Annotated in this window: 38 protein-coding genes and 1 tRNA gene (2 of these 39 cut by a window edge); 9 read left to right on the forward strand and 30 right to left on the reverse strand. The window is 50.2% G+C overall.

Annotated elements, in window-relative coordinates; translation table 11 throughout:
- From nuoF to GK091_RS02010, 16 genes are all read right to left on the reverse strand, one after another.
- On the reverse strand, positions 1–257 hold the start of the coding sequence (nuoF, locus tag GK091_RS01935; protein ID WP_164034943.1) for an NADH-quinone oxidoreductase subunit NuoF. Its footprint begins 1,084 nt before the window's first position; 257 of the gene's 1,341 nt are visible here — the first part of the coding sequence; it begins with the start codon at positions 255–257; its stop codon lies off the left edge, out of view.
- A 3-nt stretch (positions 258–260) separates the two neighbouring features.
- A complete protein-coding gene (gene nuoE / locus GK091_RS01940; protein WP_164034944.1) occupies positions 261–764 on the reverse strand; it encodes an NADH-quinone oxidoreductase subunit NuoE in 504 nt (167 codons plus the stop codon).
- Positions 765–844: 80 nt separating this feature from the next.
- Positions 845–2,077, reverse strand: a complete 1,233-nt coding sequence (locus GK091_RS01945; RefSeq protein ID WP_164034945.1) for an NADH-quinone oxidoreductase subunit D — start codon at positions 2,075–2,077, stop codon at positions 845–847.
- A gap of 90 nt (positions 2,078–2,167) precedes the next feature.
- Positions 2,168–2,668: an NADH-quinone oxidoreductase subunit C gene (locus GK091_RS01950; RefSeq protein WP_164034946.1), complete on the reverse strand. Its 501-nt coding sequence runs from the start codon at positions 2,666–2,668 to the stop codon at positions 2,168–2,170.
- A 78-nt stretch (positions 2,669–2,746) separates the two neighbouring features.
- Positions 2,747–3,292 carry an NADH-quinone oxidoreductase subunit B gene (locus GK091_RS01955; RefSeq protein ID WP_162388844.1) on the reverse strand — a complete coding sequence of 182 codons (546 nt, stop codon included), beginning with the start codon at positions 3,290–3,292 and terminating at the stop codon, positions 2,747–2,749.
- A 63-nt stretch (positions 3,293–3,355) separates the two neighbouring features.
- The gene (locus tag GK091_RS01960) at positions 3,356–3,727 is read right to left on the reverse strand and encodes an NADH-quinone oxidoreductase subunit A (RefSeq protein ID WP_164034947.1); all 372 of its coding nucleotides are present in this window, start codon (positions 3,725–3,727) and stop codon (positions 3,356–3,358) included.
- Positions 3,728–3,947: 220 nt separating this feature from the next.
- Positions 3,948–6,092, reverse strand: a complete 2,145-nt coding sequence (locus GK091_RS01965) for a T9SS type A sorting domain-containing protein (protein ID WP_164034948.1) — start codon at positions 6,090–6,092, stop codon at positions 3,948–3,950.
- Positions 6,093–6,253: 161 nt separating this feature from the next.
- On the reverse strand, positions 6,254–9,163 hold the full coding sequence (locus GK091_RS01970) for a T9SS type A sorting domain-containing protein (protein ID WP_246202117.1): 2,910 nt from the start codon (positions 9,161–9,163) through the stop codon (positions 6,254–6,256).
- Between the two features lie 127 nt (positions 9,164–9,290).
- A complete protein-coding gene (gene obgE, locus GK091_RS01975; protein WP_164034950.1) occupies positions 9,291–10,301 on the reverse strand; it encodes a GTPase ObgE in 1,011 nt (336 codons plus the stop codon).
- A gap of 57 nt (positions 10,302–10,358) precedes the next feature.
- Positions 10,359–10,937, reverse strand: coding sequence for an adenylate kinase (locus GK091_RS01980; protein ID WP_164034951.1), 579 nt, complete (start codon positions 10,935–10,937; stop codon positions 10,359–10,361).
- Positions 10,938–11,112: 175 nt separating this feature from the next.
- Positions 11,113–12,882: a tetratricopeptide repeat protein gene (locus GK091_RS01985; protein WP_164034952.1), complete on the reverse strand. Its 1,770-nt coding sequence runs from the start codon at positions 12,880–12,882 to the stop codon at positions 11,113–11,115.
- A 269-nt stretch (positions 12,883–13,151) separates the two neighbouring features.
- Positions 13,152–14,087 carry a PstS family phosphate ABC transporter substrate-binding protein gene (locus tag GK091_RS01990; protein WP_246202118.1) on the reverse strand — a complete coding sequence of 312 codons (936 nt, stop codon included), beginning with the start codon at positions 14,085–14,087 and terminating at the stop codon, positions 13,152–13,154.
- A 221-nt stretch (positions 14,088–14,308) separates the two neighbouring features.
- A complete protein-coding gene (locus GK091_RS01995) occupies positions 14,309–15,133 on the reverse strand; it encodes an energy transducer TonB (RefSeq protein WP_164034954.1) in 825 nt (274 codons plus the stop codon).
- 4 nt (positions 15,134–15,137) lie between these two features.
- Entirely contained in the window at positions 15,138–15,674 is a 537-nt protein-coding gene (locus GK091_RS02000) for an ExbD/TolR family protein (RefSeq protein ID WP_164034955.1), read from the reverse strand.
- 75 nt (positions 15,675–15,749) lie between these two features.
- Positions 15,750–16,376: an ExbD/TolR family protein gene (locus tag GK091_RS02005; RefSeq protein ID WP_164034956.1), complete on the reverse strand. Its 627-nt coding sequence runs from the start codon at positions 16,374–16,376 to the stop codon at positions 15,750–15,752.
- A 63-nt stretch (positions 16,377–16,439) separates the two neighbouring features.
- Positions 16,440–17,273: a MotA/TolQ/ExbB proton channel family protein gene (locus tag GK091_RS02010; protein WP_164034957.1), complete on the reverse strand. Its 834-nt coding sequence runs from the start codon at positions 17,271–17,273 to the stop codon at positions 16,440–16,442.
- 614 nt (positions 17,274–17,887) lie between these two features.
- Here GK091_RS02010 and GK091_RS02015 point away from each other — a divergent pair.
- Positions 17,888–18,139 (forward strand): hypothetical protein, encoded by a 252-nt coding sequence (locus tag GK091_RS02015; RefSeq protein WP_164034958.1) that lies wholly within the window; start codon positions 17,888–17,890, stop codon positions 18,137–18,139.
- A 403-nt stretch (positions 18,140–18,542) separates the two neighbouring features.
- On the opposite strand, the gene GK091_RS02020 is transcribed toward GK091_RS02015, so the two are convergent.
- From GK091_RS02020 to pbpC, 9 genes are all read right to left on the reverse strand, one after another.
- Positions 18,543–18,616: transfer RNA gene (locus GK091_RS02020), tRNA-Pro, on the reverse strand.
- Between the two features lie 98 nt (positions 18,617–18,714).
- Positions 18,715–21,120, reverse strand: a complete 2,406-nt coding sequence (locus GK091_RS02025; RefSeq protein WP_164034959.1) for a M1 family metallopeptidase — start codon at positions 21,118–21,120, stop codon at positions 18,715–18,717.
- A gap of 25 nt (positions 21,121–21,145) precedes the next feature.
- Entirely contained in the window at positions 21,146–23,542 is a 2,397-nt protein-coding gene (locus GK091_RS02030) for a M1 family metallopeptidase (RefSeq protein ID WP_164034960.1), read from the reverse strand.
- 126 nt (positions 23,543–23,668) lie between these two features.
- Positions 23,669–24,265: a HupE/UreJ family protein gene (locus tag GK091_RS02035; RefSeq protein WP_164034961.1), complete on the reverse strand. Its 597-nt coding sequence runs from the start codon at positions 24,263–24,265 to the stop codon at positions 23,669–23,671.
- Positions 24,266–24,289: 24 nt separating this feature from the next.
- Complete coding sequence (locus tag GK091_RS02040) at positions 24,290–24,799, reverse strand: gamma carbonic anhydrase family protein (RefSeq protein WP_164034962.1); 510 nt, start codon at positions 24,797–24,799, stop codon at positions 24,290–24,292.
- A 96-nt stretch (positions 24,800–24,895) separates the two neighbouring features.
- The gene (locus tag GK091_RS02045) at positions 24,896–26,188 is read right to left on the reverse strand and encodes a hypothetical protein (RefSeq protein ID WP_164034963.1); all 1,293 of its coding nucleotides are present in this window, start codon (positions 26,186–26,188) and stop codon (positions 24,896–24,898) included.
- A gap of 176 nt (positions 26,189–26,364) precedes the next feature.
- The gene (locus tag GK091_RS02050; RefSeq protein ID WP_170312674.1) at positions 26,365–31,860 is read right to left on the reverse strand and encodes an alpha-2-macroglobulin family protein; all 5,496 of its coding nucleotides are present in this window, start codon (positions 31,858–31,860) and stop codon (positions 26,365–26,367) included.
- A 502-nt stretch (positions 31,861–32,362) separates the two neighbouring features.
- Positions 32,363–32,803 (reverse strand): nuclear transport factor 2 family protein, encoded by a 441-nt coding sequence (locus tag GK091_RS02055; RefSeq protein ID WP_164034964.1) that lies wholly within the window; start codon positions 32,801–32,803, stop codon positions 32,363–32,365.
- 68 nt (positions 32,804–32,871) lie between these two features.
- Positions 32,872–35,223, reverse strand: coding sequence for a penicillin-binding protein 1C (gene pbpC / locus GK091_RS02060; protein WP_212592939.1), 2,352 nt, complete (start codon positions 35,221–35,223; stop codon positions 32,872–32,874).
- A 74-nt stretch (positions 35,224–35,297) separates the two neighbouring features.
- Between pbpC and GK091_RS02065 the strand changes: the two genes are divergently transcribed.
- Positions 35,298–36,692, forward strand: a complete 1,395-nt coding sequence (locus GK091_RS02065) for an MBL fold metallo-hydrolase RNA specificity domain-containing protein (RefSeq protein ID WP_164034965.1) — start codon at positions 35,298–35,300, stop codon at positions 36,690–36,692.
- 94 nt (positions 36,693–36,786) lie between these two features.
- Here GK091_RS02065 and GK091_RS29520 read toward each other — a convergent pair whose 3' ends face one another.
- The gene (locus GK091_RS29520) at positions 36,787–37,002 is read right to left on the reverse strand and encodes a hypothetical protein (RefSeq protein ID WP_246202119.1); all 216 of its coding nucleotides are present in this window, start codon (positions 37,000–37,002) and stop codon (positions 36,787–36,789) included.
- 119 nt (positions 37,003–37,121) lie between these two features.
- Here GK091_RS29520 and GK091_RS02070 point away from each other — a divergent pair, with 119 nt between their 5' ends.
- Together GK091_RS02070 and aroC are read left to right on the forward strand one after the other, a co-directional pair.
- The gene (locus GK091_RS02070; protein ID WP_164034966.1) at positions 37,122–38,573 is read left to right on the forward strand and encodes a BatD family protein; all 1,452 of its coding nucleotides are present in this window, start codon (positions 37,122–37,124) and stop codon (positions 38,571–38,573) included.
- Between the two features lie 92 nt (positions 38,574–38,665).
- Positions 38,666–39,745: a chorismate synthase gene (gene aroC, locus GK091_RS02075; RefSeq protein WP_164034967.1), complete on the forward strand. Its 1,080-nt coding sequence runs from the start codon at positions 38,666–38,668 to the stop codon at positions 39,743–39,745.
- 18 nt (positions 39,746–39,763) lie between these two features.
- Here aroC and GK091_RS02080 read toward each other — a convergent pair whose 3' ends face one another.
- Entirely contained in the window at positions 39,764–39,967 is a 204-nt protein-coding gene (locus GK091_RS02080) for a hypothetical protein (RefSeq protein ID WP_164034968.1), read from the reverse strand.
- Between GK091_RS02080 and GK091_RS02085 the strand changes: the two genes are divergently transcribed.
- Together GK091_RS02085 and GK091_RS02090 are read left to right on the forward strand one after the other, a co-directional pair.
- Entirely contained in the window at positions 39,960–41,081 is a 1,122-nt protein-coding gene (locus GK091_RS02085; RefSeq protein ID WP_317166263.1) for an FAD:protein FMN transferase, read from the forward strand. The genes GK091_RS02080 and GK091_RS02085 overlap by 8 nt on opposite strands.
- A gap of 155 nt (positions 41,082–41,236) precedes the next feature.
- Positions 41,237–42,805 (forward strand): FAD-dependent monooxygenase, encoded by a 1,569-nt coding sequence (locus GK091_RS02090; RefSeq protein ID WP_164034969.1) that lies wholly within the window; start codon positions 41,237–41,239, stop codon positions 42,803–42,805.
- 92 nt (positions 42,806–42,897) lie between these two features.
- Here the strand turns inward: GK091_RS02090 and GK091_RS02095 are convergent, their stop codons facing one another.
- Entirely contained in the window at positions 42,898–44,250 is a 1,353-nt protein-coding gene (locus GK091_RS02095) for a Gfo/Idh/MocA family protein (RefSeq protein WP_164034970.1), read from the reverse strand.
- Between the two features lie 328 nt (positions 44,251–44,578).
- Between GK091_RS02095 and GK091_RS02100 the strand changes: the two genes are divergently transcribed.
- Positions 44,579–47,602, forward strand: a complete 3,024-nt coding sequence (locus GK091_RS02100; protein ID WP_164034971.1) for a TonB-dependent receptor — start codon at positions 44,579–44,581, stop codon at positions 47,600–47,602.
- A gap of 200 nt (positions 47,603–47,802) precedes the next feature.
- The gene (locus GK091_RS02105; protein WP_170312618.1) at positions 47,803–49,194 is read left to right on the forward strand and encodes an APC family permease; all 1,392 of its coding nucleotides are present in this window, start codon (positions 47,803–47,805) and stop codon (positions 49,192–49,194) included.
- Positions 49,195–49,206: 12 nt separating this feature from the next.
- Here the strand turns inward: GK091_RS02105 and GK091_RS02110 are convergent, their stop codons facing one another.
- Together GK091_RS02110 and GK091_RS02115 are read right to left on the reverse strand one after the other, a co-directional pair.
- The gene (locus GK091_RS02110; protein WP_246202120.1) at positions 49,207–51,717 is read right to left on the reverse strand and encodes a GEVED domain-containing protein; all 2,511 of its coding nucleotides are present in this window, start codon (positions 51,715–51,717) and stop codon (positions 49,207–49,209) included.
- A gap of 275 nt (positions 51,718–51,992) precedes the next feature.
- Positions 51,993–54,950: an FAD-binding and (Fe-S)-binding domain-containing protein gene (locus tag GK091_RS02115; protein WP_164034973.1), complete on the reverse strand. Its 2,958-nt coding sequence runs from the start codon at positions 54,948–54,950 to the stop codon at positions 51,993–51,995.
- A 474-nt stretch (positions 54,951–55,424) separates the two neighbouring features.
- On the opposite strand from GK091_RS02115, the gene GK091_RS02120 reads away from it, so the two are divergent.
- Positions 55,425–57,671, forward strand: partial view of a SusC/RagA family TonB-linked outer membrane protein gene (locus tag GK091_RS02120; RefSeq protein WP_164034974.1) — the 5' portion only. 888 nt of this gene lie beyond the right edge of the window; the window shows 2,247 of its 3,135 coding nt (coding positions 1–2,247); its start codon is at positions 55,425–55,427; the stop codon falls past the right edge of the window.

Raw genomic sequence — 57,671 nt, forward strand, 5'->3', positions numbered from 1 at the left:
TCCGATTCATCGGCATTGCAGACGAGGTAACGGGGAACGCCCTCCGGCTTAGCCAGAAAGCTCCACTTCATACCCATCGGAAAGCCAGCACCACCCCGGCCCCGAACGCCTGCCTTTTTCACTTCCTCAACAATGGCTTCAGGCGTCATCGTTTTCAGTGCTTTCTCAACGGCGGTATAGCCGCCCTGTTTCCGGTAGACGTCGAAAGTTTCGATGCCGGGAACGTTAATATGTTCGGTTAGTATTTTGGTAGCCATGTGTTACTTCGACAACTCGTCAATGATCTCGTCTACGCGCTCGTTGGTCAGATTCATGTAATACTTCTCCCGAACCTGAAACACAGGACCCATGCCGCAGGCTGCCAGACATTCAACCTCTTTGAGCGTAAACCGCCCATCTACCGTTGTTTGTCCTGTATCGACCCCAAGCCGTTGTTTCAGATGGGCCAGTACTTCTTCACCACCCATCAGGCAGCAAGGGCCTGTACGGCAGTATTCGATGACGTGTTTGCCGACCGGATCAATGTGGTACATGGTGTAGAACGTTGCTACTTCATAGACCTCAATGGGCTGAATATCAAGCAACCGGGCCACATAATCCATGCCTTCGGGACTCGTCCAGCCTTCCTGTTCCTGCAATAGGTGGAGCAGGGGCAGTAACGCTGATTTTTGCCGGTCTTCCGGATAGTTGGCAATGATTTCCTGTGCTTTCTCTAAACGTTCTGGGGTAAAAACCACCGTTTTATTTCCAACAGTCGTGCTCATAAATTGAAAACTATAAACCGCTTCGGCGATCCGGCCTGACCTGCCGTGGCCCGACCTGACGCGGCCCGGTGAAAACTGTATTAAGCATCCAACTCACCCGCAATGACATTCATGCTACTCATGATAACGATAGCGTCAGAGAGGGTAAGGCCCTTACACATCTCAGGATAAGCCTGATAGTAGATAAAGCAAGGGCGACGGAAATGGAGTCGATAGGGGGTGCGACCACCATCACTGATCAGGTAGAAACCTAGCTCGCCGTTGCCTCCTTCGACCGCGTGATAAACCTCGCCAGCTGGTGCATCGATCTCACCCATCACAATCTTGAAGTGATAGATCAGCGCTTCCATGTTCTTGTAGACCTCCTGTTTTGGCGGCAGGTAATACTGGGGAGCATCGGCATAATACGAGCCTTCGGGCAGGTTGTCGATCGCCTGCTGAATGATGCGCAGGCTTTGCTTCATTTCCTCATTCCGAACCATGAAACGGTCGTAGGTGTCGCCACTCTGTCCGACAGGAATGTCAAACTCAAAATCCTCGTACGACGAGTATGGGTTCATCACGCGAACGTCATAATCGACGCCCGCTGCCCGCAGGTTTGGTCCTGTAAATCCGTAACTTAGGGCGCGTTCGGCTGAAATCGCTCCGACGTTTACGACGCGATCCATAAAGATCCGGTTGCGGTTGAACAGATTTTCGAACTCGTTCAGCACTTTCGGAAAGCGCACCAGCAGTTCTCTGATCTTACGAATGGCCGTAGGAGAAAGGTCACGCTCCATACCGCCAATACGACCCATATTGGTCGTTAGGCGGGCTCCGCAGATCTCTTCATAGATTTCGTAGATCTCTTCGCGCTCCTGGTAGATATACAAGAAGCCGGTGAAGGCCCCCGTATCAACACCCAGAATGCCATTACAGATAAGGTGATCGGCCAGGCGGGCCAACTCCATCATAATGACACGAATATACTGCGCCCGTTTTGGTATGTCGATACCCAGCAACTTCTCGACCGTCATGTGCCAACCCATGTTGTTGATGGGTGACGAACAGTAGTTCATCCGATCGGTGAGCGTCGTTATCTGATAGAATGGCCGACGCTCGGCAATCTTCTCGAAGGCCCGGTGAATATAGCCGATGGTCTGCTCGCTGGATACGATTTTCTCGCCGTCCATTTGAAGGACGTTTTGAAAAATGCCATGCGTAGCGGGGTGCGTTGGCCCAAGATTGAGCGTCGTTAGTTCGTTGACGTACTGAATCGGCCCCTGTTCGGCAGGCAGATTTTTGTTTGCTATATCGAGATCTTCAGAAATCATTGCTCAAGGAGTAAAAAACCAAAGAATGGACGAGTGTAAAATGAGTCGATATGGTATCGTTCATGTACCCGTACGTTCTTTCGCCCGTATTTATCGTCCAAACAGTGCGTCAATTTTGTCTTCGCGGGTGGCATCTTCCAGCGGATACTCCCGGCGCATAGGGAAATAATCCATCTCTTCCATGTTCAGGATTCGGCGAAGATCGGGATGCCCATCGAAGATGATGCCAAAAAAGTCGAAGGTTTCGCGTTCCATCCAGTTGGCGCTGGCAAAAATAGAACTCGCCGTGGGAATATGAAGATCCTCTCCCGAAAGAAAGACTTTAATGCGCAGGCGGAAATTGTTCGTCAGGCTGTGCAGGTGATAGACTACGCAGAACTCGTTGCCGGCAGAATCCGGATAGTGTATTCCGGTAATGTCCGTTAGAAAACTAATCCGATAAGACGAATGATCGTTTAAATACGTGAGCAGGGGAATGATCGTCTCCCGGGTCGTCGAAAAGGTCAGCAGGTCATACGGATCATCGAAATCACTGACGGCCTCGCCAAATTGGGTTAGTATAGTCTGCGCAACTTCTTCGTTGGTCAGCATCGTCAAATAGTGAATGAGTGAATAAACAACTGAATGATGCCGGGAACAAACTGTCCATGCACTCAGTCGCTGATTTGGTTATTGAATGCTGTACGAGTTCAGCAGTTTCTGATACTCCTCGGTGTTGCGACGACGCAACGACTCGTTCTTTGCCAGTTCCTGAACCTGCATAACTCCGTCAAGAATCTGTTCAGGCCGAGGTGGGCAACCCGGTACGTATACATCAACAGGAATAATCCGGTCAATACCCTGAAGTACGCTGTACGTGTCAAAAATACCACCACTCGATGCACAAGCACCAATGGCAATAACCCAGCGGGGCTCGGCCATTTGCAGATAGACCTGCTTTACGACAGGGCCCATTTTTTTGGCAATTGTTCCGGCAACGAGGAGCATATCGGCCTGGCGGGGTGAGAAGCTCGGACGTTCGGAGCCGAAGCGGGCCAGATCAAACGTTGACGCCATCGTTGACATGAACTCAATGCCGCAGCACGAGGTGGCAAACGGCAATGGCCAGAGCGAATTTGCCCGGGCTAAACCAATAATTTTATCGAATGAAGTAGCGGAAAATCCCGGTCCGTCGTAACTCGCAGGGGCCTCGGCCAGCTTAATGTCAGTTGCCATAAATACGTTGTAGTTGCTTATCAAACAACGAATAAGTAGGTTCTAAAATTCATTTGATGAAGGCTATTCCCACTTTAGAACACCTTTGCGAATGATGTAGTAGAAACCGGCCAGTAACAGGCCCATGAACAGTACCATCTCAATAAAACCGGTCATGCCCAAGCCTTTGAAATTGACGGCCCACGGATACAGAAAAATCACTTCCACATCGAACAGTACGAACAAAATAGCAATCAGAAAGTATTTGATTGATATTGGTGTGCGGGCGTCGCCCTGTGCAGGAATGCCACACTCGAAAGGATCATCCTTTTTTTGACTATTACGCTTGGGGCCGATTGAGTGAGTAACAATCATCGTTGTGACGATGAAGCCCAGAGCTAAACCAAGCTGAATCAGCACCGGCAGATAGTCGGCCGGCAGGTAAGTAGCGTTCATACAGCGAATTGAAAAGTAGTGGCGCAAAGGTAGCGATAAAACCAATAGGCACATTTAGTTACCATTGATCCCTTTGGCCGAACATCTTCCAAAGATACAAAATAACCGTTGTTTTTTCAACAGCCAAGATCGCCCGGCTGCTGCTCATACGGCTTCCAACGAAACGAGGTCTTTTCAGAGAAAAGACCTCGTTTACGGTCAAAAAAGCTGTTGTCAATTACTAACGGGCAACGACAATCCGCCTGGATACATTAAAGCCAGCGGAACGGACGCCTATTATGTACACGCCCTGAGCGAGCCCAGTTAGATTTATCAATTTTCGTTCATCGAAGATCGGGACTGAATAGGAGACCAGTTCCTGTCCGGTCAGCGTATACACAGTAACGAGCGCGTTGGTCAGATTTTCGATGGTCTCAATGGTTACAACGCCGTCGCTTACCGGGTTCGGATACACACTAATGCCGCCTGTTGTCTGATCGAATGTAAACTGCTTTGGTGCGCTAAAGTCGGAATAGCAGGTCAGGCTCGGCGTATTAGCCAGTGCGAACGTAGTTTTGGCACGGGCCGAGTAGCTCCCCGTAACGATAACTTTAACTTCAGCCGTTGTCTGCGGAATCACTTCATTGGCCCGTCTCCAGTCAAACGCGTCATTCTGTCCGCCTGTCGATGCGGGCATGTCAGCCCGTAACGCGTATGTACCGACCTGCTCGACCGTTGGAACCGCTAATTTAGGCCGGACAGTGAGGGTAATGGAGGATGACTGGGCCGATCTACAACCGTAGACGTTGACGCCCTGTACCGAATAGGTGCCGGACGTTTTGAGCGCTATGGTGTTGCTGGTTACACCTGTACTCCACAATGGAACACTACCTGCTGAAGCCACAGCGGTTAATGTAATTGCCGAATCGGCGCAGATCTGTTGTTGGCTTGCCGCCACCTGTCCAGGTTGTGTACTAAGCGAGATCGCGGGAACGGTCGGCTGAATGATTCCCTGTACGTCAATGGGAGGGGACAAATAGGTGTTCCCTGTTCTGTCTTTGAGAATAGCCCGGTAAACACCTGGTCTATTAACGGTGATCGATTGAGCCGTCTGACCCGTGTTCCAAGTGTACGATTTATACAGATCAGGTAGACTAAGTGTCAATGAGCTATTCGTTCCGCAGGCTACCCTCACCGTAGGCGATGGCAATGGCGTCAGCGGGCGTGAGGTGGCAAAGAAAATAGCGTTCAGGCTGTTGAACCAGGCCTGTCCCAACTGCTTTAAGCCATCGCCACCGAAGTGAACATCGCCCTCAAATCGCGGAATCTGAATATTGTCGGTAAAAGGACCGGCAAAAACGTTGTTGTTATACGTATTGATAACATCGTTTTGCGCCTGAATGATCTCCTGGCTTACCTGGCCCATGTTATACGACGACCGCGCCAATACCCAGGCTGGATAGCGGTCGGTGTCGGCACGAGTCTTATTGACTAAATACTGCATGCCATCGTTATATGCTTTTCTTGTTGAATGTAAAGGCACGTTGTCATTTTCACCCTGTTGCCACAAGACGGCCCGCAATCCCTGAAGCGAACAATAATAGCGGAGGGCGATCAGCAAATTGGCGTAGGGCATGCCAGCCGGAAAGTTTTCGTTCGGTGTACCCAGAGCGAATATGTTTTTGGTAACGATACCATCCGAGCTTTCTTTCCAGTTGTTGATAACGGTTGCCTGCCAGGCTGTATTCATAAATAACACCGGGACATTGTATTGTTTAGCGATCAAATCGCCCAAAACGCCCCAGCACCAGGCGCTTTGCCCACGAGGCCCGATGAGTGAGGTTGCACTTAATTGCTGAAACGTTGGTGCTGGTGGATCGGCTAGTGAGTTGGCCGTGCTGTTGTCATACGTAACGCAGTTGACCCGGTCATCGGCTGCTCCAACCGCACCAAAATTCTGGAATCCCTGTGCGTTCGACTGCCCCGTAATGATAAATACTTCGCCGACACCAACCTTACGGATTACATCACTGCCCAGAATCACACCACCCGAAAATACCTGTATTTCCAGTCGGTACCATCCGCCCTGAGCGCGTAATGAGCTTTGAAAGACGCCCCCCTGCGGGTTTCGCTGGATCGTTGCCCACTCGGTACTGATGCCTTGACCGGATGCTTCCGCAACAACCCGCGCCTGTATGCTATCCACGGGCTGGTAATAATTACCCGAAACGTAAATGGTACTTGTATTATCATTCCCTCGCTGAAAAATGGCTCTGCTCTCGGGATACGTAATCTTCACCACCTGATCGGCTGTCTGCGCCTTACCAAGGGGCACAAAAAGCACAGTGACTATAAGAAAGGTGAAAAGATTATAGTACTTTTTCATATGTTGATTTTCTTTTACTCTAAACTACGACAATACAGGTACTGTTCGTAATGCAACAATCAGACCTGACTTTAACTAGGCTACCGTTCAATCATAAAATCCCCGGCAAAATGTGAACCTTGCCGGGGATTTTATGATTGAACGGTAGTTTGAGTAATATATTACAAACCCAGCAGAATTCGTTTGGATTTGTTGAAGCCTGCGGCCTGTACTTGCAGGATATAAACGCCCGGCGGCAGATCGTTCAGCGATAATTGTTTTCGCTCATCCAGTGTACCGACATTCCGAACCAGCACTCGCTGGCCATTTAACGTGTAGACCATGATCGTTGCGTTCGTCAGATTTTCCTGCGTTTCCAAAATGATAATTTTGTTAGGGCTCGGGTTCGGATAAACACTGAGACCATCGAAACTGGGGTCAACAGTAAGCGCATAGGCTACCGAAGGCAACGAAAAGCAGGTGAGCGTATTTGAATAAACGATCGATGAGCGTGCCGTGTAACTTCCGGACGTTCCCGCTTTGATAATAGCCGTTTGGGCGGTTAGAGAATCCGTGCCACGACGCCACAGAAAACGATCCCCATTAGTCGAACTGATGGCTTGCAATGTATAGGTGCCAATCGAATTGATAGTCGGTGCGGGCGGCAGTGCTTTAACATCGACAACGGTAGGCGTCGCAGTTGGTGATATGCATCCGTTCACGTCACGAATCCGCGCGGTATAATTCCCGGCCTGACCCGTGCTGATGCTCCGCGTAGAGTCACCGGTCGACCAAAATACAGTATAAGGCCCTTCGACCGTGAATGTCACCCGATCACCCTGACAAATCATCGGCGACTTATTAGCCAGAATAGTCGGAGCGTTCGGCAATGGATTTACACGAACATTGATAACGGGGGAGAAGGGCGATAAGCAACTGTTCTGATCCCGTGCTTGAACCGCGTAATTGCCTGATTGAGCCACTGTAATAGTTTTGCTGGTCTGCCCGTTCGACCAAACTATGTCGAAGGGTGATGTTGCATTTAACGCTACCGAGTTTCCCGCACAGAAGGTTGTGGCTCCGGCAGCCGCAACGGTCGGTGTGGCAGGCAGTGGATTTACCCGTACATTAACAATATCCGATAATACAGAGGTACAGCCAAATCGGTTTGTCGTTTGTACCGAGTAGTTTCCGGATTGCGTAACGGTCAGGCTTTGAGTAGACTGGCCATTTGTCCAGATGTAAGCGGCATCTGATGGGGCGGATAAGATCACACTGCGGTCTGCGCAAAACGTTGTCGATCCACTCGGCGTTATCGTTGGCTTGGCCGGGACCGGATTGGCCGTAACCTGAATGCTGTTAGAAGCCGCCGATGTACAACCGTTCTGATCCGTTACGGTCAGGCTGTAGGAACCCGATGCGGTTACGGTTATTTGCTTCGCTTTTTGACCGTTGCTCCAGTTGTAAACGACATTATCACTCGCTGTCAGTAAGATGGTGTTGTCGCCCTGACAGAAGGTCGTTGACTTACTATTGGTGATTGTCGGCGTGGCAGGAAGCGGATTAACCGTAAGTTGGAGCGTATTTGATACGAAATCACAACCACTAACATCACGATACCGGACCGCATAAGAGCCGGCTATACTGGCATTAAATACTCTCCCAGAAGCCAGACTCGCACTTGTTGGTTGACTGAGCCAGGTTACATTGTCATAATTCGAGGTCAGTGCTAATGTATTTCCGGCGCAAATTGCCGGTAGCTTGCTATCAACCACGGATGCAGTAGGCGTATCAGATACCCGGACATAGCTGGTAAACTGAGTGTTACCTTTTGCATCCTTTACCTTGGCCCGGTATAGAGCGCCTGGTCCTTTCGTAATACTTTGAGTAGTTTCGCCCGATTCCCATTGAATGGACGAATAGCTTCCATTTACACTAAACGTCAGGTTGTTACCAGCGCAGGCTACCGTAACGGTTGGGGCCAGGGTTGGAGAATTTGGGGTTGAATTCTGGAAAAAAGCGTCTGTGAGGCTGTTGTTCCAGAGAGTCGATACAGAAACTAACCCATTAAAATCGAAGTGAACGCCATCCGGATCGTTGAGCGGAGGACGATTGCGCGGAATTTGAACCGTATCGGTAGCGGGACCGGCAAACACATTTTTGACGCTACTGATCACTTGATTCTGGGCCGCAATTATTCGGCTATTTGATCCGAGTGGATCATAATGCGATGCTCTTGACACCACCCACGATATGTCCCGGCCGAAATCGGATCGGGTTTGATCGATAAGAAACCTCAGATCGGTTACGTAGCTGTCGGTAGTTGTGTTGAATACGTTATCGGCTTCGCCCTGATGCCACAAAATGGCCCGTATGCCAAGCATGTTGCTGTAATATTGCAGCGCGATTTTTAAATTTATATACGGCTGGCGCGCTGGATAAGGTGAACCACCATACCCATAAGCCTGACCACCCGTTGGTGCACTATCGCTCCAGTTGCGAACCGATGTACCGACAAAAGCCGCGTTGAAGAACATGACCGGTACATTCAGCCGGGTCGCTAGGAGGTCACCCAGCCGTCCCCAGCACCAGCTTCCCGTGCCTCGCGGGGCAATGGTAAAACCGGTGCTGTTATCTAAATGGGAGAACTGGGGTACGGGCGGGTCATTGGGGAAACCACCGTCGGGGAAACGGTAGTTTACGCAATTGACCCGGTCGTCGGTTGAGACCGGCGCGTTGTAGTGAACACCCTGTGCGTTGGATTGACCAGCTACAACAAAGACCTCACCGACACCAACACGCTCAATCGTTGTAATGGAGCCAACCTGCTGATCGCCGTTCATACCCCTGACCTGAAGATCATACCAGCCACCAGCTACCGTAATATCTCCGGCAAAAACGCCCCCGGCTGGACTATTCTGTATCGACACCCAGTCTGTCGACGTTCCCTGATTGTTTCGGGCCTGCACCCGAGCCTGAATCTGGGCGACGGAGGCTGTGTAGTACCCCGTAATGCGAAACGTTGCCTGATTGGCTTTGTTCCGTTGAAAGACAGCTCGACTGGTAGGAAATGAGACTTGAATCTGAGCCATCGATAGTGTTGGCAACAGTAGCCATACTGCTAGATAGCAGACCAACGAAACATGTTTCATAGTGCGTACAGATGCGGCCAGGTTGTATGCTAGGCGGCCAGTTTACTAAAATTCAAATCAAATTAGTCTATTCAGATGGTTCAGGGGTCACCGTCAATCGTTCCCAGATGCTGTCTTTTAACTCATCCAGGCCTTGCTGGCTTACCGCTGATATAAATGTTACAGGTAATTTTTTAGGTAGTGTCTCCTTAATACGTTCCAGTTCGGCCTGATCAACCAGATCTGTTTTTGAGATCGTTAGTAGTCGGTCTTTGTCCATCAGTTCCGGATTGTATTCCCGAAGCTCATTCAACAGAGTATTGTATTCCTGCCGAATGTCTTCGCTATCAGCTGGAATTACGAACAAAAGCACCGAGTTCCGCTCAATATGCCGTAGAAACCGCAGGCCAAGCCCTTTCCCCTGTGAAGCACCTTCGATGATACCGGGAATGTCGGCCATAACGAATGATTTGTAGTCTCTATAAGCAACGACCCCTAAATTGGGTACAAGGGTTGTAAACGGGTAGTCCGCAATTTCAGGACGAGCCGCCGATAGTACCGATAGGAGGGTCGATTTTCCCGCATTCGGAAACCCAACCAGACCGACATCGGCCAGCAGTTTTAATTCCAGCACCACCCACTCTTCGATACCTGGTTCACCAGGCTGAGCATAATGGGGGGCCTGTTGAGTAGGTGTCTTAAAATGATCATTGCCTAAACCTCCTCTACCGCCTGGAAATAGAATGATTTCCTGATTCTCGGCTGTAATCTCCGCCAGTTGCTCGCCGGTATCCGGGTTTCGGGCAATGGTACCGAGAGGAACTTCCAAAATAACGTCCTCGCCCTGTGCTCCACTACGTCGCCCACCTTCGCCCGCCACACCGCTTTCCGCTTTTATGTGTTTGCGGTATTTTAGATGGAGCAATGTCCAGAGTTGCGGGTTACCTCTTAAAATAATATGCCCCCCCCGTCCGCCATCACCGCCATCCGGTCCGCCTTTTGGCGTGTGTTTCTCGCGACGGAAGTGAACCGACCCTGCTCCGCCAGCACCCGACCGACAATTTATTTTTACGTAATCAATAAAGTTAGATGAAGCCATATGTTATATACTACGCCAGTTTTACCGCACGGGTATAGTCTGGATTAGTAACGAAAATTAACCAACGGCCTGCGCAATCTTACTACATATAAGATCGAAGATCGTCTCAATATCACCGATACCGTCGATGGCGGCAAATTTGTCTTGTTTGCTGTAATAGTCTGCTACAGGTGCAGTCTTCTCATTATATTCTTTAACACGTCGACGAATAAGTTCTTCGTTTTGATCGTCAGGACGGCCCGATGTTTGGCCGCGTACCAACAAACGTCGGGTTAGCTCTTCATCATCGACAACTAAAGCAATCATTGTGGTGATCTGCGTGTCGTGTTGGTGAAGTAGCTGGTCCAGGGCTTCTGCTTGTGGAACTGTACGGGGAAAGCCGTCAAAAATGAAACCGGCGGCAGTCTGATTCTCGTGTAGTTTGTGCTGGATCATGCCAATGACGACCTCGTCGGGCACTAGCAGACCCTGATCCATTAATTGTTTTGCCTTGATCCCTAACTCAGTGCCGGCAGCAATTTGGGAACGTAACAGATCGCCTGTGGATAAATGAACTAGGTTGTATCTACGAATTAATTTCTCGCTCTGAGTTCCTTTGCCCGCCCCTGGAGGGCCAAACAGTACAAGGTTAAGCATACGGCTTTCGTAAGGTGGTATCGTCTGGGTAAAAATTTGCGCCCGCAAAGTTACGATTCCACCCGTAAAATAATACAGGAACTCGTAACGGCATCTATGTTTTTATTTACTGGAAATCAAAGCAAAAGCGCCGACCACTGGCCGGCGCTTTTGCTTTGATTTATATTCAGTACCGTCAATTACCGGCTGTACTCTTCTTCGCAGGTGATTTAGGGGCTGTTTTTCCGGCTGGTTTTGTTGGTGCAGGTGTTTCTTTAGGACCTGCCAGCGCTTTCTTCACGCTCTCATCGTTTGGATCGATAGCCAACACTTTCTCGAAGTATTCTTTCGCCTTCGCGTCGTCCTTCTTCAAGATGCTAAATCCTGCCAGTGCCTTGTACGATGTAACCAAGTACTTTTTGTAATCGGTTTTGTCTGACGAATCTGGAGCCATAGCCTGCTCGATGAATTTTTCATAAAGTGGACCAGCTTGACTCGCAGCCTTTTCTTTGTCGTTAGGATAAGCGTAGTAGTTAGCCCCGGCACGATAGTAGTAAGCTAACGGATACTTCTTGCCATCTGCTTCAATCCGTTGTGCCATTTGAGCAAAAGCCGAGTCAGCACGCAAATAATATTGCTGTTTTACAACACGAATCTGCGCGGTATCCATTGGCGCAGCCGAGCTATCACGTCCAACCCGTGGCGCGTATTGATAGTTGGCTAGACCTAACCACAGGAAGTCATTGTTTTGTGGCTTCTTGTCGTTTGCAATTGTTTTCGCGTAATACTGAGACGCTCTGTCATACCGCTTCGTCTTGTAATACTTCTCGCCAATCTCACGGTACAAATTCTCCGTGGTATCTTGTGGAGCCGCCTTTTCTAAATTGGCAACGCTCAATGAGTCACCTTCCGGTGTTCCAAGCTGGCCGTATGCCCGACCCAAATATTTGTAATCGTCATAGATTACTTTCTGAGGAGCGGTCGAAATGAAGCGATTCAGTGACTCAACTGATTCCTGATTTTTACCAAGAGCCGAGTAAGCCCAGCCGTACATCCGATCGATGATTGGGTTGTTGATTTTCCCTTTCAACTGATCGAGGTACGCAATAGCACCCTGATAGTCCTGAGCCAGAAATTTGTAGCGCGCTACATCAAGTAATTGCTCTGGATCGGTTGTACCACTCTTCTGAACGTACAATTCGTAGTTCGTAGCCGCGGCCTTGTATGCCCGTGAGTTCGCGAGCGCATCAGCGTAAGCCCGGTAAGTCGGCGCAAATTCCGGATCGTTCTGAATGGCTAATTTGAAATACTCCTGCGCTTTGGTATAGTTCTTACCACGTAGGTAAAGACGACCGATCTTGTAGTTCGCTTCAGCCAGATTTGGCGAAATCGTCAATGCATTCTCATATTTGGAAATTGCATTACCACCGTCGTTTTTCAGGAAGTACGCATCGCCCAGCAACATTTCGATCTCGGCGTTTTCGTTCTTCTTATCTTTCTCATCGGCAATGGTCAGCAGGCGTATCGCTTCCGCTGGATCGTTTGTTTCTTCCAGCGTGTACATTTCACCTGCCCGCAGCAACACGTTCTGGTCTTTGCTTTTGGTGGAATTAACCGCATTATCGATCAGCGTTTTCGCGCCGGCACGATCTTTCTTGGCCAGTGCTACACCTGCAAGGCCAACGTTGTTCAGTTGGTTTTTTCCATCAGCGGCTACCCCTTTCTCAAACGCTGCCTTAGCCTTATCGACTTGGCCGCTTCTCAGGTAATAATAGCCTAGGTAAAATTGATTGTCAGCCGATGGCGAGCTAGTCGCTAACTGCGTTAGCGTTTGGCCTGCTTTCGCAAATCGCTCAGCCTCCACGTCTTTGAGTGCCGTTTGGACGTCCTGCGCCATTAGTGGAGCAGTCATTGCAGTCCCCACGAACAGGATGGTCAACAGCGATTTTCTCTGGTTGTTCATCATGTATTTCAGGTTGGAAAATTAGAAAAAAGGTTTTGTGAGTATAAAACAATTAGCAAAACTAAAAAATTGCGTTTAAATCAAAAAACTTGATTTTACGTTTGTGAGTTTACGGATCTGCCAAATACTTCTTATTTGCATATAACTACGCAAATAGGTAGTTTGTATGTGAAATCTATTATTTTTTTTAGACTTTATTGAACGACTCGTGTAACATGGTAGTAATATACATGCCTGACCCTTAGCTCATAACGCAAGTTGTCAGGGACATGCTATTGTTTCCTCAGGTTAATCTCTCTATTGTACTTTACTGACGGCCAGAGCCCAAGTTTATAGATGATCAGTGAGCCAGCGTCCCGCATTACATAGTTCACCAGTCCGCCACCCAGTCCCGGATGTGCTTCACGACTTAAGACATAAACGGGTCTCCGAAGCGGGTATCGCTGCATGCCCAGATCCTCCTGAAAAGGCTGAAAGTAATCAGCCCGACTGGCTGGATTTTCCTTCGCGGAGACGCCGACAACGCGTAAATCTTTTGAGAGTTCAGTTGTGAGCGGTTCATCGCCATCGCTGATCCAGTTCACGCCGATAAAGCCCAGTGTTGATGGATTCGTTCTGACAAAATCAATAACCTCCCGATTGGATTTAGCCGTAAAGATTCGAAGACCTTTAACGTCCGTAATGCCGAACGTGTGTAATATAAAGTCTATGTTGCTGGAGTTGTTGTTATCGAATACCAACGTAATAGGACTCGACTGATTACCCCCTTTCAACTGTGACCATTGCGTGAGTTTTCCGGTGAAGATGCCTTTCAGCTCACTCATCGTTACTAAGCTATCAGTGTTGGCTTTGTTGATCAGAAGTGCCACACCATCGGTAGCGAGTTTGGTTACAGACCCCACAATTTTCCGTTTGTCTAAGACGGCTTTCTCACTGGGGCTTAACTTCCGGGTCGTAAAGGCAATCCGGGCGCTGTCTTTGAGCATAAGGTTGATAGCCTCTTGCTCAGGTGCATAAATCACTCTAAAGTGAGCATCGGGATAGATACCCGAGTAAGCCGACGTTAGCTGGGTGACGAGAGGCCGGAATGATTCATCAGCAGCGATCACGATTGATCCTCTGGACGGACTGTCGAGCGCTGGTTTTCCACCATCACAACCCAGCAGCCCAATCAGAAGAACGATGCCGCAAATCCCTGATCTAATCATTTTCTCGAAAAGCCTGATAGGACCGATATGACCGGAAACTTCCATAAACCAAGAGCAGTATTGCTAACCCGTATCGAAAGAATCCCGATTCAGGGAAGACGCCAAAAGACTGAGAGGAGGCTATCAGTGCGATGCCTCCTCCCAAGTATGCCAGTGAAGCTAGTACTGAAATGAATAGTGTTAGCTTCGCTGGACCTCGATTTTGTCCGCGCATAGATAACTTATTCCAGCGTGAAGTTGATCGGTAGGTTGTACTTAACACGAACCGGACGACCAGACTGTTTGCCAGGACGCCATTTAGGCATACCTTTCACTACGCGTTGTGCTTCTTCATCTGTACCGAAGCCAAGACCTTTCAACACAGCTACATCCTGAATACTTCCGTCGGTGTTAACGACGAAGCTTACGAACACACGTCCTGAGACGTTAGCCCGTTGGGCAGCAGCTGGATACCGAAGGTTTTTCTGTAGGTATTGTCCCAAAGCAGCCATACCGCCGGTAAATTCTGGCTGTTGCTCAACCACCGTAAAGATTTCTTCCTCTTTAGGGGCCGCTTCAACAGCAGCTTCTACCTTCGTAGGGGCAGCCGACGCTTCAGGAGCCGCAATTACTTCCTCTGCATTCGGATCACCTTCCTGCGTTTTTTCAGCCGCTACCGCTTCTTTGAGCTCTTCAACGGCTGGTGGCGGTGTTTCTTCAGGAACTTCCTCATCTGGTTTTACCTCGGGAGGCAAGAACTTCACCGTATTCACCTTCGGCATTTCGACCGGTGGTGGTGGTGGCGGTGGCGGTTCGTTCGGGTCAATCGGCGGTGGTGGGAGTTTCATCAAATCCACCTCAACCATTGCTTGTTCTTCTGCTTCCGGCGTTAAAGCGGTAATGATGGTTGGCGTAAGAACACCAAGTGTAAACAAGATACCACCAATTATTAGGGCGCGGGTAACGGTCTTTGGGTATGTTTTCCGCAGATCGTAGGCACCATATGCTTTGTTCCGGTTGGCAAACACGATATCATCGAGCGTTGCCTGGGATTCTAATTCTGCCATGGTGCTATGCGTCTAATTTTACTTTGTCTTTGAGAAGTTTCTTCTCGTCCGGAGTTAACTGATCCACGAGAGCGTAACGCTTTAGTTTCGTGATGGCCATTTCATCCAGAACGTCAACCATGTTCTTGTAGGTCGACTGTTTTGTGGGCTTGATAACCACGACAAACTTTTCGCCACCTACTTTTTTGACATTCTCCTGAAGAGCCTGCCGAAACTCGTAGCCATAGCCAACGGTTTTTACTTCGGGATCTTCGTTCGCAGCTTTACCAAAGATGTAGTAAGCTTTGTTGTCTTTTCCCAAAAAGACCGTCATTACGTTAGATGCCTTGATTGGCTCCGTTTCTTCCTGTTTTGTTTTGTCCGGCACGTTGAGCGTCATCGAAGATGGTTTGCTCAGGGTGGTGGCCAAGATGAAAAAGGTGATCAGAAGGAATCCTAAGTCTACCATCGGGGTCATATCTACCCGAGTCGATGCTTTCTTGGACCGTACCTTACCACCATCATGCTTACCACCACCACCACCGGTGTTAATTTCTGCCATGAGTTTGTCTGGTTTTAGTTTTTAGCGTAGCCTTCTAAGCGTAGAAGTAGTACCTGCCAAAAACTATAAGCTGAATTAATCTGCTTTCCAACCAGCTGGGGGAGCTTCTGTTCCCGTGATCAGGTTGAATTTGTTAATATTCTGCGCTTGTAGCGTAGCCAGTACGTTCTTGAACTCGGGGAATTTAGCGAGGTTGTCGCCTTTCAGCGCAATCCGGAGTCCGTTGTTGGCCTTACGGGCGTTGAACACCCAGTCTTTCAGTTCGTTCGTTGGTGCTGCTCCCGTCGAATCCGTTGGAATGCCTGGTTGTTTCACCTTACCCTGTTGTTCTTTTGGAAGGCTCAGGTACGACTTCAACTGGTTGATCGGTAAACCAAAGTTCGACATCAGCGAGAACTCTTTCATCTCGTTGGGTGTGAACGTGATCCCTTTCGCTGCTGCAATATTTTCCAGCATAGAAATGCGATTCTGCGCATTGTCGATACCGAAATAGACTTTGCCGTCCCGACCAAGACCAATGGTCATGATATCTCTATCGGGAACTTTAATGCCGGAAATCGACGATGGAGTTTCAATTGCTGCTGCATCCTGCGACCGGAACTGGGCTGTAAGAATAAAGAACGTAAGCAACAGAAACGCCACATCAGTCATTGCCGTCATGTCCACCGAAGAACTGGCACGTTTAATTTTAACTGCTGGCATGAGTTATTTTGTTTCTACCTGCCCGACGTGCGTCGGGCAGGTGGTTTGGATATACAATCTCGACTAATAGTGAGCAGCAAAATTCTGCTGAATGCTCAATCCAATTTCATCGATGTTGTAAGTCAGAACGTCAATCCGGCTAGTGAAGTAGCTATACATGATCGTTGCGATAGCTGCTGTACCGATACCCAAAGCCGTGTTTACAAGGGCCTCAGAGATACCTGTAGATAGAGCACCTGTATCAGGCTGGCCAGTAGCACCCATGGCTGCGAAGGCACGGATCATACCAAGTACCGTTCCAAGCAGGGCGATCAGCGTCGAAACCGAAGCCAGCGTAGCGATGATCGTCAGGTTTTTTTCCAGCATTGGCAATTCAAGCGTAGTAGCTTCTTCCACTTCCTTTTGCAGAGCTACCAACTTCTGTTCTTTGTCAAGCTGCGTATCGGTAGCCAACTGCTGATATTTAACCAGCGCTGTTTTAACAACGTTACCGATCGAACCTTTTTGCTTGTCACACGCCTGGATGGCAGCTGCCACGTCGTTGCGGTCAAGCGAAGCTTTCACTTTCTGAACGAAATCATCAATCGAACCGGTACCCGTCGCCCGACCAATGGTGATAAAGCGTTCGATCGAGAACACCAACACCGTTAAGAAACAGGTAAAGAGAATTGGCACGATGAATCCACCTTTGTAAACGGTACCGAAGTAATCGCCTGGTAGTGGTTCTTTCGTGTTGTCACCTTCCTGGAAGTGGCTGCCATCACCGAAGACGAACATGTACGTCAGGATACCGATCAGCAGCAGAACAGGAATTACGAACGCGGGGTTTAAACCACCTGACTTCTTTTTGGGTGCCGCTGCCTTGGCTGGTGCTGGAGAAGGAGTTTGTGTTTTCATTGGAACTGGACTGTAGGGTTAAATTTGAAAGTTGGTTTGCCCGGTAAAAAAAGCAAAAAAATTAGACTCTTTTGGTTTGTTCAGTTAAAAATTTGAGTGAAAGCCGTCTAAACCTTTACAAAACTATGGTTTTTCCGACGAATACAACGCAAACGTATTAGCCAAATTTTATTTGCTTATACTAATCCATCAATAAGTACTTATCGGCCTCTTGCAATGTCATACATGTACTTTACTAATGTGTAAACCGGTAAAACCTTGTTTCTCAAGCATCCAATATTGAGCGTTTCCAAGAGAAGTGGGTCAACGGACAGGTTTCAGGAGGGGCTTTGTTCATAAAATAATTGTTAAGGTTGCTTCAGGAAATAAGAGACTAGTATCTCTCTGTGTCTACTAGATGCAATTGATTCCCGGAATGCATACGGGTAAAAATATTTTTTTTGTCCTAGAAAAAACCAGAAGAGTTACCAAATCGTATATAACAAAATAATTGACATAAATCAATTAGATTTTGTACTATAAGAACCCGAGAGTAAATCGATTATCAAAAAAAGGTAAAGTTCCTCTGGCATTGAAGGTAATATTCTGTGTCAACAACCAGCTTTTTTAACGCCATGTTGTACCTGTATAAATTCCGTACAGCAAGTATTGTCGCCACCTGGGGGGTAACATCCATCGACTTTTTTCAGCGATTTGTCAGCGTTTCTCAAGGTTGGCTCTTTGCCGGATGGATTCTCTTTACCATTTTGTTAATAATGGCTGCATTGACCTGTGGAGCTATGACCGCTCACGCATTGCTATCGCTGTGGCAGGGTACGCCGTTCATCAAAGATCTTGTTGACGACGAACCACAGCCTGCTATTTAACTGTGAACGTTGGCCAATTCATTGCTGATCTAACAAAGAGTAACGTTTCGGCTAGTTTTCTGCTACACAATATCCAGTAAGCCTCACAGTAGTGAGCGGCTCATCCCACAAAAGCTCGTCCTTGAGCGCTGATTGACTTATACCTTACCAAAATTACCGTGATAGTAAGGTGCCTCAACACGTCTGTTAGTGCTCTTCTCAATAAAAAGTAAAAACTATCTGAGTTTGGCTTGGCCAGGCTTCGACTTGGCCTTGGTGACTAGGTGTACGGGCGAATCTAGCGCTTTGCTCTGCCTGTTTGCGAATCAATTTTCTGCTCCGAATTGAATGGTAAAGCACTAGTGTGTAGCACATCCGAAAAAAACAGCCACTTACAGAGTTTGTAAGTGGCTGTCGATTACTGTCGGGAAGGCGGGATTCGAACCCACGACCTCTTGCACCCCATGCAAGCACGCTACCGGACTGCGCTACATCCCGAATTGGATTGCAAAGGTAGTGAAGAGTAAAGAATGAACAATGAAGAATATCGAAAATTTGTGCTCTTCATCATTCAACCTTCACTCTCCACCTGTTAGTTAGTTCTTCCCACTTCCTTGAGTAGCGGGTGGCGTGCTCGCCCGACGCTGTTGCTGCATTGGGTTAGGCCCCTGTGGACCAAAGCGCTGCTGTTGTTTGAACAGCTGGAAACGTGTCGGATTGGCCATACGCGGGAACGCGTTATTTTCCGTATCGATGTCAGCAATTTCCTGGTAAGGATCGAGAACCCATTGCGTCACCTTCTTCTGCGTCGCGATGACCTTTTTGATTGATACATCATTGAAGCGCCAGATTTCGGCGGGGAAACGGGCTACCGAATCAGTACCATCTTCGAACTGCATACGCACGATGACCGGCATTGGTATACCGCCTTTATTCTTCAAAGACAGGGTGTAGAAGTTCGTGCCAGCGGCTGTCTCCAACGATTTGCGTTCGTCGGCGCTCAATGTGGCCAGATAATCCTGATACTTCTTTTTGTCGGCATCCGTAACAGCGTATGGGTCGTAGCTGTTGTAAAAATCGTTCATAGACGAATCCTTCGCAACAACCGTTTCGGCCTTTGTGGCGGCATCCCGCTGCTTGCTGATGGTGCCAGCCCGACGTTGTGCTTCAGCTTTGGCAGCCGCTTTGGTTGCTACCGGATCGCCTGAATCGACTTTGAACCAGTCTACTTCTACCAGATCCTGATCAACGGGTTCAACACCATAGAACCAGCCTTTCCAGAACCAGTCCAGATCAACGCCCGAGGCATCTTCCAGAGTGCGGAAGAAATCGGCAGGTTCGGGCGATTTGAAGGCCCAGCGACGGGCGTACTCTTTGAAGGCATAATCGAACAGCTCGCGACCCATAACTGTCTCACGGAGGATATTCAACGCTGTAGCGGGTTTCGCGTAGGCATTTGGTCCGAGGCTGATCACGTTATCGGATGAGGTCATGATGGGCGACAGCACCGACTTGTCCGATTTCATATAATCGACAATGTACTGGGGTTCACCCCGACGGCTTGGGAAGTTATAATCCCACTCTTTTTCCGCGAGATACTGGCAGAAGGTATTCAGGCCCTCATCCATCCAGGTCCACTGGCGCTCATCGGAGTTGACGATCATCGGGAAGAAGTTGTGGCCCACTTCGTGAATGATTACACCGATCATACCTGCTTTGGTTTGCTCCGAGTAAGTACCATCGGCTTCCGGACGGCCACCGTTGAACGAAATCATGGGGTATTCCATACCGCCACCAGCCGTTGCGTGGCAGGAGATTGCTACTGGATACGGGTATTTGATGGTCCGGTTACCGTACGATTTCAGCGTGTGCTCAACAACACGGGTTGAGTATTGTCCCCAAAGTGGGTTACCCTCTTTGGAAAAGAACGACATGCTCCAGATCTTGTGTCCATCGCCGTATACATCCGTCTGCATGGCGTCCCAGATGAATTTACGGCTGCTTGCAAAAGCAAAGTCACGGACGTTTTTTGCATCATAAACCCAGGTTTTCTTTGTTTTTGTGTCACCTGGTTTAGCTTTCTCGGCGGCTTCCGCTTCGGCTTGTGTGACAATAACCACCGGATTTTTGGATGTAGACGCCTGCGCCATGCGTTTCTGCTGCGTGGCCGAAAGTACTTGCTTGTAATTCAGACACTCGCCGGTTGCACCAACCACGTGATCGCTCGGTACGGTGATGGCCACTTTGTAATTTCCGAAAATGAGCGTGAACTCACCCTGACCCAGAAACTGCTTGTTTTGCCAGCCATTTACGTCGTTGTAAGCGCACAAACGGGGAAACCAGTGGGCAATGAAGTAATTGTAGTTGCCATCTTTGGCGAAAAACTCCATACCACTCCGACCGTAGTATTCGGTGATGAAGTAGTTCCAGTCTACATTGAACGAGTAGCTGCCACCCGCCTTCAACGGAGTTGGCAGGTCAACCCGCATCATCGTCTGGTTGATCGTGTACTGAAGGGCTTTGCCCGACTTCGAATCCTTAACGGATAGAATTTTATACCCGTACTTATCCGAAGCTTGCTGGCTGCTACGCTCGCGAACCGATGTTAGGTTTTGCAGCTGGGCAAAGCTCATGCCGCTTTCGTTGACCCCACCCGTGCGGGTCACGCTACCTGTGGAACCCTTAGCGAACAGATTCTGATCGAGTTGAAGCCAGATAAACGGTAGGTCGTCCGTCGAATTGTTATGATACGTGACTGTTTCCGTACCGATAATTTTCTGGTTGGCATCATCAAGTTCAACCTTGATGTCGTAGTCGGCGCGGTTTTGAAAATAGTCTTTTCCCGGAGCACCCGAAGCCGTCCGGAAGGTGTTGGGCGTGGGCAGCATGGGTCCCATCTGCTCAAAACGCGTATTGGCGTTTTGGGTTGGAGCCGCTGGTGCCTGAGCCAGTAACGTGGCCGACCAAAGGGTCAGACCAGCCAGTAACACTGTTTTTCTCATGGTTGATTGGAAGTTGAATGCTTGGTTAGTTTCGGCCAGTACCCTGTTTGGCGGGCGACGACTGGCGTTGTTGCTGCATTGGATTTGGTCCGGCGGCTGCTCCCCGGCCCTGTTGCTTGAACAACTGGAATCGAGTAGGCTGGGCAACAGGCGGGAACGAGTTGTCTTCGGTATTGATGTCGGCAATTTCGTAGAACGGATCAAGTGTCCATTGCTTTACCTTTTTCGATGTGGTAATCACTTTCTTGATCGACACATCGTTGAAACGCCAGATTTCGGCGGGGAAGCGGGCTACCGAATCGGTGCCATCTTCAAACTGCATCCGCACGATAACCGGCATAGGAATACCACCTTTGTTCTTCAGCGATATCGTATAAAAATTCGTGCCTGCTTCAGCCAGCAACCGTTCCTCGGTGGTCAGTGAAGCCAGATAATCCTGGTATTTTTTGCGATCTTCTTCCGTAACGGCATAGGGGTCGTAGCGATTGTAGAAGTCACGCATGGTGCTGTCCTGCGACACTACGGTTTCGTCTTTGCTCAAGGCATCACGCTGTTTGCTGATGGTATTCAGGCGCTGTTGAGCCGCTTTCCGGGCTTCGGCTTTGGTTATGTCCGGATTCTGCGAGTTGGGCTGAAACCAGTCTACCTTCACCAACGACTGATCAACGGGCTGAACGCCGAAGAACCAGCCTTTCCAGAACCAGTCCAGATCAACGCCCGAGGCATCTTCCAGGGTACGGAAGAAATCGGCAGGTTCAGGCGATTTAAAGGCCCAGCGACGGGCGTACTCCTTAAAGGCGTAATCGAACAACTCGCGACCCATAACCGTTTCGCGCAGAATGTTGAGCGCCGTAGCGGGTTTAGTGTAGGCATTTGGACCGAAGGTGCCCGGCAAAATATTATCCGAGCTGCTCATGATGGGAACCTGCTGGCTCGAATCGAGCTGCATGTAGGGAACAATGTATTGTGGATCAATACCGTGGGCGGGGAAGTTGGCATCCCATTCGAGACAGGCCAGGCCTTCGAGGAAGCTGTTCAGCCCTTCGTCCATCCATGACCATTGACGCTCGTCGGAATTGACGATCATGGGAAAGAAATTGTGGCCGACTTCGTGGATGACAACCGATATAAGAAAGTTCTTCGTACCCACCGAATAAGTACCGTCGGCTTCCGGACGGGCACCGTTGAAGCTCATCATCGGATATTCCATACCCCCAATCGGGCCGTGAACGGAATAGGCTACCGGATACGGATAGGCAATGGTTCGGCGGGAGTACGACTTCAGCGTGTGCGCCACAAGTCGGGTCGAATACTGGCCCCACAGTGGATTTGCTTCTTTGGGGTAGAGCGACATGGCCCATACGCGTTTTCCTTCGACGGTTGGTTGCAGCGCATCCCAGATAAACTTCCGGCTGCTAGCGAAGGCGAAATCGCGGACGTTTTTTGCATCATAAATCCAGGTCTTTGTTCCTTTCACGTCGCCCGGCTTTGCTTTCTCGGCGGCTTCCGCGTCGGCTTGCGTAACGATCTGTACTGGATTTTCGCCGGGTTTATCACCCCGAACTTTAGCTTCGTTCCATCGTTTCTGCTGCGTAGCGGTCAACACCTGCGCCGGGTTTTGCAGCTCGCCCGTTGCGCCAACAATGTGATCGCTTGGTGCGGTGATGGCCACTTTGTAATTTCCGAAAATGAGCGTGAACTCACCCTGACCCAGAAACTGTTTGTTCTGCCAGCCATTTACGTCATTGTAAGCACACAGGCGCGGAAACCACTGCGCCATCTCATAGATGTAATTGCCATCTTTCGGGAAAAACTCGTAACCCGACCGGCCACCGACCGTTTTGGCATCAATGATCTTAAAATTCCAGTCGATCGTAAAGGTTACTGACTTGCCGGGCGAAACAGCCTGTGGCAAATCGATGCGCATCATCGTCTGATTGATCGTGTATTTGAGCGCTTTACCCGATTGATCACGTACGGACGTGATCTTGTGCCCGTAATCTTTACCGGCCAGCGCCGAATTGGGGTCGATCTGTCGCATGGATGCACCCCGATCGGCGTTGATGCTATTCGTCTTCGCAACATTGCCAATCGCATCGGGCTTGAACAGGTTCTGATCCAGCTGTAGCCACAGATACGGGAGCGCGTCGGCGGAGTTGTTGTGGTAGGTTATGGCTTCAGAGGCTGTTATTTTCTGGTTGATATCATCCAGCGTGACTTTGATATCGTAATCAGCGCGGTTCTGAAAATAATCTTTTCCAGGGGCACCCGAGGCCGTCCGGAAGGTGTTGGGCGTAGGTAAAACAGGGCCGAGTTGCTCAAAGCGCGTGTTGGCATGTTGCGTCGACGGGGCTGGCGCTTGTGCATGAGCAGACCATGTAGAGATGGCTACACTCGCTATCAGCAAAATTATCTTTTGCATAAAATGGCTTGTAGTTGTTGATAAGAGGGGTAAAACTACAAAAAAAAGAGGTTAGCCATCCTGTATTTTGATGAGAATGATAAACCCGGGGAGGAACGGTAAACACTGGTTTATCAACGCACTCAATTACTCGCTCGCCATGATCAGCGATAACGCCATACCGGCCACGATTCCGGATACGATGAGTGTCCAGCGGAGTCGGCTGGCGCGAAGGATGTCCAGAACAACATACGCCAGTCCCATGATAAGACTGACGATTACTAACTGACCGATTTCCAGCCCGATATTAAAGGCCAGCAAGGGCTTTACGATAGTGGCTTCCCGACCCAGCAGGCTGCGTAAGTAGTTGGAAAAACCCATGCCGTGAATCAGCCCGAAGGCCAATGCCAGACCATATCGCCAGGTACGGCCCTGCTTTCTGGCGGGAGACTGCGACCGAAAGGTAGGTTCCTTAAAAAAGAAGTTGGTAATGGCCGTAATTAGAATGGTGATCGGGATGAGCAACTCAATGAACGCCGTTTTATACGTAATTAGCCGTAGAGTAGCTAGGGCCAGCGTAATGGAATGGCCAATTGTGAAGGCAGTTACCAGAACCAGGACTTGCCGCCATTGGTGAAACGTATAAACGGCGCAGAGGGCAATAACGAACAAAATGTGATCATAACCACTGGGATCGGTGATGTGATCGAAGCCAAGGCGGAGGTAAATCCAGAAATCATCCATGATCTGTAAACTGAGTATCGTTAGTTATTTAAACCAGTCTGCATACATGACATAATTGTTGGCCGTGCGCTTGAACACTTCGGCCTGTTCAGGCGAAACAGCTTTCAGGAACCGGGCCGGGTTGCCTGCGTAAATCGTATTGGGTGGTATAATGGTGTTCTGGGTGACAATCGCGCCAGCAGCAACGATACTGCCTGTTCCGACAACCGCCCCATCCATAACAATAGCTCCCATGCCGATCAGTACATCGTCTTCAATGGTGCAGCCGTGTACGATAGCATTATGGGCAATGGATACGTAGTTACCGATTGTGGTCTTATGCCGCTGATACGTGCAATGAATAACGGCTCCGTCCTGAACATTGCAGCGGTCACCAAATGTGATCGTATTGACATCGCCCCGCACAACAGCATTGAACCAAACCGTACAATCGCGACCCATCGTGACCTGACCGACAACCGTGGCGTTCTCTGCAAGCCAGCAGTTGTCGCCAAAAGCGGGATGAATTCCGTGAACAGGTTTTAATAGTGCCATGATGCAAATATAGCGCACAGTCGAGTAACGATGTGGCCAGAAACAAAAAAGGGACTGGTCTTTTGGACCAATCCCTTTCTCACAGTAACCAAAATGTTACTTTTTGTCGACTTTGTCAACCATCTTTTCCATGGCTTCTTCAACATCATCGATAGCGCGATTAGCTTCGCGTTTCACTTTCTTAAAGTCATCCTCATTGGAACGTTGCACTTTATAATAGCTGTCTGACAGTTGGCGACGCTTGTCTTCAAGGTCTTTGACCTTGTCTTCGCGGGCTTTCTTGTCTTTACGGCTTTCGTTTTTTACGTCAGCTTTCGCATCGTCGAGCTGGTCGTCGATCTTATCCATCTGCTGCGAAATACGATCGGCTAACTCCTTACGGTCACGGTCGCTTTCCCGGTTGTTGTCGCGGCTATTGCGATCGTCGTTCCGATCACGGCTATCACGTTGATTATCCCGATCATTGCGGCTATCGCGGTTAGAGTCCCGGCTGTCGCTGTTACGGTCATTCCGATCAGAATCCCGATTATTGTCGCGATCGTTCCGGTCAGAATCCCGGTTGTTGTCCCGGTCGTCACGGCGGTTATCGCTGTCGCGGTTGTCCCGATCATTCCGATCACGACCATTGAACAGGCTACCTAAAGCACCCCGGTTGTCCCGATCAGAATCCCGGTTGTCTCTATCATCCCGACGGCTATCCCAGCTATCTGAGTTGCGATCCCGGTTGTCGTTGCGGTTGTTGCTGTCTCGGTTATCGCGATCATCATTGCGACGATCGGAGTTGCGGTCGCTATAGCTGTCGCGATCGTTTTGGTTATCGTTGCGCCGTGAATCCCGGTCATCGGACCGGCGGTCATAGTTACTGGAGTTGTCGTATCTATCGCGTGAGTTGTTGGAGTTGGAACGGTAGCTGTAGGAATCGCGTGAGTCCCGATCATCACGGCTGTCAGAATAACGATCGCGGTCATCATTACGGCTGCTGCGTGAGTCCTGATTATCATAAGACTGATCGTTATACCGGTTGTTGTAGGAATCACTACCTGACATCCGGTTTGGCCGGTTGTCCTGATCGTCAGATGACCGATAGGAGTTGCGGTAAGAGTTTGACTGGTTGGAATTCCGTGAATCATTCCGACTCATGCGTCTGTCCTGTGACTCATCCCGGTCACGACGGCTGAATAAGCCGCTACGCTCTGAATCATCATCACCCGAACGTCTCCGCGAATCGCGGTTGTCACGGTCATCGTTGTTGCTCGTACGATCCCGCTGTACCATATCCTGTCTGCTGTTTTTTGAGTCGCCGTAAAGCCAGTTCTCAAACGATGCGCAGGAGGTCAAACTCGTGGTGGCTGCCAGCATTGCGGCTACAACCCATACTTTCCTTTCCATAACGTTGTTATTATTTGGTGGTAATGTCGCAAACAGCGGCTCAAAAAACGTACCATGTCGTTTTTTGAGCCGCTAAGTCACAATTGAGGCCGATGTGTGGAAGCTATTTCCCTATTTACTGTAGAGATTAATGAACAGGTCCACAGTATACACTCTGGCGTAACGAGGTAACTACGCTACCGAATCTCCAGTATACCTGCTCCGTTGTAACTTCGATAATCGCCGTTGTACATCGCGTCTGCGGATACAGGCCCCAGTACAAAACGGCCTTTCGATACGGCTCGGGCCAGGTAATAAAAGGTTCGCGCCGTTCCTGTTGCGGTCGTGTAAAAATTGATGCGGTCGTCCCGCAGATCGAAATGATCGGGACGGTCCGGCGTTCCGGTTGTCGGGTTTTTGATCCAGGTCATGTCGCGTTGTTCGCTGCCCGATGCCTCGGTTAGCCGGGGATTTTCCACTTCCAGACCAGCGGGAAGCAGATCGGTAATGACAACATTGTCGATTGTCAGTCCAGTTGTGCTCGCAAGGGTCAGTTTTACGACGACCAGATCATTTTGATGAATAACCCCCAGTGGCTTTCCGTCCCGATTAAAATACTGCCGTCGAACTCGTAAGCCGTGGTCTTCATCAACAACTCGTCCCGTGGCTGGAACACCTTCGCTCTGGGCGAAATAGTACACGTTGCCCGAGCCTTGGGCGCTAAGCGTCAATGGCTGATTCGTCGGTACACGCTTTATCGTAAGAAACGCGTCATTCATCGCACCTAGCGATTTTCCATTGGCAGACAAAGTTGCCGTAGCTGTACTGGTGGCCGTTTGCCGGGCCAGCTTTCCTAACGACAGAAAAGCGAACGCGGCTTCCTGCGTGTTGAGATAATTGGACTGCCGAAGTGCGGTTGATAACTGTCGCGCCAGCGCCGGAATTTGCAGATTGTCGCGGTCCGTATCGATCAGGGCGTCGAGCGTGAGGGCCAGATTGCGCAGGGGGGAAGCATAACTACCGCCCGTTTGCCGACCAGTTGTAGTATCGGTAAACCGGTTTGGCAGCAAAGCCGTGAAACTGCGTGTATCACCCACCCGGAAAAAAGTAGCCGCCAGCAGGTATCGACTGTCGGGCGTTAATGACCCGGCGTTCTGTTTGTAGTAGTTCATCGCCGACCGATTTGGCTTTCCGGCCACGGCCAGCGTGTACAGGGCGTAGATGGCCGTTCGGCTGGCTACTTTTTTCATCGTTCGTCCGCCTGTTTCATCGTACGAAACGACATTTTCGGTAGCGGGATTATTGGTGAAACTGGTCAGCTGATCGATAGCCGAGCTCAATACGGAACTCCGAACCTCATACCCTGCTTCCTGCGCTTCGGTCAGAAAATGCACCGCGTACGCTGTTGCCCATTCATCGACAGCTGTCTGTCCTGCCCACATCGAAAAGCCACCATTCGGCGTCTGCAACCCTTCAATTGTCTGGATGGCCTGCCGAACGTTAGTAGCCGGATTCAGATCGCTATCACCGTTTCTGACGAAGTACGTATTGGCCTTGAGCTGCTTGGTCAGATCGGCAAAGTAAAGTTGCGGGAATGCTTTGGAAATCGTTTGCTCGATGCAGCCGTGGGGATAACCCAGCAGGTACGATAGCTCATTGCCGTATTGCACAACCGGCGACCGGCTGAGCGTCATACTTGCTTTTGCCGTTCCGGGCAGAAAAGAATCGGCCAGTTTGAGCGTTTGTGTGTTTCCGCCAGCAACTGCTCCCGATAAGGTTGTCTTGATCAACGATGCCGCTGGGCGAACAGTTACCTCCGTTGTTTCCGTAAACGTTTCTTTCAAGCCAGTCAATGTAACCGTTATCGCACCGGGGCCAATCGCCTGCCGGGCCGCTACGCTAAAAATCGTACGGATCTCGCGACCGGGCTGGATGGTTAGCTTCCGCGTGGGCAGGCTATCTGCTGTCAACGGACCAGTCAGACTGAGACGGGCTGTAACAATGGCGGGCTGCTTGGTGGTGTTGCTCAAATTGACCGGTAATTCAACCACATCGCCTGGGGTGAGGAAGCGTGGTACACCTGTGCTGATGACAATGGGGTCGGCTACTTTCATGCTACTGTTTGCTGACCCGAAGGCGTTGTCTTTATAGGCAACCGCCATCACCCGTAGATCGCCCGAAAACTGCGGGATGTCTACTGTGAACGTCGCTTCGCCATCGGCGTTTGTCGGTAAAATTCCGCTCCAGAGGGCCACGAGTTTTACCCGGCCATTGCTCAGTGGGTTCACCCGTCGTTCGAGATCATAGCCATCACCCCCCACGCTTGATGAAGACCGAAGCGAAAGCTCAGGATAAAGCAGGGCGTAGAGGTCGTGACTACCAACTTCAAGCGCCCGCTTCTGGTAATAAAAGCCGTGTGGGTTCGGCGTCTTAAAATTTTTGAGCTGTAAAATTCCCTCATCAACCACTGCCACCGTGACCTGGGCGTTGCGGGCCGTTTTAACCTTTATGGTCTGTTTGGTTTTCGACCGCGACTGGGCTGCCGCTGTGATTATAACAGGAAGTTTGGTATCTGCATCCTGAACGGAAACGGGAGCAAAGCCGTGAGCGACGGTTAGGGGTAAGTTGGCTCCATCGATCGCCCGAATGAGCGTTGCTGTGACATAGACGTTTGGTAGATGATCAGCACCAATTGGGAAACTCCACTCGGCTGATTTATTGTCCGTCGTTAGCCATTGCGATTCGAGCACGCGGTTCCGCTCGACCGTCACCAGTAATTTACCCTCGAAAGGCGTTTTAAATAAAGCCGTGGCTGTTTCGCCGGTTTGATAAGCGGATTTGTCGAGCGTTATCAATACCTGACCCTCCTGACTTACCTCAAACGAAGAGGCTGATGTGTTGCCATAGCCATACGCGTGAAACGTTGTCGCTGCGTAACCCGTTGCGGCAGGTGCGTCTACGGTAGCCCGGCGGACACGAATTTCGTATTCACCCGAAACAGTTGGTACGTAACGAAAGCCGGCTTTCCCTCCTTTGAAAACTAACGTGTTCGAATAGACGAGCTTTTCGCGTCGCTTGGTCGTGTACTTGATCTGTTCATTTTTCTTCTCGATAACGGTCTGGTACTCGTAGCGAACCACATCAACCGTAGCTGACGATGACGCTCGTACAACACCGGTTGGATCAAGGGATACCAGGTCAGCGGTTACGGGCGCATTGGTCGCAACATAGCGATCGGGTAGACGAACACCGAAAAACGTATCCTGCGTCAACACATCGAAGCGACGAAGCCGGTTGACGGGTCGGCCATTTTCGTCGAAGACCGTTACGAACAATTTGCCTTCGAGCAGGCCAATGTCCTGGTACAACGCTGAAATCGGGAAGCGTTCGGTAGCCTGACCATTCGCGTTCGTTCGCCCCTGCCGCAGCTCCTTCGGGAAGGTCGTCTCGTTGGGAATATCAAAATTGTACTCCTCGAAACCTTTTGGCGCAAATACCTTACGCTTCAGTTGCAATTCCATTTCGTAGGCCCGGTCAGAAGCAGGCGGTCCGAATAAGTTCAGCGCCGTAGCGGAGAGGGTCAGTGTCTGACCGGCTCTGTAGTTAGTTCGGTCTGTCAGTACGTCAACTTTGATGCGGTCCGGAATAAATTCCTCGACACTTATGGATTGGGAGGTAAGTAACACATTGTTCGCATTCAGCACCTCAATGGTATAGCTACCCGTCACGGCAGCCGGATCGAGTGGTATGTCGGTCGTAACGGCACCCTGCGCGTTGGTTGTTTTCCGGAAAGCCCGTAACTCGCGGCCATTCGGCATGAGTAGCCGGATCAACACCGGAATTTCGCCGACACTTTGCCAGGTCTGCGACCGAATGATCGTGTTGAAATGGATCGTCTCGCCGGGGCGGTAAATATCACGATCGCCATAAACGAACGCATCGAAACCCGACTCGTTGTCACGCTTCCCTTCGACCTCAAACCGGGATGTTTCTACCTGAGTGTCGGGCAAAAACATGAAGTTGAAATCGTCGTTTCCCGTCCCGGATGTTCTGGCCGTGATCAGGGCGATTTTAAAACCGGGGGCTTCTTCCTGTATTTTATCAAACCGGGCAAACCCACTGCCATCGGTCTTGAGCGTATACACAGATTGATTATTGCTGCTGATAAGCGTCAGCTCAACACCTTGTATCGGTTCCGCTTTGCTGATGGAATTCGCCCAGACGAGTAGTTCGTCCTTCGTCTGACGAGCGACCAGACCAATATCGGATACGGACACCAACTGACTGGTCCGCAGATAAGCTTCATCTTTTGAGCCAACCGTGACCAGATACACACCCCGGAATGAACCAGATTGAACGGACTCTGGCAAGGCCAGGTTGAGGGCCGACACCCCACCAACTTTGGGCAAATCGGTTGTTTCGACGGTTTTATTGACGAGTACATCGCTCAGATCGCCTGATTCGTCATCACTGTATGTGAACGATCCCGCGGGTTCCCATTGGCCATCGGCGCTCTCCGCATACGCTTCGTAACGGTCCGAGCGGAGGTAGTGAAGAATGTTATTTTCGTATATTTTCGCGATTTTGACGTGTACTTTCGGTACGTTAACGATGGTAAGTCCCACATTCCGGGCACCTTTCGAGGAGAGATACAGGGCTTTCTTGTTCGCAAACTGAATGCTGGCGGGCATCTTGCCGAAAAACAAATCACGTGTGACCGGCTCGTTGAGTTTAGTCCCGAGCGTTCCACGAATCTGGTCGGTCAGGGTCAATACGTAGGTGTCCGTTTCGCTGAAGTTTCCCCGGATGATGAACCCGTTTTCGGTCAGCTCGGCGCTTGTTTCGGCTTGTGGCTGAATGGTATAGTAGCGGCTCAGTTCGCCGGGTTGGATCTCCTGGGTAGTGATGACACGAATAACCCCCTGATTGTTTTCAAAGCTCGTCTGAACGTCAGCAATGTCAATGGTGTAACGCGATGGTAGTGTTCCGGTCTTCTCGATAGTTTCTTTACTGACATAGGCCGTATGGGGTATTTTAAGCCCCTTGTCCAGTTTTATTGTCAGGGGGTGCTCGTTTTTAAGGGCGCGTGCATCGGCCAGTGTTACGCTGACATTGGTCTGAGCGTCGCTTTGGGCAAGCTGTGTCGATACCTTTTTTTCGTCGACTGATACCGTCAGCTTCCCGGTAATTTCGGCGGAACTAACCGGATAATTGAAATTGAGCCGGGTTTTCGCTACCGGTTTTCCACTTTCCTGCGACTTGGCCCACCAGCTTTCGGTGCTGGCCAGTTGTAAGTAGGGGGTATGAAACTCGATGGCATCCTCCGAAACCGTCAAATTTTTCTGAGTGGCGCGTTTTAGAAGATCGTCGGTCAGCTCGGCACGGTAATTGGTAGCGGGGTCGAACGAAGCAGCAGGGGAGAAGACCAGTTCATTGGGAGCGGTCCATTTGAATTTACCACGTACTGTGGGGATGAAACGAACGTATTGCGTCGAATCCCATTCATCGAGCTGGTTGACGGGACCGATATTTTTGTTGAAGGAGAACGTAAGATTTTGCGTCTGTTGTACCTCGTCGGCAAAATTCCGGCCTACTACGGTTACTTCGTTAAATGATAGCCGGGCGCAATTCACCAGCAATACGAAAGGAATCAATAAAGCAAGGTTGCCAGACCGACGAATCCGGGAGCGCATTTTATACACAGTAAAGGTGAGAGGCCGAATGTAGACGAAAAAATCACTCGACATTGTTCGCCAAGTTTGTTTTTCGGCGTATGACTTATTGAGTGGCTGTAAGCTTCTCTGACAGTGGGGTTGTCCTTTTTGAGCGTTTTCTCGAATTGAGCCACTCAGCTTAATCTATTAACGATGTTAAATGCGCCATTCATGTTTACTTGGCGCCAGACATACCCCGGCAGTTGTCAGTTTATCTGGTTTCAAACGCTGCCAAGTCGGTCCAATAGCATAGAGTTTATTTCGCTGAAATTCTATGGTTGATAAGGATGCGGTAAGATTTCATGCAGATCAGGACTTAGTACTCTATTTCAGATACGTTAACGATGTTAATTGTGTTGTTTGGTGTACTTTCCTAAAAGCTAGAACGCTTTTGACAGGATTACACAAGATTTCTATGCCCTAAAAACCTTGTGTAGTCCTGTCAAAAAAAACAGAAATAGTATGGTCTGACTATCAGCTTCTACTGTATTGGCGTAAATTGGATGTTCGCGATTTTCCAGGAACTACCTTGCTTGACCGAAACGACCGAAAACGATACCGTGCTGTCGAACGCTTGTCCCCGAACGCTACCTTTTGCTTTCCAGGTGCCCGTCATAACAGCCGCATCGTTGTTGTATTGGCGGGTTTGCGCATTTGATAGGGCTGCTGTCTCGACAACGATGTAACCGCCGTTCATGCCCTGAGCCAGTAGGTCACCAGCAACGGCATTCCCGTCAAAACTAACCAGACTGAAGTCACTGGTGATCAGTTTGCTCACAGCGTCTCCGTTTTCGTCAAGGAGTGCTTTGAAAAACGCATTCCCTAAAGCCGTTGGGTCCTGGGCGAGATCGGTAGCTTGCTGAGCAAAGGTAGTAGCAGTGGTAAATAGCAGTACGGCGATAAGAGAGACTAACGTTTTCATGTAGACTAGGAGTTGCTTTTGGACGGAAAAATGGGGATACCGTATGGAAAAGCAAAATGAAGAAATCGTTACTCGTTTTTGATCGTCACGTGTAAATCGCTGTAGCGCCCTTTGTCGTCGGCGCATGATATTTTTAACGGACCGGGTTTCGGCCTGAAAAAGACAGCTTCATCCGGACGAGCTTTTTTGTAGAGCTTATCATTTAGATACCAGAAGACTGTTTGAACGTCATTGGCTGCCTGACAACCCAGTTCAAGGTCAGTGAGCTGTCTGGAATTAATAAAATAGTCGCTGCCGTCGTTAAGGCTGGTTATGAGCGGACCCGTTCCGGTCGAGCCAAAAATGCGCTCACAGGTTGGGTTATGCGGGGGAACGGTCTCAAACGGAATATGCCTGCTTTGGTAAAAGGCGGCCACCTCGGGTGATAAATTCGGATACGATCGGCGTACCGCACCACTATCGGGCTTGCAATGAGCGCAGTACGATACAGTTCCGGCTGCATTCGTAAAGATAGGCTTGCGATGCTGACAACGTCGATACCGCGATACACCCATGATGAAGTAATCGGTTACCTGACTTGGGCAGAACTCGCCGGGAATATCTCCCGTTTCGGGGCAAACAAGCCGCATCGACAGGCTACCTCCTGGTTTCCTGAGCTTGTCTCTAGACGAATTATAATCCAGCGCGTTGAAAAGTTGGAATAACAATGGTGTAGCCGTATTGGCACCACTCAGCTCAGCTACGCCAATCCCCGAGAAATTACCAACCCACACGCCGATGGTGTACCGCTGGTTATAGCCAATGCTCCAGGCATCACGCCGTCCGTAGGAGGTACCGGTCTTCCAGGCGATTTGCGGCAGATGATAACTGTTGTCAAAATTATTGGGAAGATCGGGGCGTGTGATCTGCGAAAGCGTATTGGTAATCAGAAAGGCTGCTTCTCTGGAAAGTAGTCTTGTGCCGGTTTCCCTCACCGACCCGTCGGACCGCCCCGTAAAACGCAACTCCTTGACAACCCCACCATTGGCGAAGCCCGCATAAAGCCGGGTCATCTCCTCCAGCGTGACACCGCATCCGCCCAGAATCATCGAAAGACCCAACTCCTTCGCCTGTTTGCGAACCGTTTTAAAACCAGCTTTTCGTAGTGTTTCGACCAGAACGGGCGTGCCGATTTCTTTCAGAAGTGCTACCGCCGGAATGTTCAGTGAATTTGCCAGTGCAAATTCAGCCGTGACTGGCCCGTTGAATTTTCGGTCGTAATTATCCGGCTCGTAACCACCGAAATTCGTTGGCACGTCACTAAGCTTGGATTTGGGCGTAATCGTTCCCGCATCGAACGACAAACCGTAGAGCAATGGTTTGAGCGCACTCCCCGGCGATCGAATCGCCCGAACCCCGTCAACCTGTCCGCCATCGAACGTATTGCCGAAATCGGCAGAACCGGCATACGCAACTACTTCATGGGTCTGATTATCTACCACCAGTACGGCTGAATTGTGAATTGAATAAGCTTTAATACGGTTCGCGTAGTTTCGGATTAACTGCTCGACGGTGGCCTGCGTGGCTGTATGGATGGCCGAATGAATGATGGGCACATCGGGGTTTTCGGCGCGAAGTCGATGCGACAGGTGAGGGACCAACTGAGGAGCTGAACGCCGGTAGGCCGTGAGCGGTTCGGCCATGGCATCAGTAATCGTTGTTTCGTCGAAGAGGTGTTTGGCGCGAAAGCGGGCCAGCCAGCGATTGCGTTCCTGTACGACAAGGCTATTGTTTATTCCCAACCGTAAGCTCGAGGGTCGGTTGGGGACGATGGTAAGGGTGGTCAGCTCGGCCAGACTGAGTAGCTGTGGCAGCTTGCCGAAGTACAGGAGTGAGGCTGATTTTAGCCCTTCAATATTACCCCCATACGGAATCAGGTTCAGATATAACTGAAGGATCTCATCCTTGGAGTAATGAAGTTCCAGCTGCAACGCCCGAAACAGCTCGATGGCTTTATTCCCGTAGGTTCGCTGGCGGGGTTCCAGCAGCCGAATGGTCTGCATCGTTATGGTCGAAGCCCCTGACGTTCGCCGACCCGACACAAAATTCCGGCCCGCAGCTCGCAGCATGGATACCGGGTTGAACCCAACATGATACCGGAAGTATTTGTCTTCCTTGAACAAAATCGCGTCGCGGAGAGTAGGAGTAATCTCGGGAAGCTCGACGTAGAGTCGCCATTTGTCGTCGCGGCTCAGAAACGCATGCAGAATGTCCCCATCACGAGCGGTGATTACGGTAGAATACGCAACGCTGGTGTTGAGCGGGTATAGAAAATCGATACTCAGAAACCCCATTGTGACGACAAACAGGACCTTCACGAAACGTGGTTTCCAGATTCGTTTGGCAATGCCGCAAACGTTTCCCAATATTGACCGACCCATAGGTGTTCTTGTTCCTTAAAAACAACCGCAAAAATCAACGAAATTCCTTAACCAACGAAACCATACATTAAACGATGACGATTCAGTTTTTCGGGGCAGCCCGCACCGTAACCGGTAGCAAACACCTGATCACCACGGCCACAGGCACACAAATTCTGCTCGACTGCGGACTATTTCAGGGTATCAATACGGATGAACTGAACCAACAGTTCGGCTTCGATCCGGCACAGGTCGATTACATGGTGTTGTCACATGCGCACATTGACCACACAGGCCTGATACCCCGGCTGGTGCGTCAGGGGTTTAGCGGACCCATTTACACAACTTCGGCTACCATCGATCTGTGCGAGGTTATGCTGATGGATAGTGCCCGCATTCAGGAACGCGACCTCGAACGGGTCAATGAACGACGTCAGCGCCGGAATCAGCCCGAACTCGACGCACTTTACGATGAAGCGGACGTACAGCGGGCACTGGATCAGATGAAGCCGGTTGATTATAATGTACCATTCGCTATTTGCGACGAGGTAACTGGGCTATTAACCGATGCGGGTCACCTGCTCGGAAGCGCGTCTGTAAGCCTGACAATTCGCGAAAATGGGGCCGAAAAACAATTGTTTTTTAGTGGCGATATTGGTCGGCCCGACGACAAAATTCTTCGGTCACCCCAACCGTTTCCACAGGCTGATTACATTATCTGCGAATCAACCTACGGCGACCGTCTTCACGAAGCCGAACCCGACATGAAAGCCCATTTGTTGCGCATTGTTCAGGAAACCTGCGTGGAGAAGCGCGGTAAGCTGATCATTCCTGCCTTTGCCGTTGACCGGACCCAGGAGTTGATTTATGCGCTGGATCAATTGTCGAGCGAAGGCCGTTTGCCTAAACTGCCGGTGTATATCGACAGCCCGATGTCGGTAAAAGCGACGCAGGTAATGCGCGACCACGAAGAAGATTTTAATCCCGATATTCTGGGTTATGCCAAAAAAGATGGCGATCCATTCGATTTTCCAAACCTGCATTACGTTGCCGATGTAGAGGGGTCAAAAGCCATCAACAACAATAACGAGCCCTGCATCATTATCGCGCCATCGGGTATGGCTGAGGCTGGCCGTATCAAGCACCATATTAAAAATAACATCGAAAAGCCGAACACCACCATTTTGCTGGTCGGTTATGCCTCGCCGAATAGTCTGGGTGGGGCGCTCAAGCGGGGCGATAAGGAAGTGACTATCTTCGGTGACCGATACCATGTGACGGCTAACATCGAGATCATGGATTCGTTCTCGGCTCATGCGGACTACCGGGAGATGCTTCATTTTCTGAGTTGCCAGGACCCGACGCGCGTTAAAACGGTATTTCTGGTACACGGCGACTACGACAAGCAGGTGATCTGGAAAGGCAAACTACAGGCGGCTGGTTTCAACCACGTCGAAATACCTGATATGAAGGAAAAAGCAAGTTTATGACTATCGTCAACAGGTTGAATCAGGAGTCGTGAGCAATAAAAAACCCCGGCACTAAAAACCGGGGTTGAAAAAAATAAGAACCGGGACAGCCTTGTCAGGTAAAACGGACTCGGGAAAAGCCCCGTGTGAAGCGACGGTTCAATACGACACGATACATTTTGCCAAACTGGGCATAACACCAACTCCGAAGTTGCCTTACTTCTTTTGGAATAAGCATTTTGATAGCTTTGGCCAATTCTTTTTCGAATAATCCTTTGTCAAAACTAACCTTCTGAAGGATGGTTTTGATATACTCAAGCATGGAAAGCATGGTATGTCATTTTTGTCGGTTATGAAGCTTATGGATACTGGAAAAGGTTGACTGCTTCGTTCTAATAGGGTATATTATCCGTAACGGCTTACTTTGTGATTTGTTGCTCAAAAATAACAATGTCGATTGCAATATTCCGCATATTTTTTGTATTATTTTATTTTGCGTCTGTCGCAGGATTCAGCCAAACGGTTGAAAATGAATTGACTATTGAGTTGGGCCAAACTAATTTTCCGATTGAACGGCCTTTCACGATTTCCGTCATCATCCCAAACAGCGACACGCGCCCGTCCATTACCTTTCCGGACATTGTCGGTTTTACCAAAAAAGGGATGTCGGCTAGCGTTACGCCGAGCGAAATTGGTGGAAAAACAATTACTAATCAAGTCATTACGCAAAATTATCAGGCGCGTACTCCTGGTCGCTTCCGGGTGCCTCCCTTCAGCATAAAGGTCAACGACGAGACGGTACAGTCGGAAGGGACAATGCTGGTGGTTCGTGCGTCCGCTACGACCACTGCTCCCGTCAATGTGACGACCACCGCCCTTGTTTCGCCACCTAATGGGGCGGCTTTTTTGTCACTTCGGTCTTCGCAGTCCAGAATATATACGGGCGAAAGCATCGCGCTCACGTTGTCGTTTTTTGTGGCCGATAATTATCCGTATAAGCTGAATTTTACGGCGCTGGATAAGCAGATGCAGGCTATCACAAAAAAGATTCGTCCGGCCAATGCGTGGGAAGAAAACCTGAACATAACCGAGCTGAACCCAAACCCGGTGCTGGTGGGCGGAAAGAAATTTCGGGAGTATCGACTGTATCAATCCGTCTTTTTCCCGTTGTCGAATCAATCGCTCAAGTTGCCTGCTGTAACGCTCTGGCTAGGCAAAGAGCCGATCGTTGGTCCGCCATCGGCCAAGCCTGAAACGATCGCGTTCACCAGTAAACCCGTTACCATCGCGATTCGTCCCTTACCTGCTCACCCGCTGCGTGGTCGAGTGCCCGTGGGGTCGTTTCGGCTGGAGGAAGGCCTCGAACGGCAGCGGGTCAGCGTTGGTCAGAGTGTCCGCTACACATTTGCAGTAACGGGTGAGGGTAATATTGCTACGCTTCCGGCGCCGGAAACGCTCAGTGATACGGCTAGTATTGATGTATTTCCCCCTAAAGAACGCCACACGGTTACCAATTCAGGCGTTGACGTGACGGGCAATAAGACGTTTACGTACTTTATCGTTCCCCATCAGAATGGGGTCGTTTCGCTGGCTAATCGCTTTCAGTGGATTTATTTTAACCCCAAAACAGCCCGTTACGATACCCTGCGGCCACGGTTGCAAATGCAGGTAGGTGGTAAAGCAGACGCGGTAGCCGTCAACTCAACCGTTCAGGCGTCTTTGTCAGGAACAACCGGCGAAACCGTACCGGGAACATCGATGGGGGACTCGTTATATGCGGGTATTGAAGCAATCGATAGTACGCAGCAGCCAATGAGCATTACGGTTTTAATTCGCAGTATTGCCAATGTGTTGATTGCATTAATGCTATTAGGGATGATCTTTGTATTTTTCAAGAAATAAACGAGTGGATTTTAGCAGCTACGATTTAGATAACGGACAGTACTTATAGTCTTACGTATCTACTAACCAGTGGCTAACATCGATAAATAAGCATGAGCAGTACCTACGGAACACTATTCAAAATCTCAACCTTCGGTGAATCACATGGCCCCGGCATTGGCGTTGTTATAGATGGTTGCCCAGCCGGATTGTCGTTCGATACGGATTTTATTCAGCATGAACTGGACCGTCGCAAGCCGGGCCAGTCCAGAATTACGACCCAACGGCGGGAAGCCGACGAATTTGAGGTACTGTCGGGCGTATTTGACGGAAAGACGCAGGGAACGCCCATTGCGCTGTTGATTCGAAATACTGACCAGCGTAGTAAAGACTACGGCCACATTTCTGAGCAGTTCAGACCATCCCATGCGGATTATACCTACCAGACCAAGTACGGCTCCCGTGATTACCGGGGCGGTGGGCGGTCGTCGGCGCGCGAAACAGCTGCGCGGGTGGCTGCTGGTGCTGTAGCCAAGCTACTTTTGACGCAGCTGGGCGTTCAGGTTCGGGCGTATGTGTCGCAGGTCGGTACGCTGAAACTCGAAAAACAATATTCGGAGTTAAATCTGGCGCTGGCCGAAGAAAATGCAGTGCGCTGTCCCGATCCCGAAACGGCTGAACGCATGTTTCAGTACATCGACGAAATTCGTAAACAGGGCGACTCGATCGGGGGTGTTGTCGACTGTGTGGTGACCGGTGTTCCGGCTGGCTGGGGCGAACCCGTTTTTGATAAACTCCACGCTGAACTGGGCAAAGCGATGCTGAGTATCAACGCCGTAAAAGGATTTGAATACGGTAGTGGGTTTGCCGGCGTAGAGTTACGTGGATCACAGCATAACGACGAATTTTACACGGATGAGCACGGTCGTGTCCGGACAAAGACGAATCTATCCGGTGGTATTCAGGGGGGAATCAGCAATGGCGAAGCGATCTATTTCCGCACGGCTTTTAAACCCGTCGCGACCATCATGCAGGATCAGGACAGCGTTGATGTACATGGGCAGGCGGTGACCGTTTCGGGCAAGGGACGCCACGATCCCTGCGTAGTGCCACGGGCGGTGCCCATCGTTGAAGCGATGGCGGCCCTGGTTCTGATCGACATGTACCTGCGTAACAAGGCCGCACAGATCTGATAAGCGTAGCCAGAGGGGCTATTTTTTCTTCAGAACGGACTGCATAATGGCAAAACCCAGAAAGCCGAATCCAGCCGCCTGACCCAGAATGCCGAGCGTCAGTAAGGTTCCGGCTGCGTCTGAGTTGGTTTTTCTGGCCCATGCGCCAAGGAGCAGCAGCAGAATACCGACAAACCAGAAGCCAGCGGCCAGTAAAACGAATTTATTTTTGATCGTGACCATAGTACGATTAGCTGTCTTTTTGCTTAACGCGGTGGCGCGGTTTCAGGCAAAAACCGTGGTTTGCCGGATAAAGTTACACGATAAACGATTATTGCGAACGACGGTATACTACAGACGGGTGATGCTGGTCCTGTTTGTGAGCGTGTTGGTGCCTGTTTTGGGTAATTCTCAGCCAACGACGCGTCGCTTTTCCTTCCATCGGGGTTTGATGGGTACGCAGTTTACCGTAATTCTTTACGCGGCAGACAGCCTGAGCGCCCGGCGCGCCAATGAAGCCGTTTCGGCGAGAATGGATTCGCTCAATCAGATCATGAGCGATTACTTGGACGGTTCCGAAATCAATCGGTTATCGGCCACGAGCGGTTCCGGAAAATGGACACCCGTATCGGCGGAGTTATTTGATGTGCTGCAGAAGGCGCAGACGATCGCCAAACGCTCGCACGGACGCTTCGACCCAACAGTCGGTCCGCTATCGCAACTGTGGCGACGTGCTGTTCGTCGGAAGGAGTTTCCCACGGCAAAGGTGCTTAGAAAAGCCCGGCGGTTGGTGGGTTATCGACTGATGGAATTAGATTCGAAAAAACAGTCGGTCAGGCTTCGGCGGGCGGGCATGCGGTTGGATGTGGGTGGTATTGGTCAGGGATTTGCCATCGATGAAGCGATAAAGGTACTGCACCAACACGGTATTCGTTCGGCGTTGTTTGATATTGGGGGCGACATTCTCGTAGGTGATGCCCCGCCCGACAGACCAGAAGGCTGGCGCGTTGGCATTGGTTCAGGTAAAGCCGGAGCGATAGATACCACCTCACTATTCCTGAAGAATGCAGCCATAACCACCTCCGGCGACATGTACCGGTTTCTGGAGCACAACGGTCGGCGTTATTCGCATATTATGGACCCACGCTCTGGGCTGGGCATGCCTTATTTTGTGCAGGCTACTGTGCTGTCTCCCGACGGGTACCATGCCGACGCACTCACGAAAGTATTCAGCGTGGCTGGACTGCGTAAAAGTCGACGACTGATCAGCCGATGGCCAGGGACAAAACTATTGATCCGTGAAAACAAATCCGGTCGACTGCGCGAGTGGCGATCTGCCGATTTTCCAACTAATTGAGAATTGTCACTACTATCAATAGCGGGATAAATCTGTTTATAGATCTGTGGATTAGTCTCTGGATGCGCTCACAAGAAGTTTTGGGATAAGCCTTGTTTCGTCAAGTAGCAGGCTCTTCATTGGTGCTTTACTGAGCAACTATTGACCCAATACACATGCTAACTCCACTTCATACGGGTGTTCTGCTGGTAGGGGCAGGCCCGACGGGTCTTGCACTAGCCTGTCAACTCACTCGGCTGGGCGTTGATTTTATCCTGATCGATGCGGGAGCAGGGATCACGCCTTATTCCAAAGCCATCGGTGTACAGGCCCGTACGCTGGAAATCTACGATCAGATCGGCCTGGCTGACCCCCTGATCGAAAAAGGGATTATTGCCGAAAAAGCCAAATTAATTGAAGGCGGTGAGGTACGCGGGACGATTGAACTAGCCACGATTGGGCAGGGACAAAGCCCTCACCCTTTTCTGCTGCTGGTCGAGCAGAACCAGCATGAGCAATTACTCTATACCTTTCTGGAGGAACACGGTAACTCCGTTCAGTGGCAGACAACCCTAAAGGAATTTTCGCAAACCGATCAGCAGGTTACCGCGCATGTTGTGACGAATGGTGGCGATGAGCAGATAATCACGGCTACGTATATGGTCGGTTGCGACGGTGCTCATAGTGTTGTTCGTCGTGGACTTGGTCTGTCTTTTGCCGGAAGTACCATGGAACGTCTCTTCTATGTAGCCGATGTGGTGATCGACTGGCAGTATGACCACAATTCGGTTATGATCTGTCTGGCTAAAGCAACACTAGCGGCTTTCTTTCCACTCCCCGGCACCAACCGTTACCGGATCGTCGGTACATTTCCCGAAGGCGATCAGCACGAAGCGGGTGACATAGTATACCAGACGATTGAGCAGCAACTGAAAACCGATACCAAACTGGCCCTCGACATTACACAGGTGAATTGGTTTTCCACCTATAAAGTGCATTCCCGACGTGTCAGCGCATTTTCTGAGGGCCGTTGTTTTGTCGCGGGTGATGCTGCGCACATCCATACGCCCGCTGGTGCGCAGGGGATGAACACCGGCATTCAGGATGGGTATAATCTGGCCTGGAAATTGGCGCTCGTGCTGAAGCATCAGGCTAACGAAGGCTTGCTGGCAACGTATAACCAGGAACGTGGCGAAAATGCCAAGCATTTGCTCGATACCACTGATCGTATGTTTGAGTTTGGTGCAAGCCCTGACTGGTTTCTAACATTCTTACGCACACACATTATCCCGCATGTTGCCCATTTTGTGATGGGTCTTGATGCAGTTAAGAAGGCCGTTTTTCCGTTGATTTCACAGATAGGCATCAACTACCGATCGAGTTCGCTGAGCCGATCCAATGACGATTTTTTGAATATCAAAGCTGGGGATCGCATGCCTTATTTTCTGGTCAATGGAGAAAGTATATTCAATGTACTGCGCAACCCGAAATTTCATCTTATTCGCGTTCAGAATGAACCAGATACGAATCGGGCAGAATTAAATGAGCTACTGACGCGTAATCCTTCGCTGTTGAACTATCACCAGGTCCCGCTTTCCGCCGATGTACAGACCCTGTTTGGCACGAAGGAGTCGTTCAGTATCCTGCTCCGACCCGACAATTACATCGCACGGATCGACCAATCAGATTCGCTTACGCCGATCAGAAACTACCTGGCTGAAACGATTGGTGTTTCTCTTGGCTAAGTCAAGTCATCAGGTAAAAAGAAACGCATCCATCGCTTCTGACTATCAATTCAGGCGCGATAGATGCGTTGGCATTACATGAGAAGCGATGGTTAAACGGCTATTGTTTTACCCGGCACCGCAATCTGGTAAAGACCATTCGCATCGGGCAGGCTTTTGGGCATAGCGTCCCAGGCAAGCGTTGTCGGGAACAAATCGATTTGTGAATTCAGGGCCTCATCCCACTTCACGACTTTGCCGGAATAAGTAGCCATGCGCCCCATCAGCGCTGTCATGGTGCTTTTCGCCACCCGTTCGGCATCGGCAAATTTGTATTCGCCTTTGGCAATCGCGTCAAATAATTCGTCGTGCTCGATCTGGTACGGATTGCCATCGGCTTTGGCATTGTAACTGAAAATTGGTTGGCCGTTATAGCCCATCAGCGCACTGGTTTTCTTTTCCATTCCCTCAACCTTGCCCTTCGTGCCCAGAAACATTTCATCGACCCGGCTGTAGGTGCCTTCGTAGTGGCGGCACTGGCTGTTAATGGTCGTACCATCGGCGTAAACAAAATCGACAATGTGGTGGTCGAAAATTTCGCCATCATCTTTTCCGACGCGGACCTGCCGCCCACCCGTTCCCTGGCAGGAAACTGGATAGCTGTTCTTGACCCAGTTGGCCACGTCGATGTTGTGGACGTGCTGCTCATTAATGTGGTCACCACACAGCCAGTTGAAATAATACCAGTTACGCATCTGGTAGTCCATTTCGGTTTGATTTGGTTGGCGGGGTTTATGCCAGACGCCACCACTAATCCAGTATACCTGTCCGCCGACAATATCGCCCAACGCCCCGTCGTGAATGCGTTTGATCATCTCCCGATAGCTCGGCTGATAACGGCGCTGTAAACCGACCACTACGTTTAGTTTTTTCTTCTTGGCCTCTTCCGCAGCCGCCAAAACCCGCCGAATACCCGGTGCATCAGTAGCCACCGGTTTCTCCATAAATACCTGCTTGCCCTGCCGAACGGCTTCTTCAAAATGGCTGGGCCGAAAACCCGGAGGAGACGCCAGAATGACAACATCGGCCAACGCCATAGCCTGCTTGTACGCATCGAAACCGACGAACTTATGGTCTTCCGGTATATCTACTTTCGGTGTCCCGTCAGCGGCCTTAGCTCCGCGTGCGGTCAGCGCTTTATAGGCATCGTCCAGACGGTCGCGGAAGGCATCGGCCAGCGCGACAATCTTGACGTTTTGCTTCGTGCTTAGCGCCTGTTGCGCAGCTCCAGTGCCGCGTCCGCCACAGCCGATCAGGGCTACTTTAATCGTATCGTTTGCCGAGAAATGATACCCTGGATGTCCCGTTGCCGCTTTTGTCGTAAAGGGTAAACTGCTCAGTAAGGCGCTGCCTGTCAGCAAGCCTGAAGATTTGAGAAAATCGCGCCGGTTTGATTCGTTTGTCATTGTCGTAAGGAATATCGGTTGAGAAACTTGGATGCTTACCCACAAAAAGGCAACACAATGACAGATTTACTACAGCCTACTGCACATTCGACTTGGGACACCAAAATTTGGCTTACTTATTGCCCCTCAGTGATCTGGCCAGCAAATTTCCGAGATAAGAATCATTCATTGGCTGGCTTTGCTTTCGGATAAACGGATGGCCAAAAGGGTGTTAGCTAAAAAATTATTTGTTAATGACATGATTTAGTAGAACTAAAAGAAGACTTATCCGTATGTTTAGCACCAAAGTCGATGTGTGTAAATTCAATATCTTGTTAACCAGTAGTATATGAAAAGATTAATTACTTACTCACTATCTCTTTTGTCAATTTGCTGGTTACTATCTGCCAGTGTTATGGCGCAAACGCGCATTTCTGGTAAAATAACGGCCGAAGCGACAAAAGAAGAACTGGCGGGCATCAGCATCGCAGTCAAAGGCAAAGTTATTGGTACGATCACGGACCAGAAGGGAAACTTTTCCCTGAGTACCAACACGCCTACTCCCTTCACGATTGCCATATCGGCGGTCGGTTTCCAGCCGCAGGAATTTGCGATCACGGGCGACAAAACGGGGCTGACCATTTCGCTGAAGGAGCAGGTAACGCTGGGGCAGGAGATTATTGTATCGGCCTCACGCGTTGAGGAAAGCGTGCTTAAATCGCCCGTATCGGTTGAACGGCTGGATGTTCGGTCGTTCCAGTCTACGCCATCGGCCTCCTTTTACGATGCCTTGCAGAACGTTAAAGGTGTAGATATGAGTACCCAAAGTATAACGTTCAAATCGGTCAACGTGCGCGGATTTGGTACTAACGGGAACACACGGGTTGTGCAATTGCTCGATGGGATGGACAACCAGGCACCGGGGCTGAACTTCTCCGTTGGTAACATCGCTGGCGTATCGGAGCTGGATTTAGAAAGTGTGGAGCTGTTGCCCGGAGCAGCTTCGGCTCTGTACGGTCCGAACGCGATCAATGGCCTCCTGCTGATGACCTCGAAAAGCCCATTTCTGTATCAGGGTCTTAGTGCTTACGTGAAGGGGGGTGTCATGAACGCCAGTAACCGCTCAACGGCAACGACGCCGTTTTACGATGCGGCTTTTCGCTATGCGAAAGCATTCAATAACCGGTTGGCGTTCAAGGTCGGTGTTTCGTATCTGACGGCTAAAGACTGGCAGGCGACTGACTACCGCGATCAGAGTTTTTCAAATGGCTATACGCTCGACAACGGGACGCGGGCCAATAACGCGGGTTATGACGGTATAAATATTTACGGTGACGCCAGCGCGAACCTGTATTCGAACCTGTATGGTAATGGCCAACCCGGAACCGGTGCCGACGGAACCTCACAAGTTTTGGGGCTGATTGCGTCAACGCCCATCCCACAGGCCGGAAACAGAACGTTGCCGCAACTGACAGGACAGACACCGCAGCAGATCTTCAACGCGATCATACCGAACCTGAACATTTCGCGGACGGGCTACGCGGAGCAGGATCTGGTCAATTATAACGCAACCAATCTGAAACTGAACGGCGCATTGCACTACCGGCTGAATGATAACGTAGAAGCGATTCTGCAAGCCAACTGGGGCACGGGAACAACGGTCTATACGGGTGCCGATCGCTACTACCTGAAAGGATTCAAACTGGGTCAGTACAAACTCGAACTGAAAGGTTCCAACTTTTTCGTGCGTGCCTACACGACGCAGGAACGATCTGGCGATAGCTACGCCACGTCGACGTTGGGGCAGGGGATCAACGAGGCCTGGAGTGGCAGCGCGGCCAAATGGTTTCCGACTTATTTTGGTACGTACGCGCAAACCGCCTTCCAGGGCTATGCCGGTGCGTTCCTGCAGGCATTGGGTAGTGGCCAAACCGCAGCGGCAGCCGCAACAGCCGCTCAAACGTATGCCTCCAGTCAGCAATCGACCTGGCTCAATCTGGCTCGGGGTACAGCTGATCAGGGCCGCTTATTGCCTGGAACCGCTGGGTTTCAACAGGCTTTCGATGCGGTAACGGGAAAATCGATTCCGGGTGATGCTACGGGTGTCGGTGCGCGGTTCCTCGACAAGACGAATCTCTACCATGCGGAGGGCATGTACAACATTAATAAACTGGTTGATCCCAAGCTCGTTGAAGTGATTGTTGGGGCTAGTTTCCGGCGGTATGCCCTGAATTCGGAAGGTACATTATTTGCGCGCGACGAAAGTGGCAGGGAGTTCAACATCGATGAATATGGCGCTTATGCGCAGGCATCGAAAACCATTGCCGATGTGCTGAAACTAACGGGTTCGATCCGCTACGATAAGAACCAGAACTTCAAGGCGCAGGTGAGTCCCCGCTTATCGGCTGTATTGACGGTAGCAAAAGTTCACAACATCCGGGCTTCGTTCCAGCGTGGTTTCCGGATTCCAACGACGCAGGATCAGTACATCGATCTCAATACGCCTTCGTATCACCTCATCGGTGGTCTGCCCTTCCTGAAAGAGCGCTACGGTTTTAGCTCGAATCCCGCTTATACGCTTCAGTCGGTGCAGGCATTCGGAGCCGCGTTGCAAACCGGTGGACAGGCTGCGCTGCCACAGGCGCTTTCTTTGTTGAAACCAGTTACCAGTACCAGTTCGACCTACGACCCTGAGCGGGTAGAAACGTACGAAGTGGGCTACAAGGGGTTATTGGGCAACAAACTGTTCATCGACGCTTATTACTATTACAATCGGTTCCTTAATTTTCTGGGAAGCGAGGTCGCCGTTCAGGGTAAACAGCCGGCTACCGTGACCAATCCGGCTTCGACGCTGCAACTGATCAGTGGCTCGACCCGTACGATTTACTCGTACCCCGTCAATTCGCCTACCCAGTTGAAAAATGCGGGCTGGGCCGTTGGGCTGGATTACCTGTTGCCGGGCAACTACACGATCGGGGCCAACATATCGTCCAACTATCTGATCGATAAAGACAAGATTCCGACGGGGTTTGTGACCTTTTTCAACACACCAAAGTACCGCTATAACCTGTCGTTCGGGAATCGGAATGTGAGGGGTACTGGCATCGGGTTCAACGTTGTATGGCGGGCGCAGGAGTCGTTCCTGTGGGAGTCGAGTTTTGCCAATGCCGAAGCGACCGCTCGTCAGCAGACGATCATACCGGCTTACAGTGCGCTTGATGCCCAAATTAGCAAAAAACTGTCTGCTTTTAAGTCTATTCTGAAAGTTGGTGGTACGAACCTGACGGGTAAGCTGTACACGCAATCGTGGGGTAATCCCAGTGTTGGATCGATGTATTACATTAGCCTGACGTTCGATCAATTGATGAATTAAACTAAACGAATACGTTTTTAGCGTCGTTGCCAGACTACCGGCAACGACGCTTTTGTTTTCGGTCGATGTAGACCACGCCTACAACTTTGGCCTGTGGTTAGCCGCAATGCCTCAAAATACGGTTGGGAAATCGAACTTTTAGGCGTAGAATGACCGTTGCCTGATCGTTTGGCCGATCATTCTCTTTTCCCGTTACGCTATTGATTGATTCTACGCCTTCTGATTCATCAGAGCCCTCCGTTCCTCCTATATCGACTGGCGATTCCGCGTTGCCCCGGCGACTGACCCTGATCCAGGGGACTGCTCTGAACATGATCGATATGGTTGGTATCGGTCCGTTCGTTGTGCTGCCGCTGGTCATTAAAACCCTTGGCGGACCGTTGTTTTTATGGGCCTGGCTACTGGGTGCGTTCGTATCTGTAATCGATGCGTTTGTCTGGGCCGAACTTGGCGCTTCGTTTCCGCTGGCGGGTGGGAGCTACAATTTTCTCAAAATTTCGTACGGCGAAAAACGCTGGGGACGATTGCTGTCCTTCCTGTACGTCTGGCAAACGCTGATTCAGGCACCGCTGGTGATGGCCTCCGGGGCCATTGGATTTGCGCAGTACATGTCGTATTTGATGCCCCTGGACGAGTGGCAGCGAAAAGCCGTTTCGGGTGGGGTGGTTCTGGTGATCATTGTGTTGCTCTATCGAAAGATTGATTCAATCGGAAAAATTGGTCTGGTAATGTGGGGTGCCGTTTTGCTGACCCTCGGCTGGATCATTGTTGGCGGCTTAAGCAATGCGCGAATTCCGCTGTCGGAAACACTCGGCTCGATGGGTTCGGTTAGTGGTGGGCTACTGGCAGCTGGTCTTGGTCAGGCATCGGTCAAGACGATCTATTGCTATCTGGGTTATTATAACGTTTGCCATCTGGGTGGTGAAATGAAACGGCCAACGCGAAATATTCCCGCCAGTATGTTCATTTCCATCGCCGGTATTACGGGACTTTACCTGCTCATGAACCTCAGTGTGGTGAGCGTTGTCCCCTGGCAGGAAGCCCAGAACAGTGACTTCATTGTCAGTACGTTCGTTGAAACGCTCTACGGACCTAAAGCGGCCCAACTAGCAACGGTGCTGGTATTGCTGGTCGCTTTTTCGTCGTTGTTTGCGGTATTGCTGGGATATTCTCGGGTACCTTACGCGGCTGCGGTCGATGGGCAGTTTTTCTCCATTTTCGCCCGACTGCATCCCACGCGCCAGTTCCCCTACGTTTCGCTGCTGTTTCTGGGAGGCTTAGGATTCGTGTTTAGCTTACTCTTTCGACTTGGCGATGTCATTACGGCGATTCTGGCGATGCGTATTGTGATCCAGTTCGTTGGTCAGGCCATCGGCTTATTACTGCTCCACCGACGACGGGCTGCTTCCGAGTTTCCGTTTCGGATGCCGCTTTATCCGTTGCCCGTCCTGCTGGCTATCAGCGTGTGGCTCTTCATCTTTTTCTCAACGGGACTGACGTTCATGCTTTCGGGCTTGACCGTAATCGGGTTGGGTGCTGTTGCTTTTCTGGTCTCATCGGGTATTCGTCACCAGTGGCCCTTTGGTCGGTAATCCAACCGGCTGTCAAGGAACGACACGCATGTCGACCGCACTAACGTCATCTTCGCCGTTTAGGTTATTACCGGTGGGTGTTGCGGAACCGGGCGTCGAATCGGGGTCTGGCGTGTTGGCCGACCAGATCTGGGCTGCATTTGTCAGATAACCCACAGCAGAAGGCATGGCGGTAAAGATTATCTGGGCTGTAGACCCCGCTGCCAGTGAGTTAATCGTTCCTTCGATGATGGTGTAGTTATTGCCACTACCCACACTACTAGCCCCCGTTGGCGAATTGACGAACGACATACCCTGTAGCGTATCCCGTACCACGATAGCACCTGCCGAAATACCGCCCGCATTGGCAACTATGACAGTAAACGTTACTGGCTGACCCACGTTGGGGGTACGAGTACTCACCCGAAATTGCAGCGACAAATCGGCCTTTGCCGGATCAGGCGCTGGTTGGTTCGGGATCGTTGTCGGCAAAGGGGTTTGATTTGGATTGGGAGAGGAAAAAACGGTTGTGTTGTTGTCGTTGGTGCGAATATCAATCGTGGCTGTGTCATCCTGCCCATCACCCGTACCGGACCCCGGCTGAGAGGTAGGATCGGGCAGGCTACTCGTCAGAATCTGGGCCGAGTTGAGGTAAAGACCCGGTTGGGTTGGTTTGAGCTGGTAAACAAACGTAGCTGAAGCTCCGGTCGCAATCGATATACCGCTTCCGCCCACGGATGATCCTGAATTGATTACACCGGTTTCACCACTAACGAAGCTGAAATTGGGCGGTAGGTTGTTCTGCCAACTTATATTCGTCGCGTTATCGGGTCCGTTGTTCTGTATCGTTACCGAAAAACTGACGGGCTGATTAAGGGCAGGTGTTCGGATATCGGTCTGCATGCGCAGACTAAGATCAGCGGATGCAGCTCCTGCAACCAGTACCTGATAATCTTCGGTTTCGCCATACAGGTAGCTCCCACATGCATCGGTTGGGATCACATTGTAGGCCACAATAACGCGGATCGTCATCGGCCCTGTCGTCAGTGTGGCGGGGAGTACCAAATTGCCCGAAAACTGACCGGTTACGAGTGCGGATGTTTTGTAAAGTAACTCGTTTTTCGTCGAATCAAATAAGCCATCCCGATCCAGATCGGCCCATATCGTGACCCCTTGTTTGTACGACGATGGGAGTAACTTTGCCGTAAACGACGCTGATTGCCCGGCCAGGACCGTGCCGGAAACGACAGACCCCGCGCTATACCCACCTGCCGAACAGCCTGAGCTCTGACTTATTACCGCGCCGTTGATGACGAATCCATCCAGACCATCGCCCCCTGTACAGGCGTAGGCATTATAGGTTGGGCGACAAGGAGGTGTCGTAATGCTGCCTGTCGTACTGATTCCCTGCGTAGTGCTGTTCGAAGGGCGAATGCGGTAATAGTAGGTGGTCAGTGCGGTCGCTCTGGTGTCAGTGTAAGTAGTTCTGTTAGCGCCAACACCACCGATCGGAACGAAATTCGTGGCTGGAGCAGTAGAACGTTCAATGAAATAGCCCATCTCCGTGGAGCCGTTGTCCTGCCAGGAGATCACTACATTGCCGTTGCTGATCGTGGCGGCTACGTTAGTAGGTGCCGGAACACTGGTGGCCGGACAATCCAGCGAGTAAGCCGTATGCGTTTGACGCAGTGCCAGCCCTGCCTGCATACGCTCGTATTGCCCCGGCGTAAAATCGTGCGTGCAGGGAAAGTAATACGACATAATGTTAGATATGGAAGGCGCATACCGTTCTCCGTTCGCGTCCGTAGCCGATCCTGTATAGGTCTGACAGCCATTAATGTACGGAACATTCGCGCCGGACAAGCCATACGGGTCGGCGGGGGTATCACAAAGTTCGTCACCCGCTATTGTGCAATTGGCTCCGGCCCCACGCGTTACCAACTCCGTCGTACCGGAGCCCGAATTGCCGAATGTGTGATACAGGTTAAAACTATGACCCAGTTCGTGGGGGAGCAGTCGGTTCGCCAGGTCTATCTCATCAGATTCGTTCAGAATAAATGAGCGCGTACTATTGATGTTATTGGCAGGAAAATTAGCATAGCCCCCTAATCCGCTCTGGTTAAATCCATTGACGTAGTATTGATTCATGGCATTTAACGCATCATGCCCATTGGTAATCGTTTCGTTGTAGGCGGGAAAGCTATTGTAAAGATTGTCGTTGTCAATGTATTCGGGCGATGTGCCACAGAAATAGAACTGAATGCCACTGCCATTGAGCTGGTAATAGCTGTTCGTAATGGCGATGATATTGTTCAATTTGTCCAGTGTCAAGCCACCTGTACCATCGCTACGCCGGTAGATGTGCGGTCGAATAGGTACATAGGCAACGCCGGTCGTGGGCTGGCCCGATGCTTGTTTCTCGCTTAATGCAAAAGCTGCCTCACTAGAAAGTGCCCGGCGTTTACTATCGGTCAAATCGGGCGTGCCACAGACGGGTGGATCAGTTACCGGAGCGCGCTGAGCCAACGAAAAAAAAGGGAGCATGCCACTTAAAAATGCTACCAGAACTCGTATGTAAAACGCCATTTTTGGAGAAACGCTACGAAAGAAAGTACTATATCTGTAGTGAAATTCAGTGGTTGCTTCGTCCAGAGCAACAACCGGGACTATCTGTTAATGTGTATACAAACGTCTGAGAATGGATAGCTTCGTGAGTCGCTGCCGGAAAGGTCTTCTAAAATACAGAGAAGGATTTGTATTGCCGACATCGTACGGATTAACCCATCACGTTATTGGCAATAAAAACTTTCAACGGCACACTACTTCAGAGCTTCAAATAAAATTTCGGCCGGATGCTTTGCCTTACGGGCCGTTCCGTCTTTGATCTGGTGGCGGCACGATGTTCCGGGGGCTGCAATAATTACGTCGTCGGGTTGCTGGCGAACGGTCGGGAAGAGAACCAGTTCCCCAATTTGCATCGAAATGTCGTAGTGTTCGGCTTCGTAGCCAAACGAACCCGCCATGCCACAGCAGCCCGACGGAATCAGTTGTGTCGTATAGTTCGCCGGTAAGGACAAAGCTTTTTTGCCCGGCACCAGCGAAGAAACTGCTTTTTGCTGACAGTGGCCGTGCAGTTTAATGAGTTTCGTCTCGGTCGTGAAACTGTCCGGACGTATACGCCCTGCGTCAGCTTCACGGGCGATAAATTCTTCAAACGTCAACGCATGTTGGGCCAGCTGTTTGGCGTCTGCCACCATCGATTCATCGACCAGATCAGGGTACTCATCACGAAAGGTTAGAATCGCCGACGGTTCCATACCTACCAGGGGCATTTCAGAGGTAATAATATCTTTCAGTACCTTGACGTTATGCTCAGCCAGGGTCTTAGCGTATTTAAGCATCCCTTTCGACAGGGCCGCGCGACCGCTCTCGCCGTGATTCGGGATAACGACCTCGTAGCCAAGCCGTTCAAACAGTTGGATGGCTTTCTGGCCAACTTCAACGTCGTTGTAATTTGTGAATTCGTCGCAGAACAGGAATAGTTTCTGGCCGTTTTTGGCTGATTTCTGTGCGTTGCTTTTGTGATCGTAAGCCCAGTTTTTCAGGGTCGTGTTGCTGAGCAATGGCATCGTCCGGTCGGGGTGGAAGCCGACTACCCGGTTCGCGATGCGCCGAAGCGAAGGGGTGCCCAGTACACCGTTCCAGGCCCAGGGCACAAAAGCGGCAATACTGGATAGCCGGGCGAAATTAGCGATCAGCCGCGATCGAATCGGGATACCATTCGTGTCGTAGTATTGCTGCAAAAACTCGGCTTTGAGTTTGGCTACGTCTACGTTCGAAGGACACTCGTTTTTGCAACCCTTGCAGGAAAGGCAGAGGTCATATACCTCCTTGATTTCTTTATGATCGAAGCGGTTTTCCTTCGGTGAACGCGTCAGCATCTCACGTAGGATGTTCGCCCGGGCCCGCGTCGTGTCTTTTTCATTGCGCGTAGCCATGTAGCTGGGACACATGGTTCCACCAGAGGCCTGCGTTTTTCGGCAGTCGCCCGACCCATTGCACTGCTCGGCATGCTGCAGTACATTCTGATCCTTGTAGCGAAAATACGTCTTGAATTCCGGCGTTTGCTGCCCCGCTTCGTACCGCAGAAAGGTATCCATGGGGGGCGTTTCAATGATTTTGCCGGGATTGAAAATGCCCTGTGGGTCCCACGTATGCTTGATCTGACGCATCAACTCGTAGTTGTGCGGGCCAACCATCTGCGGAATAAACTCGCCCCTTAACCGCCCGTCGCCATGTTCACCCGATAGCGACCCATCGTACTTTTTGACCAGCGTGGCAATTTCTTCGGCAATCATCCGGTACTGACGGTGACCTTCTTCCGTTTTGAGATTGATGATTGGCCGAAGGTGCAGTTCACCAGATCCCGCATGAGCATAGTGTACCGAATGCATATTGTGCTTCTTGAGAATCCCGTTGAAGTCACGAATGTAATCGGGTAGATCATGGACATCGACCGCCGTATCTTCGATAACCGCCACTGCTTTCTCATCGCCGGGCAGGTTACCCAGCAGACCGAGACCGGCTTTGCGAAGTGTCCATATTTTCTTGGTGTCCTCGCCAAATAGTAATGGATAGTGATAGCCCAAATTGGCCGCCCGCAGTTCGGCTTCCAGGTCGGCGGCTAACAACTCGATTTCGGCGCGGGTATCGCGCGACAGATCAACGACGAGAATAATCGGGAAATGATCACTCGGCGTTTTCTGGACAAAAAAGCTGTTTTTTCGCTGCTCAGGGTTTGTATCGGCCCGTTCCAGAATAATGTCATCGATCAGCTCGACGGCATAGGGTTTGTAATTCAGCGCCACCAGCGTTGTCCGCAGTGCTTCGTCGATCGAATGGCAGTGAATACAAACCAGTCCACTTTCTTTCGGGGGAAGGGGGACAATATTGAGTTTGATTTCGGTCAGAAAACAAAGTGTCCCTTCGGAGCCGGTAATGAACTTGGCCAGATTGAACGGCTCCCCATTCGTAGTGAACGGTTCCATGTCGAGCAACGCATCCAGCGCGTAACCCGTGTTTCGGCGTTCGATGGTCTTCTTGGGGAAGTTTCGCCGAATTTCTTCCTGATTGGCAGGATCAGACAGGATCGTATTTGCCTGAAGAAGAATTCGATCGGCCAGCGTTGCCGAACCATTCTTACGGCTCGCTTCACTCACCAGTTTCGTAAAATCCCAGCCGCTCACCCCCCCAAATTCAACCTCTGACCCATCCGCCAGCAGGGCTTTGACGGACAGCGTATGCTCGCGCGTAGCCCGGTAAACAACGGAGTTCGATCCGCAGGAATTGTTCCCGACCATACCGCCAATCATGGCGCGGTTCGCCGTGGAGGTTTCGGGTCCGAAAAACAGGCCGTATGGTTTAAGAAACTGGTTCAATTCGTCGCGGACAACACCTGGCTGTACGCGTACCCAACGCTCTTCGGGGTTGATTTCCAGAATCTTCGTAAAATGCTTTGACACATCGACAACGATACCGCTTCCAACAACTTGGCCTGCCAGCGACGTTCCGGCCGTACGGGGTATAAGTGATGTATTATGCTGACGGGCAAAAGCAATCAGCGTCTTCAAATCATCAATCGTTTTGGGAATCGCAACCGCAGCGGGCATCTCACGGTAGGCCGATGCATCCGTGGCATAAAGTGTCCGATACGTACTGTCATCGTAGACATCACCGGCGAGCTGATTGCCTAAATGCCGTATAACTTCTGAATCCATAATACTAAACCAGTGGCGTTACCAGAATTTAGACAAAATTAGTCCTTAATACGCCAAAATTAGTAGTATAAGGCAACGAATTTAGAAAACAAAATCATCACGGAAATTTCATAATTAGTTAATGCCGATCAGCCAACAGATCACTGAAAATCAATACTATGACTTGTTTTGTTCGTATCAGACAGTATGATTAATCAAATAGTTCGTATAACTCTTAATAATTATTATGATACAATATTGACTTTGATTAAGTCGATTTTAACTTTTACTACTTGTATTTTTAGAATGAGATTTAGTAATTTGCCATCTGGTTCGGGTATATGTTCTATAATTTCTACTCAATTTACCAAACTCTCATGGAGATAATTCAGTTTCCGGTCTACCTATGGGTGTCTTGTGACTAGTGTGGATTCAGACATACCAACTTTAACCTATAAAAACTATACCATATTTTAAACTTTTTACTGTAAACCTATGATGGACAAATCCTACACAAGTAACCATAATCGTGGTTACGTAGGTCAGGTTGGGACTTCTCAACCCCAGTCACTTGTGTGGAATGCGTTACGCGTTCTATCAATGCTGGTAATGGTATTGCTGTTGAGTAACTCAGCAGCATGGGCGCAGGGTCGTACGGTTACAGGAACAGTAACCGATCCAACAGGGTCAAAATTACCGGGTGTGAGCGTACAGATCAAGGGCACTCAACGTGGTACCAATACTGACGCTGAAGGCAAGTATAGTATAACGAATGTACCTGATAATGCGACACTGGTTCTAAGCTTTATCGGTTACACGACTCAGGAAGTTGCGGTCGGCAATCGGACAACGGCAGATGTGAAACTGCTCGATGATACAAAGGCTCTAGAAGAAGTAGTCGTTGTCGGTTACGGTACGGCCAAACGGAAAGATCTGACCGGTTCGGTTGTACAGGTAACGGCGAAAGATTTCAACGCCGGTGTGAACCCCAACCCGCTGCAAGCCATTCAGGGTAAGGTAGCTGGTCTGGTTATTACATCGCCTTCAGGTGATCCCAACCAGTCGCCAACGGTCCGTCTGCGGGGCTACACGTCGCTAGCTGGTGGTAGCGATCCCCTTTATGTAGTTGATGGTATGATTGGTGTTCCAATTAGTACAATCAGCCCAAGCGATATTGAATCGATGGACGTACTGAAAGATGCTTCTGCGGCTGCTATTTACGGATCACGGGCAGCCAACGGCGTTATTCTGGTCACGACCAAGCGCGGTAAGGCAGGCAAGACAACAGTATCATTCAACAACTATGTTGGGATTGCTGTCATCTCTAAACGGTTCGATATGTTGGACGCACAAGGGTACCGTGATGCAGTCACGTCTATCAAAGGTGCATCGGCATTGTCTGATTTACAGCGCTTCCCAACTGGTAATTACAATACGGACTGGGTGAAAGAAATTACGCGCACTGCTGTTACCAACAACCACGATTTGGCTATTGCCGGTGGTTCACCCAATTTCAGCTATCGTGGTTCGTTGAACTACATTAATCAACAGGGGCTTGTTAAGAAAAGTGGTTTTGATCGGGTTACTGGCCGGATTAACCTCGACCAGAAAGCGTTCGACAACCGTTTGAATGTTCAGTACAATTTGTCGTATTCGGAAACGAACAAAGATTTTCCGGACAATGGCAACACAGGTGCCCCGAGCGTAGGTGGTTTCTTGAACCGCGCTACAACATTTCTGCCTACATTACCCGTGCGCAATGCAGATGGTTCTTACTATGAGGTAGGTGGTAGTTTCGATTTGTTTAACCCGGTAGCCGCCTTAGAAAACTCGGTCAACACAGCTGTTCAACGGTACTTACAGGGTGGTGTTACCTTACGGTATGAAATTTTGGACGGACTTACATTGGGTGTAAGCGGACAATTGCAGCGTGACAATACCACCAGTCAATACTACACAAATCCAACCATCAAAGCTTTTGCCGCTAACAACGGACGGGCGGGTCGCAACTTCACGGAGTCTAATAACCAGTTATTAGAAACGACAGTAAACTATACAAGAGGGTTCGGTGCACAGAATAGCAATTTCTCTGTACTGGGAGGCTATTCGTTCCAACAGTTTGACAACGATGGTTTCGGCGCGGCTAACAACGGTTTCTTAACCAGCAATGTCAATTTTGACAATCTGGGCTTAGGCTCAGGTACACTTGTATTACCCTCTAACAACTACGCGTTTTCTTACCGGAATCAAAGTAAATTGATCTCGTTCTTCGGTCGGGCAACGGTTAATTTGAATGATCGGTACAATGTGACGGCTACAATACGTCGGGATGGTAGCACTAAATTTGGTGCTAACAACAAATGGGGCGTTTTCCCATCGATCGGTGCTGGCTGGACGATTACGAACGAATCGTTCTTTCCAAAAAGCAACACGCTTAACTTCCTGAAACTGCGTGCTGGTTATGGTCAGACGGGTAACTCAGAAGGTATCGCTGCTTACAACTCGATTCAGTTGTATGGTCAGAAAGGCACTTATTACGATGGTTCATTGGGTGACTTCCTGCCTGGCTACGGTATTACACAGAATGCGAATCCAAACCTGAAGTGGGAAGTACTTGGCTCATCGAATATTGGATTAGACTTCCAATTATTTGGTGGTCGGTTTGCAGGTACAGTAGAATACTATAACAAGTTGACTAAAGACTTGCTGTATCAGTACTCCGTGCCAGCTGACGGTGTGAAG

The organism is Spirosoma agri (genome assembly GCF_010747415.1).
Classification (GTDB): Bacteria; Bacteroidota; Bacteroidia; order Cytophagales; family Spirosomataceae; genus Spirosoma; species Spirosoma agri.

What these genes read in the sequence shown, in the direction of transcription:
- nuoE (WP_164034944.1), bottom strand. Translation starts at nt 764, where the DNA reads ATGAGCACGACTGTTGGAAATAAAACGGTGGTTTTTACCCCAGAACGT.
- GK091_RS01945 (WP_164034945.1), bottom strand. Translation starts at nt 2,077, where the DNA reads ATGATTTCTGAAGATCTCGATATAGCAAACAAAAATCTGCCTGCCGAA.
- GK091_RS01950 (WP_164034946.1), bottom strand. Translation starts at nt 2,668, where the DNA reads ATGCTGACCAACGAAGAAGTTGCGCAGACTATACTAACCCAATTTGGC.
- GK091_RS01955 (WP_162388844.1), bottom strand. Translation starts at nt 3,292, where the DNA reads ATGGCAACTGACATTAAGCTGGCCGAGGCCCCTGCGAGTTACGACGGA.
- GK091_RS01960 (WP_164034947.1), bottom strand. Translation starts at nt 3,727, where the DNA reads ATGAACGCTACTTACCTGCCGGCCGACTATCTGCCGGTGCTGATTCAG.
- GK091_RS01965 (WP_164034948.1), bottom strand. Translation starts at nt 6,092, where the DNA reads ATGAAAAAGTACTATAATCTTTTCACCTTTCTTATAGTCACTGTGCTT.
- GK091_RS01970 (WP_246202117.1), bottom strand. Translation starts at nt 9,163, where the DNA reads ATGGCTCAGATTCAAGTCTCATTTCCTACCAGTCGAGCTGTCTTTCAA.
- obgE (WP_164034950.1), bottom strand. Translation starts at nt 10,301, where the DNA reads ATGGCTTCATCTAACTTTATTGATTACGTAAAAATAAATTGTCGGTCG.
- GK091_RS01980 (WP_164034951.1), bottom strand. Translation starts at nt 10,937, where the DNA reads ATGCTTAACCTTGTACTGTTTGGCCCTCCAGGGGCGGGCAAAGGAACT.
- GK091_RS01985 (WP_164034952.1), bottom strand. Translation starts at nt 12,882, where the DNA reads ATGATGAACAACCAGAGAAAATCGCTGTTGACCATCCTGTTCGTGGGG.
- GK091_RS01990 (WP_246202118.1), bottom strand. Translation starts at nt 14,087, where the DNA reads ATGATTAGATCAGGGATTTGCGGCATCGTTCTTCTGATTGGGCTGCTG.
- GK091_RS01995 (WP_164034954.1), bottom strand. Translation starts at nt 15,133, where the DNA reads ATGGCAGAATTAGAATCCCAGGCAACGCTCGATGATATCGTGTTTGCC.
- GK091_RS02000 (WP_164034955.1), bottom strand. Translation starts at nt 15,674, where the DNA reads ATGGCAGAAATTAACACCGGTGGTGGTGGTGGTAAGCATGATGGTGGT.
- GK091_RS02005 (WP_164034956.1), bottom strand. Translation starts at nt 16,376, where the DNA reads ATGCCAGCAGTTAAAATTAAACGTGCCAGTTCTTCGGTGGACATGACG.
- GK091_RS02010 (WP_164034957.1), bottom strand. Translation starts at nt 17,273, where the DNA reads ATGAAAACACAAACTCCTTCTCCAGCACCAGCCAAGGCAGCGGCACCC.
- GK091_RS02015 (WP_164034958.1), top strand. Translation starts at nt 17,888, where the DNA reads ATGTTGTACCTGTATAAATTCCGTACAGCAAGTATTGTCGCCACCTGG.
- GK091_RS02025 (WP_164034959.1), bottom strand. Translation starts at nt 21,120, where the DNA reads ATGAGAAAAACAGTGTTACTGGCTGGTCTGACCCTTTGGTCGGCCACG.
- GK091_RS02030 (WP_164034960.1), bottom strand. Translation starts at nt 23,542, where the DNA reads ATGCAAAAGATAATTTTGCTGATAGCGAGTGTAGCCATCTCTACATGG.
- GK091_RS02035 (WP_164034961.1), bottom strand. Translation starts at nt 24,265, where the DNA reads ATGGATGATTTCTGGATTTACCTCCGCCTTGGCTTCGATCACATCACC.
- GK091_RS02040 (WP_164034962.1), bottom strand. Translation starts at nt 24,799, where the DNA reads ATGGCACTATTAAAACCTGTTCACGGAATTCATCCCGCTTTTGGCGAC.
- GK091_RS02045 (WP_164034963.1), bottom strand. Translation starts at nt 26,188, where the DNA reads ATGGAAAGGAAAGTATGGGTTGTAGCCGCAATGCTGGCAGCCACCACG.
- GK091_RS02050 (WP_170312674.1), bottom strand. Translation starts at nt 31,860, where the DNA reads ATGCGCTCCCGGATTCGTCGGTCTGGCAACCTTGCTTTATTGATTCCT.
- GK091_RS02055 (WP_164034964.1), bottom strand. Translation starts at nt 32,803, where the DNA reads ATGAAAACGTTAGTCTCTCTTATCGCCGTACTGCTATTTACCACTGCT.
- pbpC (WP_212592939.1), bottom strand. Translation starts at nt 35,223, where the DNA reads ATGGGTCGGTCAATATTGGGAAACGTTTGCGGCATTGCCAAACGAATC.
- GK091_RS02065 (WP_164034965.1), top strand. Translation starts at nt 35,298, where the DNA reads ATGACGATTCAGTTTTTCGGGGCAGCCCGCACCGTAACCGGTAGCAAA.
- GK091_RS29520 (WP_246202119.1), bottom strand. Translation starts at nt 37,002, where the DNA reads ATGCTTTCCATGCTTGAGTATATCAAAACCATCCTTCAGAAGGTTAGT.
- GK091_RS02070 (WP_164034966.1), top strand. Translation starts at nt 37,122, where the DNA reads ATGTCGATTGCAATATTCCGCATATTTTTTGTATTATTTTATTTTGCG.
- aroC (WP_164034967.1), top strand. Translation starts at nt 38,666, where the DNA reads ATGAGCAGTACCTACGGAACACTATTCAAAATCTCAACCTTCGGTGAA.
- GK091_RS02080 (WP_164034968.1), bottom strand. Translation starts at nt 39,967, where the DNA reads ATGGTCACGATCAAAAATAAATTCGTTTTACTGGCCGCTGGCTTCTGG.
- GK091_RS02090 (WP_164034969.1), top strand. Translation starts at nt 41,237, where the DNA reads ATGCTAACTCCACTTCATACGGGTGTTCTGCTGGTAGGGGCAGGCCCG.
- GK091_RS02095 (WP_164034970.1), bottom strand. Translation starts at nt 44,250, where the DNA reads ATGACAAACGAATCAAACCGGCGCGATTTTCTCAAATCTTCAGGCTTG.
- GK091_RS02100 (WP_164034971.1), top strand. Translation starts at nt 44,579, where the DNA reads ATGAAAAGATTAATTACTTACTCACTATCTCTTTTGTCAATTTGCTGG.
- GK091_RS02110 (WP_246202120.1), bottom strand. Translation starts at nt 51,717, where the DNA reads ATGCTCCCTTTTTTTTCGTTGGCTCAGCGCGCTCCGGTAACTGATCCA.
- GK091_RS02115 (WP_164034973.1), bottom strand. Translation starts at nt 54,950, where the DNA reads ATGGATTCAGAAGTTATACGGCATTTAGGCAATCAGCTCGCCGGTGAT.